Consider the following 57,671-nt stretch of genomic DNA (forward strand, 5'->3'; position numbering starts at 1 on the left):
AGTTCCTTTAATTGGTCATCCGATAAATCAGGCATTTCTGCTTCATTAACAATTTCGCCCTCTTCATTTAAAATCTGAACAACTTCAAATTCTTTTTCGATGTTTTCAAGTGCGTTTTTCAAATTGGTCACCTATCCTTTCTTTCCTATAAAATTAATCATTAGTTATGTTTCCCAAAAACACATGGAGAAGTACACGAAATAATATTTATGTATTCCACATATTCCTTGTACAACTAATGTAACTGTTACATTAAAATCCACAAAAAATAGTAATACAACTAAACTACATGTGTAGTTTATACCATTAATACAATGACGTCAATTATTAAACCTCCAATAAGTTTAATAACATTGTAAGCGTTTAAACTGTATTATAACAAAAAATGGTTATTTAAACCTGTACTATAAAATGAATGTCGCTTGTATTAATTACAGTATTGCATTCCTACTAATGAAAATAAAAAATGTTCTTAGACATATGCCTAAGAACATTTTTTATTTTGTTCGAACTCATGATTCATATTCAATTTGAATGCCTGCTAAATCATAAAATTCCTTCTTTATCTCATTATATTGATCTGTAGCATTGTTAAACTCTTCCGTTAACGTAAAGATTTCATCATAACTAGTGTTAATACTTTCAATTTGAGCTTCTAAGTCTTCCTTACTTAACTCCTCATCCTTTAGCATAGTATAAAGCTCTTCATCTAATTTTAAGGCATTGGAATAAGCTCCATATAATTTGTCATATACTTCATAACGATTTTTCATCGTTGAATTTAATTGTTCCGCTTTTTCTTTCGTTTCTTCCCCTTCTATTTCGTCTATTAAAGCTTCAACCTTAGCAAATTCTTCTTGGGCAGCTTGAATGCTTTCTTTTTCAGAATCTAATAATTCTCTCCGCTCATTTATCAATTCAATCGCATCGTCTGCTAAAGATTGAATTTGATCCATTTCACTCGTTCCCAATTCTATTATTTGATCATATATTTTCTTTTCTTGTTCTTCTAGTGATGTCATTGGTTCTTGCTGTGCTACAAATTCATCTTCTAGTTCAACGGTTTTTTCTAAATGATCATACATTTTTTCTTCTGGTGAGGGATCTTGTTGACATGCAGCTATTAAAAACGTAATTACTGTTAAGACAAGGATTACTTTCAGTTTCTTCAAGGGTTTTGCCTCCTTATGTATCCATAACTACTTGTTTAAAAGTATATCATATTTCCCTTTTTATCATATAGATGATTTTAGATAATTATGTGCAGTTTAATGTTAACTGGTGAAATCGAAATTATACTGCATTTTAATTATTTATGGTACACTATTTTTTATGAAAACATGATTTTAGGAGTGAAGATTATGATAACTATGGATGATATAGTACGTGAAGGTCATCCTGCTTTAAGAGAAAGAGCAGAAGAGGTTTCACTACCACCCGCTCAAGAGGAAATAGAACTATTAAAAGAAATGCTACAGTTTTTAAAAAATAGTCAAGACGAAGAAATTGCCCAAAAATATAAACTCCGTGCTGGTGTCGGACTTGCTGCACCTCAACTTGGGATTAAAAAACGAATGATTGCAGTACATTTTGTTGACTTCCATGACAACGAGTATAGCTATGGACTTATTAACCCTAAGGTTGTTAGTCATTCCGTCGAAAAAACCTATCTATCTTCTGGTGAAGGTTGTTTAAGCGTAGATCGAGAAGTGCCTGGGTATGTTCCTCGTCCTGCCCGAATAACGGTAACAGCAACAGATATTGATGGAAATGATATTAAATTGAGATTAAAAGGTTATGCTGCGATCGTTTTCCAACATGAAATTGACCATTTAAATGGTGTTATGTTCTATGATCATATAAACAGTAAGAACCCATTTGAAGCACCAGAAAATGCAAATCCTTGTGATGTGGAGTAATTTTAGCCTTATTAGGATTTCTAATATAGGGATGTATTATTAGTACTTCAACAACACACACATTCTAGAAAATGTGTGTGTTGTTTTTTTATTTAGGAGCTTATTTCTGTAAAAACTAGGCATAAGTCCAATAGATATTTGCTTTTCATAATATGATAAACCATAGGTAATACTATAGATAAAATCCACTGTAAACCATGTAATTTATGCTAAAATATCGGTTCGATTCACAATGAAACGAATAAATATTTTCATCTTTTTTAATGGTTTCTATTTCATTTATTGTTAATTTCATACTATACTATATGTTAAGAGGGAAAGGTCGGCATATAAAGTTACTCGTTTTTTCTAGCTTTTCTAGAATGTATAGAAGGGAGCTGTGGCATCGATGTTAAGACGATTAAAGGAAAAGCTAAAGAAGCGTTGGAAAGATATTTTGGGTCGAAAAAACTATGCATAATATTCCTCCGTTCTATTTTTTAGTCAATACAACAACATTTTAAAATCGAGATAAAATAGGGATATAAGATATTTACTAGTTAGGAGAGATTTAAATGATATATAAAGTTCTATATCAAAGCCAATCGGGGGAAGTTCCTGTACGCGAACGGACACAAGCATTGTATGTTGAAGGAGAAAGTGTACGTGATGTACGAAATAAATTAGCAACTCAAAAAATAAACATCGAGCATATCGTTGAGCTAGATGAAGAGCATCTTGAATACGAAAAACGTCAAGAAAATTTTAAAGTGGAGAAATTATAGTTATGAAACATGTAAAAAATGATCAAGCAGCAGTATTTGCTCTAGGTGGACTAGGCGAAATCGGTAAAAACACGTACGCGGTTCAATTTCAAGATGAAATTATACTAATTGATGCAGGAATTAAGTTTCCAGAAGATGAATTACTTGGTATTGATTATGTAATCCCGGACTATACGTACTTAATTCAAAACGAAGACAAAATTAAAGGTTTATTTATTACCCATGGTCACGAAGACCATATCGGTGGTATTCCCTATTTATTGCGAGAAATTAATGTACCCATTTACGGCGGCGTTTTAGCAATTGGACTCATAAAAAATAAACTTGAGGAACATGGTTTATTACGTAATGCAAAGCTTCATACCATTTCAGAAGATGATGTCATAAAGTTCCGTAAAACCTCTGTTTCCTTTTTTAGGACAACTCACAGTATTCCAGACTCTTATGGTATTGTCGTGAAAACACCTCCTGGTAATATTGTGCATACTGGGGACTTTAAATTTGATTTCACGCCAGTAGGTGAACCAGCTAACTTAGCAAAGATGGCTGAAATTGGAAAAGAAGGTGTACTATGTCTTCTTTCTGATAGCACCAATAGCGAGGTACCTGGTTTTACACTATCTGAAAGAGTTGTCGGTGAAAGCATTAATGAGATTTTCACTAACGTAGACGGTAGAATTATATTTGCTACCTTCGCATCAAATATTCACAGATTGCAACAAGCTGTTGAAGCAGCTGTTAGAACGAACCGTAAAATTGTTGTATTTGGACGTAGTATGGAACGGAACATCGAGGTAGGTAAGCAATTAGGTTATATCCAAGCACCAGATGATACATTTATTGAAGCATCTCAAATTAATCGTTTACCTAGCAATGAAGTATGTATATTATGTACTGGTTCACAAGGAGAACCAATGGCAGCCCTTTCCCGTATCGCCAATGGTACTCATAGACAAATATCGATCCAACCAGGAGATACTGTTGTATTATCGTCATCTCCTATCCCTGGTAACACAATAAGTGTCAGTCGCACAATCAATATGCTCTATAGAGCCGGTGCTGAAGTGATCCATGGTTCTCTTAATGACATCCATACTTCAGGTCATGGAAGTCAAGAAGAACAAAAGCTTATGTTACGATTAATTAAACCAAAGTATTTTATGCCGATACATGGTGAATATCGTATGCTAGTTGAACATACAAAGCTTGCCAATGATTGTGGCGTTGATTTACGAAATAGTTTCGTATTAGATAATGGCGATGTATTGGCCTTAGGCAAAGATACTGCAGCTATTTCAGGTAAAATTCCTTCTGGGTCTGTCTATGTAGATGGAAGTGGAATTGGTGACATCGGTAATATTGTGCTAAGAGATCGCCGCATTCTATCTGAAGAAGGTCTTGTTATCGTAGTGGTAAGTATTAATATGAAAGAATTTAAAATTGCTGCAGGACCAGACATTATCTCACGTGGATTTGTATATATGAGAGAATCTGAAGATCTAATTAACCAAGCACAAAAGCTCGTTTCCGAACACCTTCATAAGGTAATGGAAAGAAAAACTAGTCAATGGTCTGAAATTAAAAATGAAATTACTGACACCATTGCACCTTTCTTATATGAGAGAACGAAGCGTAAACCAATGATTCTTCCAATTATAATGGAAGTATAAACATAAAAAGGATGCTCACACTTCTTCGTGAGCATCCTTTTTAACTACTTTTCTCAATCTTCATCATCATCTATGACCAATTGCTTTTCAAAGCGAGAAATATCTATATCTGCTCCAATTACAATCAAAATATCTCCACGCTCAATTATTTCTGTAGCCATTGGAGATACATTGACTTCCTTCCCTTTTTTAATAGCTACCACGTTACATCCATATTTAGCTCGAATATCAAGGTCGATTAATGTTTTTCCTGCCATTCTTTCTCCAGCCTTCACTTCTACAACACTATGATCATCGGATAGTTCTAAGTAATCCAACACATTACTGGACATAATATTATGGGCAATTCTTCTACCCATATCTCTTTCCGGATGGACTACAAAATCAGCACCTATTTTTTTTAATATTTTTTCGTGGTGTTCATTTTGAGCTTTTACCGTTATTTTTCGAATTCCAAGCTCCTTCAACATCAATGTTGTTAAAATACTGCTTTGAATGTTGTCTCCAATCGCCACTATTACATGATCTACATTTCGTATTCCTAATTCTTTTAATACTCTTTCGTCGGTAGTATCTGCAATAACTGCATGCGAAGCTATGTCTTTAAACTCCTCTACTTTATCTTCATTTATATCAATAGCAAGGACGTCCATTCCTTCCCTACTAAGCTCTAAGCAAATACTTCCTCCAAAACGACCTAATCCAATGACCGCGAATTCTTTTTTCATGAAAATCCCCTATTCCTTGTAGTATCTTATAACAATATCATACTAAATCATGTACAATAATTCATCCCCTATTTGTATTTCCATTGCCTTTCTGTTGATTACACACAAGTCTATATGGGAAAACTACAATTACATACTATCCTTTTGAGGGGGAGCTAACCTTGTTTTTGTCATACCCGCTTCTCGCAGCTTTATCCGGTGTTTTTCTAGCGCAATTCATTAAAATTCCAATTCACTTTATTACTTCAAGAGAGTGGAAATTTAGTCTGTTTTTTTCTACAGGAGGGATGCCTAGTTCACATACAGCAACTGTTGTAGGTTTAGCATCAGCGATGGGTTTATCTCTTGGCTTTCGCTCGAATGAATTTGCAATTAGCTTCGTACTTGCTATTATTGTCATGCACGATGCAATGGGCATACGTAGACATGCTGGTTATCATGCTGCTTTGCTCAATCAATTGGCGACTGATTTTAGTAATTTATTGGAAATAATTAAGCATCCAAATCCAAACAATTATGCCACAAGAGAAAAACTAAAAGAATTATTAGGCCATCAACCCGCCGAGGTCTTTTTTGGTGCATTATTAGGTTTTATTATTGCACTTATTTTATATCCGATTTATCCATTCTAATGGAAAAAATCCTTAGAACTGTTGTCCTAAGGATTTTCTTATTATGCTTCTTGAGCCTGGAATTGCGCTTTAACTAGCTCGTAATAAATTCCTTTATGCTCCATTAATGCCCCATGATTTCCTTGTTCCATTATTCTGCCATGGTCTAAAACAATAATATTGTCTGCCTCTCGAATTGTTGATAATCGATGGGCAATAATAATTGATGTTCTTCCTTTTAGTAGCTTCTTTAATGCCCGTTGAATTTTTTGTTCTGTTTCCGTATCAATGCTTGCTGTAGCCTCATCTAAAATGATTATTTTCGGATCGGCAAGTAAAGCACGTGCGAACGATAATAATTGCCGTTCCCCAACGGATAAAATATTTCCTCTTTCTTCTACTTCTGTTAAATACCCGTTGGATAGTCGCTGGATAAAGTCATGCGCACCAACTACTTTTGCCGCTTCAATAACTTCTTCATCTGTTGCATTCGGTCGACCAAAGCGAATATTGTCCATAATAGTACCGGAGAAAATGAATGTATCTTGAAGTACAACACTTATATGATTCCGTAAACTATTTAAAGAAACTTCTCGTATATCCAAGCCATCTACCTTTACAACCCCTTTCGTAGGATCGTAAAAACGACTTATTAAATTTGCAATGGTAGATTTACCAGAGCCCGTATGCCCTACTAGTGCTACCGTTTCACCCGCTTTCATTTCTAAAGAAATTTCATGCAATGCGATTCGATTCGCATCATAAGAGAACTGAACTTTATCAAATTCAATGTGCCCTTTCATATCAGAAAGTTCGATTGGGTTTTCTGTTTCTTTTACGTTGGGCTCTTCATCTAAATATTCAAAAATTCGTTCAGATGAGGACATCGCCATTAATAATTGGTTGTAATTCTGACCTAATCTAGAAATGGGATCCCAGAACATACCTAAATAAAAGGCAAAGGAAACGAATACACCTGTTGTGACATTCGGATCATTTATAATTAAGTAGGATCCGAACCAGATTAATATCGCAGTCCCAATAGCATTACACATTTCTACTAACGGACGGAACATCGCACTCTTTTTCGATGCAATCCGCCAGTTTTCGTAGTTATCCTTATTTACACCACCGAAAAACTCTGTATTTTCTTGTTCCTGTGAAAAAGATTGTGTAATACGAATCCCTTGAAGGCTTTCATTTAAGTGTGAGTTCAACCGGGATTGTTGTATTCGTACATCTTGCCATGATCTACGAATATTTTTTCTTAATTTTGTAGAAATCAAGAACATTAACGGTAAAACAATCATAATAGCCAATGCTAGTTTCGGACTTAGCATAAACAATATAATTACGATTCCTACTAAAGTAACCATATCCATCAGCAAATTAATAATCCCGTTTGTAAATAGTTCTTGTAAGGAATTTACATCATTTAAAATTCTTACTAAAATAGATCCCGCTGAGCGAGAATCAAAAAAGCGATGGGATAATTTTTGTACATGTGCAAATAAGTGATCTCGCAAATCATATATAATATTTTGACCTAGGTGATTAACCCACCTTATCCGAAAGATGTTGGCAACATAGTTGATTAAGTACAAAACAGCAACACCAACAACTAATTTCCATAATAATTCAACGTCTTTATTTCCGATTGCATGGTCAATAAGCAATGTCCCTATTACTATCGGCACAAACAAACGAATTGCCGTCGAAATTAACATCGCAATCATCGCGGCTGGTAGTAGTGTTTTAGCGTATGGTTTCATATAAGTTAGCAAACGAAACATTTGCTTCCAATTGAAGGGTTTATCAATAGCTGTATCTATTGTATAGCGAAAACGATTTAAATGTTTACTCTCAACTTGTGCTTTACTCATACTCTCCCCCCTTATCCATGCTGACGTTGTAAAAATATATCTCGATCTTGATATTGAATTTCGTATATACGCTGGTATGGACCATTGTTATTTATTAATGCTTCATGAACTCCTCGTTCCACGATTTCTCCATCTTCTAACACAATAATTTCATCCGCATGTTTTATAGAAGAAATCCGATGTGCAATAATAAATGTTGTACGGCCATTCATAACTTCCTTCAATGCTTTTTGAATTTTTAACTCCGTTTCCATATCTACTGCACTTGTTGCATCATCAAGAATTAAAATACTTGGATTAACTAACAACGCACGTGCAATGGCAATCCGTTGTTTTTGCCCACCTGATAGACCCATTCCTCTTTCACCAAGATACGTATCATATCCATTCGGCATTTCCATAATAAAATCATGAGCCTGCGCACGTTTCGCTGCATTGATTACTTCTTCTTCACTAGCATCTGGATTTCCATATCGAATATTTTCTCTAATCGTAGTAGAAAAAAGAAAAGCCTCTTGTAAAACAAATCCAATATTTTTACGTAAACTTTTTAAAGAATAGGCTTGAACGGGTTTACCGTCCACTAAAATTTCCCCTTGTTCTGGTTCATAAAAGCGAGTAATTAATTGAGTTATACTTGTTTTCCCTGAACCTGTCGAACCGATTAAACCGATAACTTTACCTGGTGGTGCATCAAACGTAATATTTTTCAGTGCTGCATCATCGTCTTTCACATACGTTAGCGTAACATCATTAAAGCTTACATGACCTTTGATTCGACCAACAGCTACAGCTTTCTGTTGTTCTTTAATATCTTCTTCAGCCTCTAAAATTTCTAATAAACGTTCCCCAGATGCTTTTGCCTGTGAAAATTGGTTAATCACATATCCGAAGTCTGCTAATGGCCATACAATGTACCAAACAAGACTAAAGAAGGCAACTAACTCTCCCGGATTTAGATTTCCGTTAATGACTAAGTAACCACCAAAGGAAAGCAATGCCACAACACAAATGTTGCCGATGAATTCCATTAGTGGGAAAAATTTTGCCCAAATATTAGCTGTTTTTAAATAGTGGTCTTTATAATTACCGTTTGAATCATCAAATCGTTCAATTTCAAAATCTTCACGTGACAAAGATTTAACCGTATGAATTCCGCTTACGTTTTCTTGAATGCGAGTATTAAGTCTACCTAGTGATTTACGAATGCCGCGAAAGGCAGGATGCACTCGTTTATCAAATCGATATGTAAGTACTGCTAAGAAAGGCATAGCCGCCATTGTTACTAAAGTTAATGGAACAGAATAGTAAAACATCACTGCTAAACTGATGAGAATAAGCAATGTTACCCGTATTAGCATCGAGAATCCAAATGATAAGAAGAAGCGGAATCCTTCTACATCTGAGGTTAACCTCGACATGATATCCCCTGTTTTAGCATTATCGTAATAGCGAAAGGAAAGTTTCTGTAACTTTTTATATAATGCATCCCGCATTACATAAACAGAACGAATCCCGAATAACTCTCCTAAGTATTGATGAAAATACGTCGAGATCCCCTTTACTACCATAATCCCAATAAAACCAAAAGCTAACCATGGAACTAATTCGAACCTTGATTTTACAATTACTTCATCAATCGTAACTTGAAGGACCATTGGATAAACAACTGTAATTCCTGTAACGAACAACAAAAAGATTAATGATACAATCAAAAACCTTTTATAAGGCCAATAAAATTGTTTAAGCTTTCGAAATGTATCCAAAGCTCCCCCTCCCTCTCTATTGTAAATTTTTCACGTATATATAAATATAACGGTTTTCGAAATAAATATCTATACTTTTTCCATAATTTTTTAAAAATTATAAATGGGTGAAAAATTACCATTTTAGAAATAACTCATCCGTTTTATCGTGTCATTCTATAGAATCACATATAAAAAAACACCCCTAGAATGGGGTGTTTTCCATTACATTAACGGTTGTTGACCAGTAGTTGCTTTGGAAAAGCCTGTTCGAATTTGTTGCATATCCTGTGCTTGAAGCACAGGAACTTGGTAATACCCGTTTTTATTCTGATATAAAAATACTTCATATGCCATCTCTACAAAGTTCGGTATGCTATCTGCTAAAACTCTACGCATTACGGGGTTTGTAGCCTCTAAGGATGCTGTTGTTAAAGCAGTAGCATTGGTTTTTAATAAACCAAGCATGAAGCTTGAAATACAATCATCTGTAAGTTCATTTACACTTTGTTTTGGTTTCTTTGGTTGTGATGGTTTTAAACCGTAGATGACATTGTTATTTTGATTCATTTTATAGCTGCTCGTTGGTTTAGATGGATCCTGACCAGTAGATAGTGTTTCAACCATTATATTGTACTGGTCGGCCATAAATTGACTTTGATGATCGAGAATATGGAGCAATTCCTGGTCTTGAATGTGTGGTCGATATAGCATATATTGTTCTTGCGCACCAATTAACCCACCTAAAACCTCGTGTACGTCCATTACCTCATGTCCACCAACGTTAAATGTTTGACCATTATTATTTGGAATAGGACTTGCGCTTGGGTTTGTCATGTTCATTTGTTGATTCATGTTCATCCCCCTTTTGTAATGGATACGTACTTAGTTTGTTGCGAAAGTCTATTTTCAAACAAAGAAAAAAATACCGCTTCCGTTTTCCTCAGGAACAGTTATTGTAAAACACGTTCAATTCTTTTTTCCAAAAGTCGGATACTACCTTTTCCTGATTGAACATGGCGTAATAATCCATTGGCATCGAAGAGATAATAAGCAGGTACATACTTTACCTTCATTTTTTTTGACAAATAGAGATCATCATCAATATAAATCGGTTGTGTTATACCATATTGTTTTGCAATGTTTTTCACTTCGTTAAAATCCTTATCTTCGTTAGAACGTGGCATATGAACAGCAAGAATATTTAACTTCCCCTTCGTTTCTTTTCTTAGCTGATTCACATTTGGTAATGCATCTTTGCAAGAATTACAACTAATGGACCAAAAGTGGATAAGCGTTGGTAAACCATTTAATTCACTATTTGTAACTCTTCCATTTAACCATGACGTTGCACCCGTTAGGATAGGTATTTTCTCTCTAAGGCGCATTCGATCTCCTCCCCTATCTCATCAGTGTATTTTTATAAATCCTCATAAAAAAGGCTCTAACAGAGATGTTAGAGCCTCCTTTTAAGAAACTTTTAGTGTATCCTGGCCTGGTTTCCAGTTTGCAGGACAAAGTTCCCCTGTCTGAAGTGCTTGTAAAACGCGTAATACTTCATCCACATCTCGGCCAATATTATTGTGAAAAACAGTTTGGTATTGTAGTTCACCTTTTGGATTAATAATAAATAATCCACGTAAAGCAATACCTTCTTCTTCGATTAGTACACCATATTCACGAGAAACAATATGGTTCGTGTCCGATGCTAAAGGATATTCCAAATCACCAATTCCATTATCTTGTCTTGCAGTATTAATCCAAGCTAAATGTGTATGTACGGAATCTGTTGACACACCAATTACTTCAGCGTCAAACTTTTGAAAATCTGTATATCGATCAGAAATCGCCGTAATTTCAGTTGGACATACGAAAGTAAAGTCCATTGGATAGAAGAATAACACGGTCCATTTTCCATCCTTCATATTTTCTTCTAAGCTAACCTTTCCAAATGTTTTGTCTGGCATTACCGCATCCATTTCAAAACGTGGTGCATGCTTACCTACCATACGTTCTTTCATAATGCTATTCCCTCCATTAAAAATGATAATGTCTTACTTTAAGACTAATACTATTATCGACACGTACCTATTAAAATAAACGGTAAAAATGTACAGTTCCCTCCTACTATTTGTCGATTTTTATGATATAGGATTGAAGTTTGTCTATTTGTGGTATTAAATAGATGAAGAAAAGATTGGAAAGGATGTTTTTCGTGGAATTATGGGGAATCGATTTTGAGCCTTATATTAGAGGAAGCATATCCATAATATTGAAAATAATTGTTGTTATTATTGTCTACTCCATTGTTAAGCCAATTGGAAAAAGAATTATTAAAAGTATAATTGAAAAAGTCGGGAATAGACAGAAGCTTAGTGACGGTCGGAAGAAAACGTTAGAAAAACTAATTCATAATATATACACCTATATTTTAATCTTCGTTTTAGTTATCACGCTTCTTGATATTGTTGGGATTCCTATTGGGCCAATTCTGGCAGGTGCTGGTATTCTTGGGCTAGCAATTAGTTTTGGTGCACAAGGATTAGTAAGTGATATTGTAACAGGCTTTTTTATTTTAATGGAACGCCAAATTGATGTCGATGATTATGTTGTTGCTGGAGGATTAGATGGAATTGTGGAAGAAGTTGGGTTAAGAACAACAAAACTACGAGGTTTTGATGGAACGCTACATTTTATTCCGAATCGTAATATTTCTAATGTAACCAACCATTCACGTGGAAATATGCGAGCACTTGTTGATATTGGCATATCTTATAATGAAGACATGGATCATGTAATTTCCGTTATACAAAAGGCATGTGATGCGTTTGCCACTGGTGACGAGCGTATTAAAGAAGGTCCGAATGTAATTGGGGTGCAAAGCTTTGGTGCTTCAGAAGTCGTTTTACGTATTATTGCACAAACAGAAAATGGAGAACAATTCGGTGTAGAGCGTGAATTACGCAAAGCAATAAAAGAAACACTTGACCAAGCCGGAATTGAAATCCCATATCCACATCAAGTTATGATCCAAAAGACACAGGCTTAACACTAGTCATCTTCCCGGATTGTTTCGAATCCGTTACATCTCTAGCTTCTTATTGTATAATAAGTATGGAGAGAAATTTTTATTACAGGAGAGAAACGTCAATGATTAGCAGAAAGAGTGAACGTGAAATTCAAGCGATGCATGAAGCTGGCAAATTGCTAGCATCTTGTCATAAAGAAATAGCTAAAATGATCAAGCCTGGTATAACGACAATGGAAATTGAACGGTTTGTCGAAAAGTTTTTAGCAGAAAACGGTGCAACGCCTGAACAAAAGGGCTATCAGGGCTATAAGTATGCTACCTGCGCTTCCATCAATGATGAAATTTGCCATGGTTTCCCTCGAGAAACGCCTCTAAAAAATGGAGATATTGTGACCATTGATATGGTTGTAAACCTTCATGGTGCACTTGCAGATTCTGCTTGGACATATGCTGTAGGTGAAATAGATGATGAAAAGAAACGCTTGCTTGAGGTTACAGAAAAAGCTCTATACAAAGGCATTGAGCAAGCCGTAATCGGCAATCGAATTGGCGATATTGGGCATGCGATCCAGTCTTATGTGGAAGGGGAACACTTTTCGGTTGTACGAGATTTCACAGGTCATGGGATAGGCGACAAAATGCATGAGGATCCGAAAATTCTTCATTACGGTCAACCAGGAAAAGGAGTACGACTTAAAGAAGGAATGGTTATTACTATTGAGCCTATGGTGAATATTGGGGCATGGCAATCCAAGATGGACAATAATGGCTGGACTGCTAGAACAATCGATGGTTCTTTATCTGCACAATATGAGCATACTCTAGCCATCACCAAAAATGGTCCTTTGATTTTAACGAAACAGGATTAACATTTGACAAAAAGACTGTCCCAATAATCGGGACAGTCTTTTCCTTTACTCTATTTACGATGAATGTCCTAAGCGCTCTTCCACTTCTTGACAAACCTCATCTGCCGTTCTACCTTTTGCCTGGATAACAGAACCACCTGGAACGTCTGTCGTCATCCCCATCACATTTTGGTCTAATCCAGTTACGACACAGCAATCACAGTTTGCAGCATCTTCCATTGAAAATAAGTCTACAACATCATATCCCTTTTGTTGTAGAGCTTGTTTGACATCTGTTAAAGATTCTTCAACGCCAACACGACTCATATGTATTTCCTCCTGTTATTTAAAATTCTTTTGTAGTTTTTCCAGAAGAAATACTTTTATACAAGATTAAATCCGAAAGTTTCTCACCATTTGTTCAACAGCCTGGACGCCAACTTCAAGCGCCTCTTCTTTCGGGTTTAGTTTACTATGATGAAGTCCATACGGAGAATCTACGCCTAACCAAAACATAAAACCAGGAATTTCTTTTAACATGTATCCAAAATCTTCACCAGTCATAGCTTCCTCCGCTTCCATATAGGTTATCTTTTCCTTATCCATTACTTCAGCAAATTGCTTTACATATTTTCCATGATTCCAAACTTGATAATAGTTGGATCCAAAATCAATCGATGTTTTGCAATCAAATCGAAGCTCAATTGCTTTTGCGAGTCTTTCGATTTGATTTTTAATGACATCCATTGTTTCGGATTGAACCGTTCGAATAGTTCCTTCCAATCGTGCAGTTTCAGCTATGACATTTTGAACAGTTCCACCAGTAATTTTACCAATTGTCACAACTGCAGAATCGATCGGATTCACCATCCGGGATACAATCGTTTGCAGGTCCATTACGAGACTACTAGCTGCAACAACCATATCCTTCGTTCGATGAGGATATGCAGCGTGACCACCCTGACCTTTTAAATCAATAAACAATTCACTCGTATTGGCAAATAATAAGCCTTCCTTAGAAGATACCGTTCCTACTGGAAGTTCTGGAGCTATGTGCAATGCGAAAATAACATCTGGTTTCCATTTTTTCATTTGATCGGATTGTAGCATCGGTAATGCCCCACCAGGACCTTCCTCAGCAGGTTGGAAAATAACCAACACATTGTTTGTAGGTCTTTTTTTCGTTAACCTATCTAATAATCCTAGAGCAATGGTCATATGAAAATCATGACCACATGCATGCATATTCGATTTATGGTTGGATGGAAATGGAAGAAGAGTTTCTTCCACAATTGGTAATCCATCTATATCTGCACGATAGCCAATTGTCCTTTTGCCCTCTGTCCCTTGAATTCTTACAAAGATCCCTGTTTTCCACGTCTCAACTGTTAGAAATTCCTGAGGTAAGGATTGAATAAAATTGAGAAGATACGCTTGTGTTTTGACTTCCTCAAAACCTAATTCCGGAATTTGATGTAGTTCTCTTCTAATTTTGGTTAAGGAATCCAATTTCATAGTCTTTCACCTCATCTTCATATGGAAAAAGCAGGAGAGTGCACCTCCTGCTCAAAGTTAAACATTATTCACCGCTTGCGCTATTCATTTTACTCTTCATTTAATTTTCTTAGTTCTTGTTTGATTTCTGTTTTTGATTTCGTTTTTTCATCAATTTCCTTAATTACTCTTGCTGGAGTACCTGCTACAACTGTGTTTGGTGGTACATCTTCAGTTACGATTGCACCAGCAGCAACTACTGCTCCTTTTCCAACTGTAACACCTTCTAGGATCACTGCATTTGCTCCAACAACTACATCATCTTCCACAACTACTGGCTTAGCAGATGGTGGCTCAATAACGCCTGCTAAAACAGAACCAGCACCTATATGACAGTTCTTACCTACAGTTGCTCTTCCTCCGAGAACTACATTCATATCAATCATTGTACCTTCACCAATTACAGCACCAATGTTGATGCTAGCACCCATCATAATTACTGCACCATCACCAATTTCAACTTGATCACGGATAATTGCACCTGGCTCAATACGTGCATTAATCCCTTTTAAGTCAAGGAGAGGAATAGCCGAATTCCGACGGTCATTTTCAACTACATAATCGGTAATTTGATTCTTATGTACATCTAAAATACTTTGAAGCGTCTTCCATTCACCAAAAAGGACACCTGCATTTTCTTCAACAAAAGCTTGTACATCGCTTCCGAAATCTATCTGTGATAACCCTTCTCCTTTTACGTAAACTTTTACAGGAGTGGATTTTTTGCTATTTGAAATAAATTGAATAATTTCGTTTGCATCCATCATTTTCATATAAAACACCTCATTTAATAGTTTTCTACTTTAATGTACCAAAATGTTATTCCATATGACAAGTATTGAAACAAGAAAATTGTTGGTTAGAACCAACAATTTTCTCATTCATGTAGAAATCGATTTACTTTTTTTAAAATCGCTCTTCTCGTTAAAATCCCTTCAAATTCGCGCTCATCATTAATAACACAGACAAAGGAATGATTAATTACTAGTTTAAGACCTTTCAAGAAGGAATCCTCTTTTTTCAAAAATGGTACGTCTTTTTCCATTACATCTTCTACACGTTGCTCCGAGAGCTTTTCAACCTCAAATCGTTCTATACCTAGGATTTGATTAATGATCATCGTTTTACTCACAATTCCTTGCAGGTGACTATTCGCATCTAATACAGGTACAGCGGAATATCCAGTTTTCACTAATACTAGCAATGCATGCTCTAACGGATTTTTCATCTGTACATGTGCTACCTTTTCACTTGGGACGATTAAATCTCCAACAGTTAATTGCTTTATATCTGTGCTTTGAATGCTTACCAAATTAAGTCACTCCTTTTCTTAGCACAGGAGCTTTTTTTACACTTTCATTTTTAGTTTAACATAATTATTTGTAAGATTCACACCAATATCTACATCATCATTTTTTCATTACATTTTGATACTGCACATTAATTTCTATTTTTTTAATGTCTTTTCTCCCACATTGTGGGCACCATTTTACATTGTCGGTCATAATACAACAGTGTGAGCAATAATAATACACGAACTTCACCTACTCTTAATTCTTTTTCACTAGTTTATGTGAATAGGTTGAGATTGGTTCAAAATACAATAAAGAATATGTTACATGAATGTTGTTGTTAAAGTGAGGAATGAAGAAGTAAAATCGTATACGAACTTAAAAAATAGAGACATTTTGGAGATGTGTAAAGGGGCGAGAATTTCGCCCCTATGAAAAAAATCAATAAAGCTTTTAAAATGGATACTTATTTAACCATTGCCCTCCATCAAGTGTGACTACTTCGCCGTTCATATAAGCAGCCTTATCTGAAAGCATAAACGCCGCTAATTCCGCAATTTCCTCTGGCTCTCCTAGTCTTCCTAATGGAACAGAATGAATAGTTCTTCTTGCAGCCTCTTCTGATTCCCATAGCTTATCTGCTCCACCTGTACGGTCAATTGGTCCAGGTGCAATGGCGTTGGAACGAATTCCGTATTTTGCTCCCCATTCCACCGCAAGTGTTCTCGTTAAAGATAATACGCCCGCTTTAGCTGCGGCAGAATGTGCAACACCCGCTCCAGCTCCCCATGCATAGGTAGCAACCATATTTAATATAGAGCCTCTGATTCCATTTTCAATCCAATATTGACCGATTTCCCTACAGCAATAAAAGGTACCATTTAATACGATATTGATGACCGCATTCCAGCCATTAATCGATAATTTTTCAGTCGGAACAATAAAATTTCCAGCAGCATTATTTACTAGTGCATCAATGGTGCCAAATGTTTCTATCGTTTCGTCTTTCATTCTTTTAATGTCTTCTGGATTGCGCACATCCATAGGTATTGGATGAACGGCCAAATCACGACCTTCCAAAATCTCTTGTTTCGCCTGCAACAGTTTTTGTTCATCCCTACCTGTTATGACTACCCTTGCCCCATCCTCCGCTAGCTTCTTTGCCATATATTTTCCCATTCCACTGGATCCACCTGTTATGATAACTACTTTATTGAACATAAAACTTCTCCCTTCACATTTTCAAATCTTAAGAATCCCTATTCTATTCATTCGATAATTAGGTATAAATTCCCTTTAGAAAATAGATTATTGCTTGTACTAATAAATCAGTATAATTTCATAGGTTAGAAATGCTATAATGCAATTAAGTTTAATTAAAGGATGAATAATAGAATGGCCAAAAAAATTACTAGACGATCTTTTTTGAAGCGTTTCCTCTATTCCTCACTCGGCGTTTTTGGAATTGGTGGGGGGACTTATTATTACGCGAAGTTTCTGGAACCTAGTATGTTAAAAATAAAAGAAGAATCGATTTATTCTCCTAAATTGCCTGAATCATTCACTGGAATGAAAATCGTTCATTTCGGAGATACACATCTAGGTTTTCATTACAGCTTAAATCAGTTAGAAAAATTAGTAGATCAAATCAATCAGTTAAATCCAGACATTGTCTTCTTTACTGGGGATTTAATAGATGATCCTAAAATTTACCCTCCAAATCAATTTCAAACCTGTTCGGAAATACTCTCTGCTATAAAAGCTCCATTCGGTAAATTCTGGATTTATGGCAATCATGATCATGGGGGCTATGGTACAGATATTATAAAGGACGTTATGAAGCTAGGTGGTTTTCAGCTTTTGCAAAACGAAGCAATCGAAATGGAACAAAATAGTGAAAAAATAAATATTGGTGGATTAGATGATGTTATGCTTGGAAGACCTGATTTAGATCGAACATTTGAAACTACCAATTTTGATCATTTCACCATACTACTATGTCATGAACCAGACTTTGCTGATCAAACGATTCGGTATCCTGTGGATGTTCAGTTTTCTGGTCATAGTCATGGTGGTCAAATACAAATACCACTCATCGGTTATGTGATTACTCCTCCGTTTGCAGAAAAGTACGTAGAAGGTAAACATACGATTGGAGATTCATTACAACTATATATAACCCGTGGCATTGGAACAACTCGACTTCCATATCGTTTCCTTTGTAAGCCAGAAATCAATGTATATACATTGGAAAATAGTCAAATAGATTAAAAAGTACTAAATTTGTCAATATTTAAAAAGACTATATTTGGGTTTTTCCATGATAGAATAAAGGAAATCATCAAAGTGGAGGAGATATTTTCATGACATGCAAAAAATGGTACATAATCCCTTTTATTCTGCTAATCTTTTTAGCTGCATGCGGGGATGAGGATAAAGCTTCTTATGAAGGGGATTTTGAATATGAAGTAGCAGATTTTACCGCTATTAATCAAGATGGTGAGGATGTTTCAACAAAAGACTTTGAGGGTAAGTTTTGGATAGCGGACTTTATTTTTACATCTTGTACGGATACTTGTCCAATCCTCACTGCAAATATGGCTAGATTACAACAAATGGTAAAAGAAGAAGGTCTTGATGTACAATTTGTTTCTTTTACGGCTGACCCACAAGTAGATAAACCCGAAGTCTTAAAAAAGTATATCGAGGACCGTGGCGGGGACCTATCTAGTTGGGATGCGTTTACAGGCTATTCTGTTCAAGATATAGAGGAGTTTGCAGCAGGTTCCTTTAAAGTTATTGCATCGAAACAAAATGGAGCAGTAATACACCAAAACTATTTCCATCTTGTAACTCCAGATGGTAAGCATATTAAAAGATATAATACGATACCTAGCGAAACAAATCCGAATCCCGATCAATTGGAAGATATTGTAGAGGATTTAAAAACATATATTAAATAAGAGAGGGTTCTCCCCCCTCTCCACTTCTTAAGGAGGAAAAACATGCGTAACGAACCGGATCAGACACAGGATATTAAACAAATTGCGGAAGCATTGTCCGTCGTCAATCGCCACGCAAAAGCAGCACCTGACCCAAGACATTTATATTCCATAAAACAAAAGGCAATCCACAAGCTATTAAAGGACAAGCACGCCAAAAAGATAGGTCTACACTTCTCGAACCATCCGAAAAGAAGTCAACAGCATTCTACTCTTTTAATTCAAGTGGATGAATATTACTTCCATTTGCCTCCAAACAAGGAGGACTTAAAAGAATTGAAACATCTTGGTTCCCTCGACGATTCTTATCGTAATCCAAAGCCTCAACTAAACCTAAGACGTGCGAAACAAATACTATATCAATATTTAGGATATAAGCCTGAGGAAGAAAACCGGGGATATGCCTATAATAATCGTAAACCGTCCTATAATAAATCAATCTCCTCCTGGGTTTCTGGGAATAGCAAATATCGAGATCGTTTTTATAAGGAGTTTTCCTAGTATTAAACCTTAATACTTCCGAAACATATGACCTCAACTGTTGTATTTAATTGTTCTGTAAAGGCGATAGATTGACAGTGGTTCAAGATAAACAATAATAATATCATAGGAAAGCCTCTAGTAAAAACGCTAGAGGCTTTTTTGTATTAATGGTATATGAAAATCCTTTTTATATACTTTTGGGTGAATCAATTCAAAGTTAACTGTTTCATCAATCTCCACACTAGGTGAAATGTATAGTTCCACATATGTTTTATTATTTTCTTTATATACCCTATTCACATATAATGTCCCTATGTTTTCATTTTTTATTGTTATATTTTGCCCTAGGTAATTTTCTAAAACATCTATTTCTCCATCGTATTCTAGTTTAAATTCGTAGAAATAGTCATCCCTTTTAAATTCTACTAATTCCCATTTACTCGGTGCATTTCGTAATTTTCTATCGTTTACATCTAATACAAACGCTGTTTGAGATTCTGCCGTATAAATATTCGATATTTGGAGAAACAGTTCTTCTGGAATGTTTGTATGCTCACCTTTAAACGGAATTTCCATAAATACTGTCCCCTTACCAACATTTGTAACACGAGTTTCATAATCTTCCCAAAAGGCTGTATCCTCTCCTTTAATTGATAAATCCTCTATAGCAATAATTTGCTCCGTATTATGTTGATCCGGCTCAACCAGTATTTTTGTTTTTATTGGACTAAGTTGCACTTCCCTAATATGAAGTTTTTGTTTTCCCAGTTCCAATGTCTTATTTACTGCATAGCTCTTCTCCTCAAACCATTCCTTATTAATTGGAACCTCAAATTCAAAGGTTTGTGTATTTTTTTTATCTAGTATTACATCAAGCACAAAGGTCCAGTTAGCTTTTACATCCTCCTTTTCTAAGTCCGGTAATTGAAAAAATGCTTTTTTCGATTTTATATTATAGATGATGTTTTCAAGTGCAATTTGTTTGACATTGCTAATTTGTTCTCCATTTCCATTAAGGAGTCTTTCCTTCACTTCAAAGCTAGATACCTTTTCTCCATCAATGCTTACACGATAACCAATAATCGCTTCCTCTTGATCTGCAATGACACTTGTTAACGTGACCGTTGTATTCCCTTTTGTAATTGGTTTTTCTAGAATTTTTTCAAATCCTATATATCCTACTTCTTCTGCTTGTGTATGTTCTTCTCTATCTACATTTGCAGTATTATGGGCTGTATTTGGTAGATTATCTTTTGGATTTATAGCACTGAGACCTGCAAACAAAAGAATTATAGCTACCCCAACACTAGCAGCTGATATTCGAAAATATTGCAATCTTTTAGCTTGCTTTTCTTTTAACATCTTCCCTTGTAAAATTCCTTGTTTTATTCGATCATTTACTTTATCTGGTATAGCCATACGTTCTTCTCTCTTTTTGTAAGCTTTTAGCCAAGCTTCCTTCTCTTTATCCATATCTCTCATCTCCCTTCTCCCATTCCATTTTTAACATAATTAGGGAACGCTTGAGCCAAGTTTTTACCGTGCCCTCTGGTACTCTTTTCCAAGAAGCAATCTGTTTTATTGTCCAATCTTCAAAGTATTTTAATTGAATTACTTCCTGAAGATTAGGGTCTAGACTCGTTAATAAATCCTGCAAGATAATGTATTGATATGAATCATGTTTACCGTGATTATCAATAATTTGTTCTACAGGTATTGTTCGTTTTCGTTTATTCCAAATATCATTGCAATGGTTAATCATGATTTTAAATATCCAAGCCTTAAACCGATTAGCCTTACGGAGTTTCCCCATTTTTATATAAGCTTTATAGGTAACTTCCTGCAAAGCATCAAGTGCATCATTTTCATTACCAAAATATCGAAATGCGATACGATACAAAGGGTCCCGTACGTTGAGCATCAAATCATAGAAGGCCTGTTCATCGCCTTTTTTTGCCTTTTTGACCAACCGTTCAAAATCCATAGATACCCTCCCCATTCCTACTCTTCAACAATAATGACTTGTAACATAAGAAAAAAGTTTTAGGAAAAGAAAAAAGTATTGGATATAATACCCAATACTTTAAATATTTTCTATTTTATCATGGTTATAGTTGCTTTTGTTGCTGCTGCGCGTTTTTCTTACTTTTCATTTTCATTTGATGAATGACTGAGCTAATGAAATGTTTAAGGGAAATAAATACCCCAAATACAAGAATCGCAAGGGTTCCACTTGCTAAATCTGAAAATTGCATATTTCCAGTACCATTAATTCCTTGATAAAGTTCAATAAAGGTGCATATAAATAGGACAAATAAACTGCAAATGATATAATTAATTACTTTATTCCACTTTAATAGAGTTAACCAACGGACAATGGACGTTAATAAATAATAAAAAATAAGTATGGTTATCATGCCAAAAGCAAAATGGAGCTGATCATCTGTGAATCCTAAAGGATACAGCTTATCTTGTTCAATAAACCAATCTTTCAACCTAGAAAAATCCATTTCTTCACCTACCTTCACTAATTATTGTTAGCGATTTCTGTTCCTTTTAGACATAGTTTCAAAGAATAAATACTTAAGATTTCAACTTAATTAGGATATAATTCAATTATTCCTACATGAAAAAATACGACATTAAAAGGTGATTACATGAATGAGGTTTTAGTAGGTAGCTTTTTATCCGCCTTTGCTACAGGTTTAGGGGCGTTACCAATACTCTTCTTAAAAAAAGTTTCACACAGATGGAGAGATATATTACTTGCCTTCGCTGCAGGCATTATGATGACAGCAGCCATGATGAGTTTAGTACCAGAGGCTTTAAATACAGGTTCATTGATTCAGTTAACGGTAGGTATGATTTTGGGTATCGTGACCTTAACTGTGCTTGAAAAAAACATCCCACATATACACGTTGAAGATACCTCTGTACAAATAGAGATCGATCAAAAAGCAATGTTAATCATTGCTGCTATTACACTCCACAATATCCCTGAGGGTCTTTCCGTTGGGGTTTCGTATTCTGGAAGCGAAGAAGATATGGGGAATTTAGTGGCTTTGGCAATTGGATTACAAAATGCACCAGAAGGGTTTATTGTTGCGTTATTTTTAGCAACTCAAAATGTTCCTAGGGTTTTAGCTTTACTAATTGCTACACTAACGGGGGCAATCGAAATTGTTACTTCCATTATCGGTTATTCGTTAACAAGATATTTTACCGATCTCGTTCCGTACGGCTTGGCATTTGCAGCAGGAGCAATGTTATTTATCATATACAAAGAGTTAATACCAGAAAGTCATGGTGATGGTAATGAGCGTGTTGCCACCTACTCGTTTATTATTGGTATTCTCTCCATGATCTCATTAATACAATATTTCGGATAAAGAATGCGTGACGAATTCCTTCCTTTTGAAGAAATTCGTCTCTTTACTTTGTTGTACATCATCTTTTAGTATAGAATTAGAATCTTATGAAATGAAAGCGGAGGATTGTAATGGAACACTTAATAAATGAAAATGTGAAAAATATTGAAATTTCTGGTATAAGAAAATTTTTTAATATGGTTCAAGGAAGAGAAAATATCATTTCATTAACAATTGGACAACCAGATTTTCTTACACCTGACCATGTAAAAAAAGCTGGTATTCAAGCAATTAATGAAAATAAAACTACCTACACACACAATGCGGGAATGTTGGAATTACGACAAGCAATAGGTCGTTTTGTGCACGAAAAATACCACCTCCAATACAATCCAGAAGACGAAATAATCACAACAGTTGGTGCATCCCAAGCCATTGATAATGCTTTTCGCACGATATTATCAGAAGGAGATGAAGTGCTTCTCCCAGGACCAATATATCCCGGATACGAGCCATTAATCACATTAGCTGGAGCGAGGCCGGTTTATATGGATACTACAAAAACAGACTTTAAAGTAACTCCTGAGCTTATCGAAAGTCACATTACCAACAAAACAAAATGCATCGTCCTGCCCTATCCGTCTAATCCAACCGGGGTTAGCTTAACGGAAGAAGAGCTTAAAGGAATCGTTCGAGCACTAAAGGATAAGCCTATCTTTATCATTGCAGACGAAATATATAGCGAGTTAACGTTCGACTATCCTCATGTTTCCATTGGACAGTTTCAAGAAATACGAGACCAATTAATCATTGTTCAAGGCTTATCGAAGTCCCACTCCATGACTGGTTGGCGGATCGGATTTTTGCTTGCTCCAAAAGAAATAGCGAAACATATTCTAAAGGTCCACCAATATAATGTATCTTGCCCATCCAGTATCAGTCAGGTTGCAGCTATAGAAGCACTTACAAAAGGGAAACATGATGCTTATGCGATGAAGGAAGCTTATCACAAACGATTGGAATTTGTATATAATCGCTTAGTAGATATGGGTTTAGAAGTTGTTAAACCAAATGGTGCCTTTTACCTTTTCCCAAAGTTTCCTATTGAAAAAATGACTTCGTTTGAACTTGGGGTTGATCTTGTAGAAAAAGTTGGTCTTGCCCTCGTGCCTGGAGATGCCTTTTCTAATTTAGGTCAACGATACATGCGTTTATCTTATGCATATGATATGAGCACTCTAACAGAAGGCTTAAACCGATTAGAACACTACTTAAACCATTTCCAATTGGCATAAAAAAGTGGAAGTATCTTAATAGATACTTCCACTTTTTTAATAAATGAAGTTTGAAAGAGTTACTATTCCTTGTTGCTGTCCTGTAATTCCTGATAATAATTTAGTAGTTTGTCCAAATCTCGACTAATTTTTATTGCTTCTTTACTAGTGAAGCCCTCTTGATTTGCGACTTTTACCATTTTCAGGCGGGTCTTTTCGATTTCCGAGCTTATTCGATATTGTGAATTTGCTGATGCCAAACAGTTAACCTCCAAAACAGGATTCTCATCCCACAATCTTATTTCTTTTTCTCTATTATTTATTTTTTATTTTAGCATAGCATTTGCATTGTAAAATTACTGTGAATTTTTTTAGAACTTTACTCCTTGGATTTTTGTCCTTAAATAGTTATTAATTAATTCATCCAGTTCCTGACTTATTGTTAACGTTTTAACACTATCTAACCCAAAATCATCCGCAATTTCATGCATTTTTTCTCTTTTTTGTTGAATTTTTGCATATAATGTTCTACTTTCTATTCTTTCCATTCCATTCTCTCTCATATCCCTCTACCTTTCTTTAACGTACTAAACGCTATTGATTATGTCAAAAGTAGCAGAAAAAGTAAATAGATTCGCAAAAATAGACAATATTTTCAGAAAATCATACTTTTTACCTAATGTTTTTTACATTTTCATACTTCTTTCGACACAAAAATTGTTGAACTTCCACTACTGTTAAGGACTATTTACCCTGATGGAGACTAAAAAGTTTTTTATTACTATAATATTAACCATATTTTAATAGATATAATGGAAGAATTCTGTCAAGTTCGTTAAAAAAGTTAAAGGTTTTTAAGTTAATAACATATAATAAATATAAATAATGCGTTTGAATCGAACGCGAAAAGGTAATCATTTGTATATAGATGTGATACGATATATTAGAGGCACTATTGAGAAGGGAAGAAAACATTTTGGGAAAAGAAATTTTAGAATGGGGAAAAGCAATATTAATCGCAATTGGACTTGCTTTTTTAATTAGATCCTTTGTTTTTGCTACTTCTGTAGTCGAAGGAGCTAGTATGTATCCAACCTTAGAAAATGGAGAAAGAGTAATCTTCAATAAGGCCATCTATTACTTTTCAGAGCCTGACCGAGGAGATATTGTTATCATCCAAAGACCAACGAAAAACTATGTAAAAAGGGTAATCGGTCTACCAAATGATAAGGTTGAAGTGAAAGATCACGTTTTATATATAAATGATAAAAAGCAAGATCAGGATTACTTAGATTCAGAAGCAATTGAAGGAACAGTCGATTTTGGGCCTGTTGTAGTTCCTAAAGGACAATATTTTGTTATGGGAGATAACCGTTCCATTAGTAAAGATAGCCGCAATGGCCTCGGTTTTATACTAGAAGATGAAATTATTGGTCGAAGTGAACTTATCATTTACCCATTTGATAATATTTCCTTAACTAGATAACGGTGAGGGTCTATTGGGATAGTGATATGAGGGTATAGTAAAACTTTAACGAATGTAATGCAATCGGAGTGTCATTGCATAATCTTAATAGTATTCATCCCTTTAAAAGTAGAAGTATAAATAAACTGTTTTTAAATAGTAACATACTTACAAGCCGAAAACAGAAGCATTTTTTATTTTCGGCTTGTATAGTCCTTTGGTTCGAATTGTACATCTGGGACAGTGAAGACAGCATTTTCCCAATCCATTATACGCTTATTGTTTATCCATTTTGTCTGGTAACGCTATAATGGATTCAATCAACACGTCTAGTTTCCCTTCAATACGGTGGAGCAAGTAAAAGGTCACCACTATCGGGAATCCTATCTCCGGGATCCAATTCACCCATTGTTCCAAACAAAACACCTCCTAATGCTATAAGTATGGAAAAAGGGAGCGGTAAAACGCTCCCTTTAACGATTAAAACTCAATATCTGTAACATTTCGCTCAACGATGCGCGCGCCTCTCTTTCCTACTAAATCTCCGCCTGATGATGTGAATACATTTTGCGCAAGGATTTCATCCATTGCTTGTTCTACTTGTAGCGGATCAACCGGTTCAATAGGAGCTTCAAGTGCAATTGTCACTACTTTGTCTTCACTATTCACGAATCGTAATTCTAATTTTTTAGCCATTATCGCCTTCCCCTCCTTTCTTCTCATTTTTACTACTTAACTTAGGCCATTACGATAGAGGTGTCATTTCGCTCTATTTCCTGTAATGTCCATTCTTGAAGAGGAACTACTGCGTTCGCTACAGCATAAAGCTGATCAGGTGTAGCAGTAATCTTAATGTTGTTAAAGTTTTTATTCTTTAGGACCGCCTTCCCCTCTTCATCCGTACCAGTTTGGAAAACTAACTGTAATTGTGTTCTCACAATTTGAGTTGAAGCCATGTTACCACCTCCTTTCATCTTTATAATCGAATAAAGTCAGCAGGAGGTGTCTAATAAAATTAAAAAATAATACATAGTTATCAATTCTACTATGGAAGTGTTTGTATTAGCGGCTTTACGGTTAGTGGCAGTAGATTTTATGGACAGAATGGAAAAGGAATAAATAAAAAGAGCAACACCTAAGCGGCGCTGCCCTATGTACCTTTTATTCGTGATCAAACATACAATACCCTATATTTAATAGAAGAATGCCTACACATACAATTCCTAAAACTGTTTCGATCATTTGAACACACCTCCTGGTAAGTAAACAATAAAGTATATCTTTATCTATTTTACCAAAAATTCGCTTATAATCCACATTGTTTTTTGTACATAAACGTACGGAGCTTTTCTACGGATAAATGAAACCACCTACTGTACGATGTGGAAATTACTTCATATAAAATTTTATCTTTTTCCCCGAAAATTATCTACCTCATATGTTAAAATCTATTAAGAAGCCTAATATAGTTAAGATGGTGATAAAGCATGGCATATTGTCCCTATTGTGGAACAGTAGTTAAAGAAGAAGAACAATATTGTATTCATTGTGGAAAAGCATTACCTAAAGATTATGCCGAGCGTACAGTACCTGTTAGGAAACGAAACAGATGGTGGTTTTTACCAATAGGAACTGCTACTGTATTTGTCTTATTATTTATCGGTTTGTATGTTTATTCCAATTACGAGAAGGATCGTGCATTAAGTGCATATAATGAAGGCGTTCAACTAGCTAAGGATGGAAAGTTTGAACAAGCGAAAGAAACGTTTGAAACAGCTTTGGACAAAGATAAAGCACTCCGTCCCGCTGCTCAAAATGCACAATTTATGGATATCGCATTGTCCATTCAAGAGAAACTATCTTCAGCCAAAGTATTACTGGAAGAGCAATCATTTCAATCCGCCCTTTCCTTGTTAGATGAAGCAGAACAGCAATTAAAGAACTATGATGGTTTTTTAGTAGATAACTTACTGAACCGTATTTTAACGCTTAATAGTCAAATTCAAACGGAAGAACTAAAGTATAAATTAAATCAGAAACCCACTATTCAAGAGTTGAAAATATTACTTTGGGAATCGGAAACAATTCAAACAGAAGAGGCTAAAGAATTAACCAACGATATTCGTGATCGTATTGTAGATTATACGTACACAACAGCCAATGAATCTATGAAAGCAAAACAATACTTGGATGCTATTGAAATCGTTGAAGAAGGACTTCGATATGCACCGAATAACGAAAAACTCGACAGCTTAAAAACAACGATTGAAAAGGAGAAGGTTGCCTTTGAGACGGAACAACAGCAACGAATTCAACAAGCTATGGATGCGGCAGAGCAAGAATATGAAAGGAATAAAAATAATGCAGTCGAGGTTATTTCAATTGAAACAGCTAAAGATGAGTATGGTGATTTAGTAGTAAATGGTGTCATAAAAAGTGTTGCTACTGTACCAATTTACTCCATATCAGTTGAATATAACTTAGTAGATTTAGATGGAGAAGTAGTGGAGTCCAACGTAGTATTCACTTATCCAGATACTCTATATCCTGATGAAGAAGGAAAATTTGAATTTACTCACTATGATATTGATAAGGAGCTATTAGCAGAAATTGTAAAAGTACAATGGTTCCTTGACTCACCTTAAAGGGAAGTGTGAAATAGGCATGAAAAAACATATTATTTGGCCCATTTTAATTACTATTGTTATTGCTATTGTATCGATAACAGTACTGATTATATCTTATAACAATTGGAGTAAAGAGGAAGTAAAGGTTCAAAACGAATTAGCAACTCTAGTAAAAGCAGAAAGTGAAGAATCAGAAAAAGATTTAAAAACGATTATTCACGAATCACAAAAGACCGTTGTCCAAATCGAAGCAGAAAGTGGAAATGGACAAAGTATTGGTTCAGGCTTTATATATAACGATCTAGGTGATATTATGACCAATGCGCACGTCGTTCAAAATGCGGATTCCATTTACGTGAAGACCTCTGATGCGAAAACGTATCCAGCTGCATTAATCGGGATAAGCGAAGAACAAGATATTGCGGTTATCCGGGTGCCGCAATTAACCAATCGAACTACATTAGAAGTAGATCCTGATCTTGAGGTGGATATTGGAGATGAAATTCTTGCTGTAGGTAGCCCTCTAGGCTTTCAAAACACAGTAACTACTGGAATTATATCTGGTAAAAATCGAACATTCACCGTGGAAGGTGGGTTTGAATATAAAGATGCATATCAAATATCCGCCCCTATTACAAATGGAAACAGTGGTGGGCCGCTAATTCATTTAAAAACAGGAAAAATTATAGCGGTGAATTCTGCTGGTACAAAAGAAGGATCCATGGGGTTCAGCATTCCCATCGGAAAAGTATTAGATATGGCAAAAATGTGGTCAGACAAAACGGACAATTCGAACCTAAATTTTGATGGCACTACAAATACAACGGATGATTTAACAGAAGAACAATTAATCGAAAATGCCAATTATATTGTTCGTTATTTTTACGAGAATCTAAACATCCGAGACTATTTTAATGCGTACACATTGCTAGGTAGCTCCTTACAGGGACAGACCTCTTATCAAGATTTTAGAAGTCAATACGTTCACGTCGTAAACTTTACATTAAATAATACAAAGAGTGAAATGCTAAATCAAGATCAAGTTAAAATTACATTACAAACAGATAACCATACGCGTAATAGTGAACAAGATCAAATCATTGAACATTATCAGGTTTCCTATATAATCGGCTACGAAAATGATCAAGTTAAAATTTTAGAGAAATCTCAAGAATTATTATCGACAACAAACATTGAGCCACCAACTAAGGAATAATCGAAATAGAAGCCTACTCCTTTCGTATTTATTAAGGAGAGCTTCTATTTTTCATTTTAAACGACAATCTCACATTCGAGTTGCAATACTTTCTCTCTATTTTCCCAACCAACAAATATTTGAAGAATAAATCTCCCCCTATTTACTTCAGCTATCTCCACTGTTTCCAATGTATTTTTATCTCTGAAATACTCCATGACTACATGAGCCCCTGGGGATATTTCAATGGATTTGAGCTTTTGCTGATATGGCAACTGTCCAAAGTTATCCCCATATGTAGCTCTTACACCAATTTCCTCTTTTTCTTTTGACAAATTAATGATTTGTAATAAAGAATGAGAAGGATGGATATAAGTTGGTACAGCCATTGGCATAATTGCATAACCTTTCATAGATTTATAAATGATAAAAAGAACATCTTGATTTAACTTAGAGGGAAATTGAACTTGATCTAACAAGCGTTCCTCATTGTCTATAACTATCGATTTGACTTCAAATGGTTCTAATTTATCTTTATGAGTAAGCTGTATTGTGTCGCTTGTTGCATTAAAAACTTTTGTCTCATTATTCCTAGTAGAAAAGGCTAGTTTATACAAGTTGCTACCTCCTTATCTAATTCGTTTTGAACAATTTGTGAAACTCTCTTGATTTCAATTTCAAATTGTACGTTATTTTGGTATGATTTGATTTATTAGAGAATATAGGAAAGGATTGGACTTTAAGGAATGCTCAAAATGAAATGGATTGTATTATTAATAAGTATGTTACCCATTATATTCATATCTGCTTGTAGTAATGAAAATTCGAATTCCGATAATCAACAAGATGAGCAATTGCCCGAAATGGTAGAGGTCAACATTCAATTACCAGATAAGATTATAGCAAATGAAAATGTCAAATTATCCACACTTGTAATGCAAGGAGAAGAAAAAGTGGATGATGCCAGTGATGTTACATTGGAAATATGGAAGGAAGGCGTAAGTGAAGAGGACCATGAAAAGATTTTAGCAGAACCCGTTGGAAATGGCCTCTATTCCATCTCCTATACATTTGAATCCCCGGGTACGTATCACGTAATAAGCCATGTCAATGCGCGGGACATGCATGTTATGCCGAAAGAAACATTTGAAGTTACGGAATAAGTCCAGCAAATTCATAAAAATTGGGTGTTCGTCTATACATTCGTCTGTATCCTCCATATGATATTAGTGTAAGTTATACGGAGGTGAAGCAATTATGCATATGTACGGACACGGACACGATCACTGTCATTATGGATATGGATATGGAGGATTTGGGTTTGGTAACGGCTTTGCATTAATAGTCGTACTGTTTATTTTGCTCATTATCGTAGGTGCAGCATTCTATAATTAATTTTATCAAGGGTAATGAATTCTCCCCTGCAAACAAAGAAGACACTCAAGAAAAGCGTTGAGTGTCTTCTTTATTATCGGACAAAAAAGGATTCTGCTTCCTTTGGCGCAACTGGCTTGCTAAAGTAAAATCCTTGTATTTCATCACAGCTTTCATTCCTTAAAAATTCGAGCTGCTCTTTAGTCTCCACACCTTCTGCTATAACCTTCATATTTAAAGCATGGGATAAATGAATAATAGATTTCACAATCGCTTGATTTTGTTCTCGATCGCCTCTAATAAATAATTGATCAATTTTCAACTTACTTAACGGAAATTGACTTAAGTATTTCATAGATGAATAGCCTGTACCGAAATCATCAATTGCTACCTGCACACCTAGGTTTTGAAGACCACGTAGTGTTGCCAAAATAAATTCTTCATTTGCCATTGCCATGCTCTCTGTTATTTCAAGCTCCAAATAATCAGGCTTTAATCCGGTATCATGTAGTGTTTGTTCTACTTTTTCTACTAAATTTTTCTGTAAAAACTGCTTAACAGATAAATTAACACTTATTTTAGTAGGTTTATAGCCTCTATTCTGCCATTCTTTGTTTTGACGACATGCTTCCTGTAAGACCCAATCTCCGATTTCAATAATTAATCCTGTTTTTTCAGCTAGCGGGATGAACACACCAGGTGAAATATACCCTTTGCTCGGATGCTTCCACCTTAAGAGTGCCTCAAAACCAATTACTTCATCAGTATGAATGTTTACTTGAGGTTGATAATGCAATTCAAATTGCTTGTCTTGAATAGCACGTCTTAATTCATTTTCGATTGTGAGCATTTCTTTAAAGTTCTCCGAAATGGATGACTCAAACAATTGAAAATGATTCCGTTGCTTTTCTTTTATTACATACATTGCTGAATCAGCATGTTTAATTAATTCATTTGAATTAGTCCCATTTTCTGGATATAAACTGATACCAATGCTTACAGAAGTATAAATTTCAAATTCATTAACCTTTATAGGAGTAGTAAAGGCTGCAATTACCTTCTTGGCAAACTGCTTTGCATCCTCCTCATCTTGAATTCCTCTTTGTAATATTAAAAATTCATCCCCACTCATTCTCGCGATGAAATTGAATTCATTTAATAGACTTTTCAACCGATTGGCACAGGCCTTCAATAAGTTATCGCCAAATTGATAACCTAATGAATCATTAATTTGTTTGAAATAATCAATATCAACAAAGTGAACAGCTAGCTTGGATTGATTTTCTTTACACTCTTCTATCGCGTCCACTAATGTTTTATTAAAGTAATTACGGTTTGGTAAATCGGTCAATTCATCATAATAGGCCATAAATTCAATTTTCTTTTTATTTAATACACCTTCTGTAATATCTCGAATGATGGCAATTTGCAATGATTGATTTTCATTAGGGTATGCTTGCGAAAATACTTCAACATAAATCGTATCCCCGTCCTGCTTCGTCCCTGTTAATTGAAAGAAAGAATTACTTTGCTCCTCTCCTTTATTCGATTCAAGTTGTACACAAGAAGCAATATCAAAAATAGAGTGGATCGGCTGGTTTAGCAATTCCGCTCTTGGAAATCCCAGCATTTTTGCAAATGATGGATCACAATCAATGATTCGATTTCCATCATGTAATAGCATTCCTTCGTGAGACGCATGCATCATGTTACTCATGGAATACAACATACTTTCTCTTTCATCGTTCAATCGAATTGGATGTAAAACAAAACAAAAGTTACCATCTTCCATTTTCCAACTTTTTATGTCTACTAATGGACGTTGATTGGTTGGGAGCTCGTGTAACGTTTGATATTCTGATTTGCTAGAAATGAATTCAAAATCAACAAAAGGTACTATAGACTGTTTTGTAGTTTGATTATGCTCTAGATTTAATAATTGATAAGCGGACTTATTCCCGTATGTAATATAGCCGTTTGATTCTGTAATAATAACTGCATCCCGTAAATGTGTTAAAAACGATTTAGGTATGGGAAAGTTCTCCTTGTTCGTAACGATGTCCATTTCTGCTCCCCCTATTACGATTTATCCCTTTGTATATTTCAATTCCTGTATGGATGAATGATACAAATTCACGATTATCCGATAATGATTCTTTCTTTTGGATAGCGGTAACTTCCACTTTTCTTCTCATTTCTAAACGTAAATAAGAATGTTAAGATTCCAATTCGACCAATAAACATTAAAGTCATTAATACAAATTGACTTCCAGTTGATAATCCTGGTGTTATTCCCATTGATAGCCCAACAGTACCGAATGCTGAGCTTACTTCAAATAAAATAGATACAAGCGAAAATGGCTCCATTATGGAAATGATGATGACAGACACAAAACATAATATGAGCGCCATTAAGGTTACAGCAACTGCTTTTGATAAATCCTCATCATGTACCTCTCTTCTAAAGATGGTTACATTTTTTCTACCTCTAGCAAAATGAATAATAAACAATACAACCAACACAAATGTTGTCGTACGTATTCCTCCACCAACACTACTTGGTGAAGCGCCTATAAACATAAGTGATGATAAAAACAGCTGGGATTGTTCCGTTAACAAGCTGACATCCATTGTGGATAAGCCACCACTTCTTGTTGTTGTCGACTGAAACAAACTGTAAAAAATGACTTCATGCCACGATTTATCTGCAAAGAAATGATTCCATTCCAATAAGATAAGAATGAAAAACCCGAAAACAATTAATGCAATATATGTTAATGAAGTGATTTTGGTAAATAAACTAAACTTTAAAAATTTCCGATCTTCCTTGGATGACATGAGATAGTCTTTCACTTCAATTAAAACTGGAAAACCAATGGAACCTAGAACAATTAAAATGATATGGATAAACTGCACAAAATAATCATCTTTAAAAGGTAATAACGATTGACCAGTTATATCAAAGCCTGTATTTGTCGTAGCACTTACAGAAGCGAAAAAGCCTTGAAAATACGCCTCTTGCCATGTCGGAAAGTAGCTTAAGTAATACGTACCTAGTACTAAAAAACCGATAAACTCAATTAATAAAATGAGCTTCAGGATCCCTTTCATCAATCGGACCATGCCTTGAAAGGTTGATTGGTTTTGGTCCGTCATAATTAATCGACGTTCCTTAAAGCCAATTTTCTTGCCAAGAATAATCCATATGAACGTCCCTAATGTCATTACACCAAGACCACCGAATTGGAAAACAAACGCTAGCGAAAATAATCCTAGATTATTAAAAGAATCTACAAGCGTTATAGTAGATAGCCCTGTCACACTTACGGCACTAACAGAAGTAAACAAAAGCTCCATAAAGGATAAAGATACACCATCCTTATGAGCAATTGGCATACTCAATAATAATACCGAAACGGTCACAGCAACCAAATAAAATAGGACAATAAGTTGTACTGGTGAACGTTTACTTATCCATTGTGAAACTCGATTTTGATCTTCCATAATACTTTCTCCTCTAAGTAGTCAAATTCCTTCCTTGAATGACAATTTTATCGAAAATTATACGTTTTTTCGACAATATTTTAAAATATCTTTCTATATTTTGTTATATTTTTTAAACTGTTCTAGTAATTCCGCCCCTTGGTATCCCTCTTCAATAAGCTCTTGCAGCATTTCCTCTACTTTCTCTCTTTTCCGATTGATGATTGTCCCCAAAAAGAGAACATTTATATTGCCACCAATTTTATTGACATTTTTCACCTTTACCATAAACGTAGCTGGCGTATTGGTAGGTTTCGTAATCTTAACTTGAAGTACTTTTTCCCGCTTTTCCTTTTTTAAGGTATCAAAAAAGTCTTTATAACGATTATGAGTATATGCTTCTATTAACCACTGGTTTTGCTCATCTTCTCGATTAATGATCAGACCATCAATAAGTTCAATATCCTTCGTTGTTAATACGTCCTCTACTTTTTCTAAAACACTTAGCGAAACTAATTTAAATGTCTTCATCCGTACCCCTCCACGAATCATAATACCCTTATTATAAGGGTTTACCAATACATTGCAAAAAAACTTTAATATTCTTTACATTATCATGAAAGGTTTGAGTAGAATAAGAGTTGGCTATATTATACATAATAGAAATTTACATGGCTTCTAAAGTAGGAATAATGAATGGGATAAGGAGTGTCCGACATGAAGGTTTATGATATTGCCATTATTGGTGCGGGTCCAGCTGGAACAAGCGCTGCCATTTTTGCTGCTAAAGCTGGTAAGAAAACATTACTTATTGATCATGGAAAAAGTATTACCAAAAAAGCTTGGATAAAAAATCATTACGGAATAAAGGAAATTGAAGGTCCAGATTTAATTGAAGCTGGTTTACAACAAGCGAAGGCATTGGGTGCAGAATTTAAAACGGATGAAGTTGAAAATATCGAGAAAAAAGGAGACCACTACCTCATACACATGGGGAAACATGAATTCGAAGCAAAGTATGTCCTTCTCGCAACTGGATTATCTGTTGATCTTGCAGAAAAACTGGGTCTAAAAATTATCGATGCAAAAGAACCAAGAATAGCACGCAATATAAAAGTAGACCATGATGGTCGAACAAATCTAAAAAATGTATGGGCCGCTGGAACTGTTGCTGGAGAAAGTGTACACACGATTATTACAGCGGGGCATGGAGCAAAAGTAGCAATAAACATAATAAGTGAAATAAACGGAGATCGCTATGTCGATCACGATATTTTACAAAATAAAGACTAACAAATAAACCTGTCCAAATAAGTTGGACAGGTTTATTCGCTATACGAAAGATAAAATAAGACCATTTAAATTTGAACAACACTGTGAATTGGCATTGTTTCTTTTTTTGGTAAGGATTCCACGTAATTTTGTAGTGGTCCTTCAAAAATTTTGTTCAAGTTCTTGGATTTACGACATTCATCTGGCGTAATGAGTCCTGTCGGTTTATTCCAAACATGAACCCCAGCCATTTTCAAAACTGTTGCTACAAACTGTGAACAGAAAAAAGCATTGCTTCGATCAAGTGGCTTTCCAAAAGGCACTGTCGCAATTCCTAAAAAGTTATATCGATAATGCTTGGCGTTGTTTCGAAAATGACGAATAACCCTATTGATCTTTTCTTTTTGTCTATCCGTCACTTTTAAAGAATACAATTCGCATGTTGTGTCTGGAAATCTTGCATATATACCCCCATGAACACATTCTTTAACAAAGCCTGCTCTCATTGGATTATATGGAGTTCTACGGCCAAAGCTATATAACTCAGTTAATTCTTTGTCTAGTGAAATCGAAACATGATTATATGGCGCTTTCGTATATAAACCAATTGTTTGAGAAAAAAAAGAGCCTGTTTTCGTTAGTAAAATGTATACCTCAGCCAATTTTTTGTCTCCTCTCCCCTATAAACAACTGCAACTTTACTATCTATATTTCTCTTATTCTTATTTTAAGCGTAACCGCAGTTAATTTTTGCTTTATAAAAATGAGTATAAATTTACGTATAAAGAAAATATACCTTATTTTAATGCCATATTCTACTAATAATTGAAATTTTTTTGACATTTAGGTAGCCTAGCCTACTTTTTTAGTCTTATTTGTAGCATAACTAAGGTCTTTTGCTTTGGATCTACGAATTTCAATCAACAACAGGATAAGGTACGTTAGTAGCGCTGAAATCACAAAAAAATCAGGATGAAAATCTCCATCTGTAAAAATACCGCCACCAAAACCAAAAAACAATCCAACAATAAGGCCAAAAAGTAATATTTTCACTTTTATATCCTCCAATTTTATATATCGGTTATATATTAAAAGATTAATAGTTAATTTTTGCTAGTATATCAGAAAAGCTGTAAAAATCATTGCATTTTTACATAAACTTTTTAAAATGTTTACAATCCAATCTTATCTCAATTATAACAGTACCTTTTATTCTAACATTTATTTACTATTATGAGAAACTCCTATTTTTATGATTAATGATAATAAATGGTAAATATAAAAGAAAAAAGACGAACAGTGCAACAAATTCCAATACAAGGATATACCATGGATAAGCTGGCAAGAAATCAAGTATACTTGCTTGTTCAGGTTTATGCGCGAGAAACATATAATTTGCTCCAAGCGCTTTATTTATCCAAAAAACAATAAACGCAATCACATTCAATACGAGCATCGACTTCCATACAGAATGGATTGTTACGCTCTTCCTTTCTAACAACACCATATAAAGGGATGAAAAAATAATTGCTATATGCGCGATGAAAAATTGAAAATATCGAAAGTGTGGAAAATCATAAAACAATTCTGGTGTAGCTATGGCCTGTATGGCACCACCAATACCAATAAAATACAATACTTCAAATAGCTGTTGAGAACGAAAAATGAGCATAATGACACTAAGCCATAAGGTAATTGTACATAATTGAAGAGGTAATGTTTCGGTTATCTCCCAATTTCCTGTCTGTATATACCAGAAATTTAAACTTATTTCACTTACAAGGAGTATGAGGATTAGAAGGATACGAATGACGTTTTTTCTTTTGTCTCTTTGAAGGTGTTTTCGAAAAAAGATGAAGAAAAGAAATAGGATAGTAAGAATAAATAAAATAACTAAATGAGAGATGGAAAATAGCATAAATGAATTTGCAACGTTCCATAAATTTATCATTTCATTCAAGATCATCACGCCTTTAATTACGACATTTATTTCATCATATCTGATTTTGTGCTATTCGTATACCCCTTATGAATTGGATTGGATTATTCCTTCTTCTATGCTTACTCCATACGATAATTGCTCTAAGTATTCGAAAACCTCTTGATCATCCTCCCCCTCTAACGGATGAATTTGATTTGTTCTGATGACAAAGGGATTGAATTGCATCGAAATGTCTCCATCTATTGTAAGGGTTAGTAAGCCAGTTTGAGCCGTTTTACCTTTCACATAATCGGGAAACAAAAAATTCCCTAAAGAATAGGCGATTGGCTTGCCATTATAATATTCAAAGCCTTGTAATACGTGCGGATGGGAACCGACAATGGCATCAGCACCTCTATCGATCATGTCGTATGCAAATTGACGCTGCCAGTTTTCTGGACGATTATTTTTTTCGACTCCCCAATGGATATAAATGATGACATAATCCGCATCCTTTCCTTCCCTATCAATCGCATCTAATACACGTTCCTGTTGGTAAGCACTAGCAATAACGGGACCTTCATTTTCATACCATCTTACAGCAGGCAAAAATCGAGAGAAACCTAAAATTGAGATTTTTTTACCGTTTATTTCTATCCTCTGTGCACGATAGGCTTCTTGTTTATTTCTACCTGCTCCAAAATATTTTATTTCATAGGAATTTAAGTGCTCGATTGTATCGAGTAATCCACCGACTTGATAATCTAGGGCATGATTATTTGCCAGAGACACCATATCGAAACCTGCGTTCTTTATTCCTTCCAGTGCTATTGGATCCGATTTAAAGTTATACAATTGCACAGGATCCTTTTCAGCTCGCTTTGTAACTGCAGTTTCTAAATTCAGGATAGCATAATCTGCTCTTGATACTTCGTCCTTTACATATTCGAATGGATAGTCTGGTCCAAACTGGTGAATCGCTTTTCTAACCGACCAATCAAATAACGTATCACCAGCAAATACGATGGAAATAGGCTCTTGTTCTTGTAAAGCTTGTTTAGTCTTTAACTGGATTCCTGCGTCTACATTTTGATGAGCCGCATACGTATGATAGGTTTCATGACCTTTTGTTATGGATAAGCATAGCCCTATTAAAGTACCACTAACAAAAAACATCATAATAACAATGAAAAGCTTCTTCATTCCATCTCCCTCTTTCTCGTTTAGTAGATTTATATGCGAGAAAGAGGGTAAAAAGACTTATGTATGCTAGCCTATCACATTTCCACTATATTTCTTTTAAAACAAAGAAAAAAAGGACCTTAAAAAGGCCCTCTAACGTTTGAATATTTACATTATTTATCTTTCACTTCTTTACGAATAGAGAAGAGTTGATAACTATGTTTAACAAACACTTTTCCAACAGCATATGTAGGAATAATTAAAATCATCCCTAATAATCCAGCTAAGTTCCCCCCTACTAGGATAAGCAAAATAATAGTAAGTGGATGAATATTTAAGGCACGCCCCATTACAGTTGGCGAAATTAAATTACTCTCTGCCTGCTGTGCAATGAGCATGATAATACTTACATAAATAATCATAATTGGATCTTGAAACAACGCTACGATAATAGCAGGGATAACTGCTAAAAATGGTCCAATAAAGGGAATAACATTTGTAACCATTCCAAATAGTGCTAGTAGTAATGAATAATCTAAACCTATAATTAAATATCCTATTAGTAGTACGACACCAATAAACGAGCTAACAATAAGCTGCCCCTGAATATAGCTACCAATTGCTTTATCCATATCACTAAGAACTGCTTTAATTTCGTTTGTTTTGGACTTAGGGAAAAACTTTGTTACGTTCGGCGCAAATTTATCGCGATCACTTAACATGTAAAATAATATAAAAGGAACAATGGCAAGTGATACGATAAAGCCTACTAAGCCTCCGATAAAGGATCCGATAAAGGAACCAATCATAGAGCTTGCGGAAAGGATATTATCCTGTAGCCATTTCCCAGCGTAGTCTACCCCTTCTTTTACGAAATCAGGTATAGCCTGTTGGTTTGACTCCCAATATGCAATTCCTTGTTTAATGACTTTAATCATTTCTGGAACATTTTCAACCAAATTAACAAACTGTCTTTGGATAATAGGTCCGATTAACATAATAAAGCCTATGAAAAGACCAATAAACATTAAATACAATAATAAAATACCTAATTTTCTCGGTACTTTCACTTTTTCTAGTAAACTAATGATTGGTCGAAACAAGTAAAATAGAACACCCGCCAGTAAAAAGGGAGTAAATAGCGTTTGAGCAAATATCACTAAGGGAGTAAAAATAAACTGTACTTCATTCATTAAATATATAATTAATAATACTAGAGCGATTCCGATTAAAGTACGAAACCATTTCGTCTTCGTTAAACTCATATCATCCCTACCAATCTTCTGTTAGAATTTCATACTATTATTTCCAATTTTCACAACTTTTATTTTTAATTACTATATTATCAATCATTTTACCAGAATCAAGCAATTTTATTAATTATAATAATCATTTATTAAAATAAAATTTCAAGACAAAAATAGCCTGTGGAATCACAGGCTATTTTCCTTCTGGCTTTTTAATTTATTTCGCTTAAAATTTTATCCATTTCATCCGACATTGCGAGACGGAACTTTAACTCGACCCTTCGTGATTTATTCATATCCTCTTGGCCTTCTACTAGGACTGGAGTGCTTTCCGATTTTCCGATTGCAGAAACTTTTTCACGTAAAATCTCTTTGTTTGGGAAGTCCCCAAATTCATCACTTAATATATAACTTACAATGCTAAAGGCTCTATCCTGGGATAGCTCTAAGTTGTACATATAAGAACCATCAGAATCTGTATGTCCTTCAATTAAAATCGATTCGATCGCCCCTCGATTTTCTTCACTTAAAAGAACAGAGCTGTATACCGGGATAATTTGCTTTAACTGTGCCTTAAATTCTTCTTTTAATTCTGCTTTATCGTAATCAAATAGTAGGTCACTGTCGAACTTGATAGCACCTGATTCTGGATCTACCTCTACTTGAACCCCTTGCTCTTGAAATGCACGAGATAAATCTTGAATCACACCTTGTTCATATCCTACTAAAGCATCGATCATTTCTTGTTGCTCCTGAATTTCTGCTTCCTTACCTTCCAGCTCTTGCTGCTTACTAAACATTAGAGTAATTAAGATGAGTAAGATGACTAATAAAATGGTAGTAAGAATATCAGTAAAGGCTGGCCAAAAATTCCCTTCCTTTGTATTTGTTTTATATATTCGATCGTATTTTGAATTCATCACTCACTATACTCCCTTTGTGGTCTAGTTCGTATCGATTGCATTTTTTGGTCCCATTGGTTGATTTGACCCCGCAAATTATCCACGGTGTTAATGACATCACGATTGAGAGAGTTGTTGGAGTTTACATTATTTTGTACAAATTGGTTGACGGCTTGAAATTGGCGCTCCAGAGCTTGATTTGTACTAGAAACATACTGCTCAAACTGATTAATACTATTGGATAAATTTTTACCTAATATCGAGTCTAAATTGCGAAATGCTTCATTCAAATGATTTGTAAATTCATATACCACTTGTTTTAACTGTTTTGCTTGTTCACCATTGGATTGTTTTATGGAATCCTGTACTTCTCTCGATAACTCATAGGACGCTTGCATTAGTTCCCGATTGGATCGTTCCGCCTGTTCAAACACATATTTTATTTCATCGAATTGTCTTCTAATTCCTTCGTTATGTGATGCGAATTTATTTATTTCATCACGTACACGAGATAATTCCTCTTTTTGACCCCGATAAAAATTAACAAACTCATTCCGTTCTTTATCAAGTCGATCATTTTGGTCTTGTAATCTTAAAAAGTGGCTCTCTAACAGCATCACATTATCTGTAAACTTCTGCGTAACTGTTAGCAATTGATCAAAAGTTCGATCTGTTAGAACTTCTCTTATGGCATCGGATGCTTTCGTAATATTTAGCATATATTCTTGGTTTTTACGCTCTATCTGTGATACAGATTCTACAATCCGCTCAAGCTGTCTATTATTATTGGAATAGAACGAGGACATATTCGAAAAGGATTCCTTTAGTTTCTCATTTGATTCTTTATTCTCTTTCGTTAGCTGCTCCACATGTTTACTTGTACCTTCTACAAAGCTGGAAACATCGCCAGTTAACTGACGAATTCCATTATCTATTGAAGAAAGTGCATGTTCTTGTTTTTGCACTTCCCCTACCAAATGATCAAAGTGGCCATTTAATTGATCCATACGATTATTAAAGTTCTCACCTACTGTTTCCATATTATCAAAGGTACGATGCAGTAGGGTTGCACTTTCTGCAAACTTTTCATTATATGCATTCATATTTTCACTGGCATGCTCCATTGTGTCTGAGAAATGGTCGAGTTCCTTTAAGCTACTATGCATGTCTTCAATAGCTGTTTGCACTCTTGTTAAGGAATCAACCATACGACTCTCCCACGTATGCTTTGCATAGGCCTGCAAAAGGTTTTCTGCACGTAAGGTTAGCTGAAGCATTAAATGCTTAGCATCCCAACTTCTATGAACATAATTAATAAGTAAGGAGGAAACGATACCGAATACACTCGTGAGAAAGGCTGTATATATACCATCCAATACATTTTGAATCGAATTTTGAAATGCATTTCCGTTTATATCTAAGCCGTACAATGCACTAATAAGACCGACAAAAGTACCTAATACCCCAATTAAAATTACGGTCGAACCAGTCGATTGTATACGATTAATGCTTGATAGCAGGCTTGTGGAATTGTGCTTTAAGGAATAATTGGTCATATAGGATTCTACAAATGCTTGCACATCAATATGGTTGTTTTCATTCTGGTTTTCCAAATCATATTTCTGTTTTAAATCCTTCCAAAACGGACTACTCTCTAACGATTGGTAAGATAAATCAAGATCCTTTTTTAACTGATTATGAATCGCTATATTTTGCATGATTACGCGAATCGTTACAATTAATAACAAGATAAACGTTGCAACAATAATGAAATTGGAAATACCATTACTTGCTGGTAAAAAGTCAAACATCGTCTCACCCTTTATTATTTGTCATAGCCATGTCCTGCTTTCTACAACAATATTAATGGTTGTCTAATTTTAGAACCTCTATCCTATAATTTCCTTACCTAAAAAAGGCAGCATAACTTCCTCTATTCTATTTCAACCTAAGGGTATGAAAAACATAATGATACTTCTCTTTTTCCTAGTTGCATGTATGTCATCTGTTATACATGCTGAAGAACCCGATGAAAAGATGATAACAGTCAAATTGAAGAATTATTTAAAGGACACGGATGAACTCCAACTACAAATAAAGGGTAGCTATCAAACGTTAAGTCCAACTTTTTCGTTGAAAGAAGGGGTGAACTATACTTTATTTGTAAAAAAGGGAAAGCTATATATATCGGATGCAAAGGAAGTTTTTAAACTACACGGAGACTTTATCTTAATTCCATCCGCTATTGATGAGGAGCATTTAATTTATATAAATGATCAGCCCTATATGGGAGCGATGACTTTTACAGTTGAAGACAAACACCATATTAGGCCCTATAATCAACTGCCATTAGAAGATTATTTAAAGGGAGTAGTTCCGAATGAAGTATTTCCGTCCTGGCATCTAAATGCATTGAAAGCCCAAACCTTGGCTGCCCGAACATATGCGTATATCCATTCAAATAGCAAAGCAGAAATGGATGATACGATACGGTTTCAAGTTTATGGTGGTTATACACCTTACGAAAATACAAACAAGGCAGTAGAGGAAACAGAGGGTGAAATTATAACGTATCGCAATAAGCCAATTAATGCTTTTTATTCAGCAAGTAATGGAGGAATTACAGAATCTAACACTAATGTATGGGGTGGACAAGATAAGCCTTACTTCCCCATCAAAGAAGATCCTTATGATCCAGAGCAGCCATGGAAAATCGAATTAAACAAAGTACAAATTTCCAAGAGTCAACTAATTTATGGTGCTCCTTTTCATTGGTTAACAGTCACGGAAAAAAACGATGACATTGCGAACTCCATTCGTCAGTATTTAACAAACCAAGGATACATTTCCGCCCAAATTGTATCAATTGATGAATTTGAAATTAATAAGGAGCAAACGGAAGGCAAGCGAAAAGTAACGGGCTCCATTGCTGTAACATTTATCCATCGTTCTTTTGGCGATATGATTTTTTTTGATCAGATTTCTTTAAAAGATGAACCATTAAAAAAAATACGTCCAATGATTGGTGGTACCCAATTTAAAAGTTACTTAATCGAATCGGTACAAGAAGAAAAAGATAGGTATATTATTAAAGGAAAAGGCTATGGTCATGGAGTTGGTATGAGTCAATGGGGAGCAAGTGAAATGGCGAATGCCGGGAAGGATTACAAAGAGATTATTGCGTTTTATTATCCATCTACAGAGATTACAAAGATTTATTAATAATAATCAATTTTCCACAAGTCGAAAACGGAAGCCTATTTTCCATTTTCGGCTTATTTTTCTAGTTTCTTTAGGTGAAAAACTAGTATAATATCCATTATTTTTTACTTCTCTCTCTTTGTTAGAGCACGTCCCCTTTCTAAAAATTAATAAACAAAACAGAAAAAGTATTTTATTAAAAAAATGTTGAAAATGTACCTAAATCCATTAAAGTAATAATAGGCAGTAATTTTTTATCGATTACGTATAAAAGTAAGGAGGTTACAATGACATATATTATCATAAGCCTCATCATTGGCTATTTACTCGGATGTATTCATCCATCCTATTTTATTAGTAAATGGAAGAAGATAAATATTAAAGAGCATGGTAGTAAAAATGCGGGTGCATCGAATATAACGGTTGTGCTCGGCTGGAAATATGGAATCATTGTAGCGCTTATCGATATTATAAAACCTGTATTATCCATATTGTTAATATGGTTATTGTTTCAACATTCCGTCGAAGCAAACGATTTACAGTTCCTTTATTATGTAAGTGGTGGGGCTGTCATAGTTGGACATATTTTTCCTTTTTTTATGAAGTTTAATGGTGGTAAAGGTACCGCCTCGTTAATTGGACTTTTCCTAGTAATAAATTGGAAAATTGCTTTAATTACGCTGATCTTATTTGTTGTTTTAACTATTGTTACAAACTACATCGTTATTGGTGCACTCGCATTGAATGCATCCTTTCTTATTTTTACGTGGTATCCACAATTTGATATCGCGAAGGTGAGTATTGCCGGACTTCTTGTTCTTATATTTTTACTAAAGCATAAAGAGAACTTCATCCGTATTGTTAAGGGAACAGAAACAGGATTACGCTCAACGATGAAGAAGAAAAATAGCGATTACAATTCAAAAGGGACTACGATATAGTCCCTTTTTTTAATGGTGATTTATTCGCATTTACTGCATCTGGCTTAATAAAGAAAAAGGATAACAAAACAGAAATCAAACACAAACCGGAAAGTACGAAAAACAAATAAGAAGCGTAGCCTTTCATCATCATCGCAGTGATTGGAGGGCCTGCTGCAACACCTACAAATCGCATGCTACTGTATAAGGATGTTATCGTTCCGCGAACATCCTTTTCAACTCCTTCTGTAATAAGAGAATCAAGACAAGGCAACGACACACCAATACCTAGCCCTGTTAAGGACAAAAGTAGAATTAATAGAAAGATGGTCATCTCTTCTTTCACAAAAAATAACGAAACCATAGCAATGCTATTTCCAATCAAAATCAGCCACTTCATTAATACTTTATGCTCCCCTACTTTCTTCCCTGTTAAATAAGATGCCGAACATAAAATAAGTAAAGGGATTGCCAGGACAAATCCTTTGTAAATACCTTTAATATCGTATTTATCCTCTAATACTTCAGACAAGAAAAATAAAAATCCAAATAGAATATACATAATTAATCCACCAATGATAAAAATGGCAATTAACCATTTTCCGTTCGTTTGAAACACTTTTTTAATCGTTTGTAAAAATTGCTTAAATGATGTTTCTTGTTTATCTTTTTTCTGTGGTGGTTTCACTAAAAAAACAATTAAAATCGTTGCAATAAGAGACAGAACTGGAACTGCAAAAAATGGAGCATACCATATGATGAAAGCAAAAACAGATCCTAATATAGGACTTAAAACCTTACCGAACGTATTGGACGTTTCAATAATCCCTAAACCGTGTGTCACTTCCTCTTCATCTTTAAACATATCTCCTACGGTAGGTATGACGACAGGAAAAGCTCCTGATGCTCCTACTCCCTGTAAAAAGCGCCCAAGTAAAATAATCATATATGGATTCTCCATTAGCCAGGCAGCAGCGGCAGCAACACCCCCACCTATTGCTGTAATAATTAAACTTGGAATGATTACTTTTTTTCTACCAAACTTGTCTGATAGATAACCTGCTAAGGGAATTAAGGGTATTGCCACTACAGAGTAAACTGTAATGATCATACTTGACTGAAAAGGACTTATATCAATTTTATCTTCAATAACGGGTAAAACAGGGATAAACATAGAATTCGCCAATGTCATTAAAAGAGGGATAGAAGCTAAAGCAAATAAAGCCCATTTCTGCTTTCCCATTTCTACACTCCTAACCTAAATTTACAATACCTACCCTATCAGTTTCCGTAAGTAAAGGAATTTTATGCGCATAAAAAAATACCATAGCCTGTGGTTAGCAAGCTATGGTAATAAGGGAAAAGTCATTTTAAGGAGAGGTTAATAACTTTACTTGTTATATACCCCAAATTGTCTTTCCAATAACATTATCCTAAAATTTATTTCTTTTTCACACTTTATTTGGACCGAATTCGTATCCGACTATAGATGGATTTTTAAAAACTATACTTTTAAATTGAAATTTTTTGAAAAATCTAGTAGGAAAAAATGGAAAAATGACGAAAACTATATATTGGGGGAGTTTTTAAAGAGAGGGGTTTCACTTTGGAAGTTGAGGTTCAGGGGATATTAGTAAATGTATTAATTATTTTTCTTGGTCAATTATCTATTCCGATTGTCCAAAATTTTTTAATCGATAATAAAAAAATACAATATAAGCTTTCCATTTTTGTCGCTTCATCTATATCCATTATTTTGTGTATGACGTTTGCCTTTCCAATTAACGATCATTACCTTTACGATTTACGTTATGTTCCGTTAATTTTAGGAACCTTATATGGCGGCTACCGTGTGGGTATTGGTTTATTTGTTGTGCTTGTAACCTATCGTCTCTTTTTTGGTGGAATTGGCATTATTATAACTTTTTTCACTACGATAATTCTTGTTGCATTCGCCAGTCTTTTATCACGTAAGTTTTTAAACTCGAGAACATCGATTAAGGTCGTGCTTACTATTGCATTACTACATATAACCCCTTTGCTAACCGGAATTATTTATTTAATTACCCATCTCCCTTACTTATCGCTTAATCAGTGGATTGTAAATGCAGCAACTTTTACAATAGGTTCTGTAATCCTAATCTACTTAACGGAATTAATACATAAGCATACTCTCCTAAAGGAACAAATTACGCATTTTGAAAAATCCGTGACTGTTTCACATTTGGCGGCAAGCATTGCACATGAAATCCGCAACCCGTTAACAACAATAAAAGGATTTCTTCAAATTTTATTTGTAAAAGAATTTGACGAGAAAAGAAGAAGCTATTACAAGACAATTTTTAGTGAGCTTGAGCGAGCAGAGCATATTATTCACGATTATTTAACTCTCGCGAAGCCCCAAAACGATGACATTATACTATTTGATACCAAAGCAGAGCTTGAGAAAACGATATCTATTCTTACACCATTAGCCAAAAAGAATAAAGTAAACATTTCTACTCAGTTGGAATCACTATATACGAAGGGTAATATTCAGCAATTTGTCCAAGCATTAATAAACATTATAAAAAATGGAATTGAAGCAATGCCAAATGGTGGCGAGATGATGATTCAATCTTCTATTGAAAATAACAAAATAAAGCTCTCCATCTGTGACACAGGGGTTGGCTTAACGAAAGATCAGGTTCAAAAACTAGGACAGCCTTATTTCTCAACAAAAGGGGATAAAGGAACTGGACTTGGGTTAATGGTTACTTTTAATATTATTCAATCCTTTGGAGGTAGAGTGAGTGTAGAAAGCGAGGTTAATAAAGGAACTTGCTTTGTTATAACACTTCCTTTAGAGGAGCATATTCAAGATTCTTTAAGTGAGGTTGCTAGTGAACTAAAACAGTAGAGGTGTCTCTATTAACTTTTCGTAAGTCTATTTATGTCTTAGTTTATATAAATCAGAGAGCTGTATTTGATCCAACATATTTATTGGTATCTTATACAGCTCTCGCTTCGTTAATTGATGATGAGTGCTAGTCACGCTTCGGCAAAATATATCGCTTGTCTTTAGGCTAAGAGCAACTGATAGATACTTACATCTAACCAACGGTTGTTTTTATTACCAACTTCCTTTAGCTTACCTACCTCTTTGAAATCAAACTTTTCATGAAAGCGAATGCTTTCCTCATTTTCTGAAGTAATGAAAGAAAGAATCGTATGATACTTTCTCCTCCTGCCTTCTTCTATCATTGCAAGCATTAATTCTTTCCCTATCCCTCTATTGTGGGAGTCTGGGGAAACATAGATAGAAAGCTCCACCGTCTGTTTATAGGCTATTTTAGGGCGATAAGCGGATAAATAAGCATATCCCAATAGCTGATTATCCTTCATTGCAACAATCAGCGGATAATCATGTATAAATTTTTCAAACCATCCGTCCATATCCGATAGTGTTTTTCGTTGTTTGTCAAAAATAATCGTAGTGTGTTCAATATAGTAATTCATAATTTCCAAGATTTGTGGTAAGTCTTCTTTTAATCCTTGTCTCAATATCATTACTGCTGTCCTCCATGAACGTGTAATAAGGCTCCCCAGTAGAGGAGAACCTTATTTATTATAAAGAATTTCTTTTCTTAAACTCTTTATATTGTATTTTATTTGCTCGATTCGTTCCATATTTTTCTTTTAATTCGTGTCGTCTTACTTCTCTACCAAATTTTCGATAATTTTGTAATCGCTCCAGATCTAGCTCACCATTTTCTATTGCTGCTTTAACAGCACAGTTCGGTTCTGTTTCATGCTTACAATCGGTAAATTGACAGGCTTTCGATAATGCATCAATTTCCTCAAAAGCATGATTAACTGTTTCTTCATTTCCCCATAGTTGGAGCTCACGCATTCCAGGTGTGTCAATGATGATGCCACCCTCTGGTAATACAAATAACTCACGATGTGTAGTTGTATGCTTCCCCTTATGATCTCCTACCCGTACATCATTCGTTTTTTGAAGCTCTTCTCCAAACAATTGATTAAGGACAGTAGATTTTCCAACTCCAGATGAACCAAGAAGGGAATACGTGTTACCACCCTTTATAAGCGGAATCAACTTGTCATAGCCTTCTCCACTAATAGAATCTACAGCAACGACAGGGACACCTGGAGCAATTCGCTCTACACTTAGAAATTTATTTTCCACGTCTTCACATAGATCTTTTTTCGTCAGAACAAAAACAGGGGTTGCGCCACTTTCATATACCACATATAAATAGCGCTCCATTCTTCTTAAGTTAAAATCATTATTTAGCGCATTTACAAGTAGGACAACATCAATATTCGTCCCTAATAATTGCTCTTTTTGCTGTTGTCCAGCAACTTTTCTTGATAATATACTTTTACGATCCAAAATTTTATGAATAACTGCTTGTTGGTCTCCCTCAAGTCGTTGATATAAAACCCAATCACCCACAGAAGGTAAATCCCGGCTGCTTTCAGCTAAATACCGTACTTTCCCTAAAATGGATGCCTGAAATTCTCCCTCTGGACAAAGAATTTTATATCGCTCGTTAGCTGAGAAAGATACACGTCCAACCTTTAACTCACTCTCCGAAGCTTGTTCTGAAAAAAACGCATGAAAACCTAATTGTTCTAATGAATACATTCGATTCATTCCTCCCTAGATTTAGGAGGACAAAGAATAGAGTCTTCTATACTAATGTGTCCCCCTTTAAATACTGACGATTAAATGATTTGAGGTTTCTATTCCTAACAACAATACTCATAAAACATCACGCTCCTTTATTAAAAGTATTTTTATTATAACAGAAATAAATGGAAATAGAATGAGGCAATTATTGTTTTTTCGAAAAACTTTTACATTTATCTTCTATCGAATCTCATTTGTACCTTGAATTAAATTTTTTAATTTAGACACATCTTGATGTTCCTTTCGATTTTCAAACGTAATCCAAGGACAGCCTTTCGTCAAAACACGATCCGCTACATTTTTTATCGTAAATAAAGTGGGGGTTAGATCATCCGTGACCTCCTCCCAAAATAAAGGAGTTGCAACAGTTCCTTCTTTCGTTGCCCGTGGAGAGTAAGGCGCAATAATTGTCTTACCCTCTGCGTGTTGGACAAAATCTACATACAAACGGTTTCCTCTTTTTTTCTTTAACCGTTCAATTGTGAAAAGTTCCGGATGATGGTTTACTAGCATTTTCGCAACAGCTTCTGTAAAAACACGGCTCTCCTCATAGGTTAAACTTCCTTCTCGAATGGGTATATGAATTTGCAATCCTTTATTACCTGAAGTTTTTACAAAGGAATGGATTTGTAAAAAGTCACACATCTCTTTTACTATTTTCGCTGCTTGTATAGCTAAATAAAATTCCTCTCTAGATGGCGGGTCTAAATCAAACACAATTTCATCAGGATAGGGTGAACTGGCTTTTTGGAAAGGGATATGGAATTCCAATGTGCCTTGATTCCCTATCCAAATTAGTCCTTCTAGCGTATTACAAAGAATGAACTCTTCCCCATTTTCTACAATACCATCAACAAAATCAGGCGTATGCTCTGCTCGATGCTTTTGATAAAAAGATTGATCCCCTACACCGTGCGGATACCGTATGAGAGTAAGCTTTTTATCACGAATTCTAGGTAGCATATAGGGAGCCAATTTCCGTAAATGTAAAATCAAATCCATTTTGGAGTAAGAAACATCTGGCCATAATGGCTTTTCAGGGTTCGTTATCTCGACTTGTTCTGGAAGCATTGCTAAATCGACTTCTACCTTCTCTTTCGTACATTCCTCAGGCTGAAGGTCAAAACGAAATTTGGAGAACATGGGCTCTCGAAATTGACCTTCATCTACTTGTAAACAGTATACCTCGATGCAAATACCTGGTGGAATAGCATAACTTCCATTCTGTAGCTTCGTACCTTTCTCGTAAATTAAGCTTTTAAGTGTTTCTAATTCATTATCTTGAAATCCGTTTTTCACTACCCCAATTTCCGTATACCGACCATCCGCAACAACGGAAACTGTAAAATATCCGTTACTAGGGTCGTAGCCTGTAATGACACCAGTAATCTTTTTCCAATTTTTTATTTTCAACCAATGGTCTACTCGTTTCCCCGCTTCATATTTATTATCCTTGCGTTTTGCTATAATCCCTTCACCAAATTCAACCTGAAGCTTATTCCAAAGCTCCTGAAAGCTTTTGGTAGCTGAAACCATACCAATTGGTTCCATAGGCTGTGGTGTGGTGGGCCAGCCCGCTCTTGTGAATACGTTTTTTATCATTTCCTTTCTTTCCATAAACGGTTTAGTTTCCACGTTTGTTCCCCGAATTTTCAATAGATCAAAACATAGAAATGTGGCATTGCGTTTGGATGCGAATTCCTTTATTTTTTCTTGTTGCTTAAATCGGCCTCGTTGTTGTAATAAACGAAAATTAGCTTGTAGAGGTGTGTTTAAAATCACTATTTCACCGTCTAATTTTAATGGTAAAAGATCTTGTAACTCCTTAGCATATTGTTCACAGAAGGAAATGATTTCCGGAAAGTTTCCTGTTAAATCATTACCATTCCTAGAGATTAATTGGATACTTGTTGTTGTCCACTTTAGAAAAGCACGAAAACCATCATACTTAACCTCGAACATCCATTCCGTACTATTCGGAACATTACTAGAAAGTTTTGGTAACATTGGCTTTTTCATTGCGTTTCCCCCTTTCGTTACTGTTATTGTGACAATTTATCAATGGTTCTATTAAATATTTAGAAGTAGAAACGGAGAAGATAAGGGACAAAAAGGAGTGATTGGTATGCATACAATGTGGAAAGGCACTATAAGTTTCGGTTTAGTCAACATTCCGATAAAATTACATGCTGCAACAGAAAATAAGGATATAAAACTAAGACAGCTTCATAAAGAATGTCAATCACCTATTCAATACGAAAAAGTTTGTCCTGTATGTGAGAAAGAAATTGATAATGAGGATATAGTGAAAGCATATGAATATGCAAAGAATAAATTTGTAGTGTTAGATGATGATGAGCTAGAGAAGCTGAAAAAGGAGCAGGAAGACAAGTCTGTTGAGATTATTGATTTTGTAAAACTAGAAGAAATTGACCCAATCTATTTTGAGAAGACCTATTATATGTCGCCTAATGATGGTGGCAGTAAAGCTTATGCATTACTACGCAAATCACTTCAAGATACTGGTAAAATAGGTGTTGCCAAAATTATCATTCGGTCCAAAGAACAATTGGCGATTGTACGTGTGTATAACAATACGTTAGTGATGGAAACCATTCATTTTCCTGATGAAGTACGAGCTGTTGAAAATGTACCGAATGTACCTGCGGAAGAAGCTTTAGGAGAAAAAGAACTGGAAACGGCAAAAATGTTAATTGATCAACTCACGACAGAATTTGATCCTGAAAAATATACAGATGAATATCGTACGGCATTGCTTGATTTAATAGAAGAAAAGAAAAATAATGAACAAGTTACAACTGCAAAGGATAAGCCAATGCCGGATAATGTTACCGATTTAATGGCTGCATTGCAAGCATCGTTGGACCGCTCCAAAAAAGGAACTACTAAAAAGACGACAAAGCGAAAAACAACTGCACCAAAAACAAAGAAAGCCGCTTCTCAATAAGAAGCGGCTTTCTCATCTATTACCGGGGCTTTACGTTAATCTTTTTCCTCTATACTCCTTCTTTAATTGATTCGACGGTTTTACAACTGCTCTTTCTTTTAATATAAGGAAATATACGGATATTGGTACAACGAATAAGGCAACAAGTGAATCATTAATGACATCAAGCGTATAGAGCGTTACAGCAGCAGAGAGAAATAGTAGCAACGTTAAATTAAGAATGAGAAGCTTATTCATGTTATCACCTGCCTTATTAATAAAATATGAATTTGGAAACATATAGGTGTCATCGATTATTTTTTTGTTCTTCCTCTCAATTATTCATTTTTATATATGAATTTTTAGTTTAAAATGGAATAAGAGTATTTTTTAAAAGTTATTTAAACGAGGTGGATAGTGTTGAAGCAGTTTTTAATCTTATGTAGCATCTTATTTCTGCTAGTTGGATGCTCAGATAAAGTAGCAGATGAAGTAGCAATACCAGTACTTAGCCCGGAAGAGGAGGAAGTTCGAATTGAGCTCCCTAATGAAGTTACGTTTCCAGTAGATGGTGAAAGTTATACAATCACCTTAAGTGAAATTCCATTTCTAGCACATTATTTATCAAGCTCCACCAATGTTAATCAAACGATTGAAGGCTTTCGTGGACAAACCATTCATAACTCGGAAGATTTCAAATTAATTATGATGGAATACGCTTGTCAAAATACTACCCAAAAGTGCTCCTATATTTTAATTAAGGAATACGGAGATAACACAGCTATGGTGCCACTTACAGACCTAGCTAAATATGAGGATTATACCTTGTCTCCAGAAGAAGAATACGTCATTGTTCAATTTAATCGCGAAACAAATAGTGGAACTAGGAGTCATTTACTCGCTGTTCATTTAAAAGATGAAGAAGTAGTTAAATTGTCCAATCCTGATCTATCATCGGATGTACTACATTATAATTACCCGATTGAGTCCATCACTTGGGTTGAGGAAAATATAATAGAGATTGAATTATCTGGTACATTGACGGAAGGGCTTTCCAATCCGATTCGGTTGGAAATGTAAAAACAGCTAGTAAGAAAGGAACTCCTTTCTTACTAGCTGTTTAATTAGACTTAGAATAGTACATTTGGTCTTCTTTCACATCAAGCACTCCGTATTTTCTTTTTAATCGCTCAATTTGGTCCTTATACGCTTCTCTAAAGTTTTCTTCTATAGCTTGATATGGATCATCTTCAGTCCTGTTATTATGGATTGCAAGGCTTTCATAAAGCTTTCTATGTAAAATTTGGGATTCGATTTGCTCATATCCCATGTTCATTATGTATTCCTCTACAGTTAAATTACTTTTTTGCAAATGGTCAGCAAAATAATCATCTTCATCTGCTAATTGGGTATACATCGTTACTTGTTCTTCGATAAAGTTTTGGACATCCTCCTTGTTAACCTTGATTCCTCGCTTTTCCGCTTCCACTTCCATAGCTCTCTGTGATATCTCCATATTAATTACATCATAAACAATCCATTCTTTTTGGGCATCGAAACTTTCATTCCTCGAACGAACGCTTTTCTTTACTTGTTCGATGGCAGCATTAATTTGGTCGGAATCAATAATGGGCTCCGTTAAGATTTCCTCTCTCGTTAGTACACGTACCGTTAAGAAAAAGGATAGGATGGTTATGATAATAGTAGTTATACGTAGAGCACGCATGGAAATTCCCCTTTGTATAATGTAGGTTTATCTCTACTTTACTATTTACAAATTGGAAATAAAAGTAGTTTTCCGCAAAAAAAATTAATTATTTCGACAAATTTAGTTTGGGGCTTTTCTTAATACGTCATAGGGGATGGCTTCCACCACCCTATCCTTACGTCCTTTTGTTGTTTCAGATTTGGTGAGTGAATTTAAGATTGCTTCTTCCGTGGCTTCTGCAACACCTTGGAATAACTCTCGCATGATTTTCGAATCATCTCTTATCGTTGCACGTGATTCTCGGTATTCTCCACTAGAAAAGTGATGAATTGTATAACCATTAGAAAAGGCAATGACAATATCACCACTACCATGGTGTATTCGGCTTCCTGTTTTCGCTAGACCAACAGTAGCACGCTTGGCTAATCTTTTGAGCTGCCGATCCGATAGCGGGGCATCTGTTGCAACGATTATCATAATGGAGCCATCAGGAAGCTTCTCTTTGTCCATATTGGTAGGCTGAAACCTTGCTAACTCCAATTCTTCCCGTGCTCCGAAATTACTTACTACTAATACGCCTATTACAAAGCTATTCTTTATTTTCCTGGAGGCTGTTCCTACCCCACCTTTATATTGAAAACAAACCATTCCACAACCAGCACCAACTCCCCCTTCGTCTACTTTCGTTCCAGCTTTCTCTATTGCTTGAAATACATCCTGCTGCCGAATAGTTGCAATCCTTGCACTATTTAAATACATATCATTGCATTCTCCCACAACAACATTTAAAGAGCCCGTTGAATCACCAATTTCCTTCGTTTCATTCAGCATGTAGGATAATGTGTGCTGCATAACATTTCCAACATTAAACGTATTTGTTAACATGATAGGAGATTCTATTTCACCTAATTCCTCTAGTTGAACCAATCCAGTACTTTTCCCATAACCGTTTAATACAAAGCATCCGGCAGGCACCTTTTCTTTAAAAAGATTCCCTTCATGTGGAAGTATTGCAGTAACCCCTGTTCTTATGCATTCTCCATTTTCCAAATCTTCTAGTAATGTCACATGTCCAACTTTTACTCCTGGTACATCTGTTATTTGATTTTGTTTTCCTGTTTCCATTGATCCTATTTTTATTCCAAGCTCACGAGCACGTTTTCTCATTTCATTTCTCCTTTTGTAGTTCTATGCTTACCTATTTTTCTCAAAACGATCACAATGTAGTTACATTCTGAAGTATTACATAAAAAAACCACAAACACACTCTGCATAGTCAATAGTGTTTGTGGTTCCTCTCTTTTATTCCTTCTCTATTAACTTCCCAATATCCTTCAAAATTTGCTCTGAATCTAGCGGTTCCTTCGTTGTAGACATGTCATATATTGCTCGAATGTTGTTCTTTTTATCGAGTAAGTACATGGTCGTATTATGTGCAACAAATCCATCCTTTGACTTTTCGTACATCATTTTAAAACGGTCTGCTACACTTTTTGTTTTCTCATTTGATCCTCGCAGCCATTTCCAACCTGTAAAATCTGCATCAAAGGATTCTGCATAATGCATGATTTTTTCCTTCGTATCTACATCCGGATCCAATGTAATAGAAACAAATTCAACTTTCTTCCCAAAAACGTTTTTCTTCATAAGCTCCTCTTGCATCGGTGTTGCATGCATCATCGTTAACGGACAAATATCTGGACAGCTTGTGTAGTAGAACATTACTAGCTTTACTTTCGAATTGCTTAAATCGTATTGTTCCTCTTCAACTGTTTCCATTGTAAAGGACTCCATTTCACCAAGCTTTGGTAATAAATTTTCACTTGGCCAAAACGAATAAATGAGAGCAAAACCAAACACCAGCAGGATTACAAACAAAAGCATCCATTTATTAAGCAACTTTATCACCCAATTTCATTTCATAATACCATTCTATAGGTAGATTATGCATCGTAACGGGCGTTGTTTGTAATGTTCACCTACTAAAATTGTAACGTATTTTATTATGTTCATTTACCGCCTATTTTTCAATCATTCGCTGAAAGCTATGACATTAATCTATACCAAAATAGTCAACCTACATAACTTGTTATTGTAACTCTTATAAAAATTAAAAAGGAGTGTATGTATCTATGGGTTGCGGTAGAAAATTTAATGATGACGATCGTGTAGGTGGAGTAGATATTTTTGATGGCGACAACTGCGTATGTGATGTTGTTCGTGCCATTGCAGATGCACAAGACGATGTTCAAGATGACCTATGTGATGTAAGCTGTGCTAAATCAATCAACAACTTGTTAGCGCCTGTTTCTAGAAATAATTTAGACACGGTTCCTTTTATTCTATATGGGAAAGATCTTAAGCCATTCAAAGCGTTTGGAGCAGACATCGAATTCAGTGGAGGACGCCCTCGCTTTGACTGTGTAGAAAGCTTTATTTTCCGTGTAAACGAAGTAAGTGACGACTGCTGTGCTGTATTAGAACTTCTTCATTTTGATGATGAACAACCAGATGAACCAGGAAATCAACGTGGAGCGCAAGGCGACAAAGATCCATGCGAACAAATCGATGGAGAACGAGTAAACGAATTAAATCGTACTGGTGTGTGTATCACAGTTGACTTGAAGTGCTTCTGCGCAATTACTTGCTTACCAGCAGTATCTGTACTTTAATAATTAACAGTGTGACTTCGGGCTGCATGTCTATGCAGCCCGTTTTTTTGATTGCAATTCTTAACCATTCCTTCGTCTCACCCACGCACCATTGCTATCTCTATGTCTATTTTCCCTTTCATAAGGTAAGCTGTCCACTCTTCTTATGATCTCTTTCATAAGCTATAGTAAATGAAGATAAAGGAGGGAGACGTATGAGCTGTCGTAAGTGCAACAAGAAACGGAAATGCTGTTCTCTTTGCCACCACAACCATTTTTTTCATTTTGAAAACATGTGTAAATGCCGTCGTTTTACCTTTCATTACCCATGTAAAAAGCATTTCTGTGGTTGCGACCACCACTTTTAATCTATCAACAGGATGAGTATGGTAAGTCGGATTTATCTTAACTTACTACTTTCCCACAAGAAAAAAATAGGCATCCAGTTTTTTGACAATGGATGACTCTGGTCCACTCTTTATTTGACCCGAATCATAAGCTAGTAATGTCTAGAATAGGAGGGAGATTTTTCGGTGGAATATTATGTAAAAGATAGAATGAAAGACCATTATTGTTCCTGTTACAAACGGCCACAATGTAGTATAGTTCCTCATTCTTCCTGTAATTGTTCTAGCTACCATTTCCACGACGTTTATGTAAAGGAGAGGAATCTAGCTCGTAATAAAACCTGCTTACCACCACTTCGTC

General features: G+C 35.2%; 62 protein-coding genes and 1 pseudogene (1 of these 63 cut by a window edge). 23 read left to right on the forward strand and 40 right to left on the reverse strand.

Annotated features, from left to right (window positions below; all coding sequences use genetic code 11):
• Positions 1 to 122, reverse strand: partial view of a pyruvate dehydrogenase (acetyl-transferring) E1 component subunit alpha gene (gene pdhA / locus C1A05_RS07040; protein ID WP_102027499.1) — the 5' end (the start) only. It extends 961 nt beyond the left edge of the window; the window shows 122 of its 1,083 coding nt (coding positions 1-122); the start codon lies at positions 120 to 122; its stop codon lies beyond the left edge, outside the window.
• Between the two features lie 390 nt (positions 123 to 512).
• On the reverse strand, positions 513 to 1,172 hold the full coding sequence (locus C1A05_RS07045; protein ID WP_159462016.1) for a YkyA family protein: 660 nt from the start codon (positions 1,170 to 1,172) through the stop codon (positions 513 to 515).
• Positions 1,173 to 1,361: 189 nt separating this feature from the next.
• On the opposite strand from C1A05_RS07045, the gene def reads away from it, so the two are divergent.
• The 3 genes from def to rnjA all read left to right on the forward strand — a co-directional run bounded on the left by def (position 1,362) and on the right by rnjA (position 4,353).
• Positions 1,362 to 1,919, forward strand: coding sequence for a peptide deformylase (gene def, locus C1A05_RS07050; protein WP_102027501.1), 558 nt, complete (start codon positions 1,362 to 1,364; stop codon positions 1,917 to 1,919).
• Between the two features lie 554 nt (positions 1,920 to 2,473).
• On the forward strand, positions 2,474 to 2,683 hold the full coding sequence (locus C1A05_RS07055) for a DNA-dependent RNA polymerase subunit epsilon (RefSeq protein WP_102027502.1): 210 nt from the start codon (positions 2,474 to 2,476) through the stop codon (positions 2,681 to 2,683).
• Between the two features lie 2 nt (positions 2,684 to 2,685).
• A complete protein-coding gene (gene rnjA / locus C1A05_RS07060; protein ID WP_102027503.1) occupies positions 2,686 to 4,353 on the forward strand; it encodes a ribonuclease J1 in 1,668 nt (555 codons plus the stop codon).
• 53 nt (positions 4,354 to 4,406) lie between these two features.
• Here the strand turns inward: rnjA and C1A05_RS07065 are convergent, their stop codons facing one another.
• Positions 4,407 to 5,081, reverse strand: a complete 675-nt coding sequence (locus C1A05_RS07065) for a potassium channel family protein (RefSeq protein ID WP_102027504.1) — start codon at positions 5,079 to 5,081, stop codon at positions 4,407 to 4,409.
• Between the two features lie 161 nt (positions 5,082 to 5,242).
• On the opposite strand from C1A05_RS07065, the gene C1A05_RS07070 reads away from it, so the two are divergent.
• Positions 5,243 to 5,713, forward strand: a complete 471-nt coding sequence (locus tag C1A05_RS07070) for a divergent PAP2 family protein (protein WP_102027505.1) — start codon at positions 5,243 to 5,245, stop codon at positions 5,711 to 5,713.
• A 41-nt stretch (positions 5,714 to 5,754) separates the two neighbouring features.
• On the opposite strand, the gene C1A05_RS07075 is transcribed toward C1A05_RS07070, so the two are convergent.
• The 5 genes from C1A05_RS07075 to C1A05_RS07095 form a co-directional block, all read right to left on the reverse strand.
• Positions 5,755 to 7,575, reverse strand: a complete 1,821-nt coding sequence (locus C1A05_RS07075) for an ABC transporter ATP-binding protein (protein WP_102027506.1) — start codon at positions 7,573 to 7,575, stop codon at positions 5,755 to 5,757.
• An 11-nt stretch (positions 7,576 to 7,586) separates the two neighbouring features.
• Positions 7,587 to 9,341, reverse strand: a complete 1,755-nt coding sequence (locus C1A05_RS07080; RefSeq protein WP_102027507.1) for an ABC transporter ATP-binding protein — start codon at positions 9,339 to 9,341, stop codon at positions 7,587 to 7,589.
• 204 nt (positions 9,342 to 9,545) lie between these two features.
• Positions 9,546 to 10,181 carry a spore coat protein gene (locus tag C1A05_RS07085; RefSeq protein ID WP_102027508.1) on the reverse strand — a complete coding sequence of 212 codons (636 nt, stop codon included), beginning with the start codon at positions 10,179 to 10,181 and terminating at the stop codon, positions 9,546 to 9,548.
• Positions 10,182 to 10,273: 92 nt separating this feature from the next.
• Positions 10,274 to 10,708, reverse strand: coding sequence for a TlpA family protein disulfide reductase (locus C1A05_RS07090; protein WP_102027509.1), 435 nt, complete (start codon positions 10,706 to 10,708; stop codon positions 10,274 to 10,276).
• 81 nt (positions 10,709 to 10,789) lie between these two features.
• Entirely contained in the window at positions 10,790 to 11,341 is a 552-nt protein-coding gene (locus tag C1A05_RS07095; RefSeq protein ID WP_102027510.1) for a peroxiredoxin, read from the reverse strand.
• A 185-nt stretch (positions 11,342 to 11,526) separates the two neighbouring features.
• On the opposite strand from C1A05_RS07095, the gene C1A05_RS07100 reads away from it, so the two are divergent.
• Together C1A05_RS07100 and map are read left to right on the forward strand one after the other, a co-directional pair.
• The gene (locus tag C1A05_RS07100; RefSeq protein WP_102027863.1) at positions 11,527 to 12,369 is read left to right on the forward strand and encodes a mechanosensitive ion channel family protein; all 843 of its coding nucleotides are present in this window, start codon (positions 11,527 to 11,529) and stop codon (positions 12,367 to 12,369) included.
• Positions 12,370 to 12,470: 101 nt separating this feature from the next.
• Positions 12,471 to 13,220, forward strand: coding sequence for a type I methionyl aminopeptidase (gene map / locus C1A05_RS07105; protein WP_102027511.1), 750 nt, complete (start codon positions 12,471 to 12,473; stop codon positions 13,218 to 13,220).
• Positions 13,221 to 13,274: 54 nt separating this feature from the next.
• Here the strand turns inward: map and C1A05_RS07110 are convergent, their stop codons facing one another.
• The 5 genes from C1A05_RS07110 to fadH form a co-directional block, all read right to left on the reverse strand.
• Complete coding sequence (locus tag C1A05_RS07110; protein ID WP_102027512.1) at positions 13,275 to 13,526, reverse strand: YkuS family protein; 252 nt, start codon at positions 13,524 to 13,526, stop codon at positions 13,275 to 13,277.
• 66 nt (positions 13,527 to 13,592) lie between these two features.
• Positions 13,593 to 14,714, reverse strand: a complete 1,122-nt coding sequence (locus C1A05_RS07115; RefSeq protein ID WP_102027513.1) for an N-acetyldiaminopimelate deacetylase — start codon at positions 14,712 to 14,714, stop codon at positions 13,593 to 13,595.
• 89 nt (positions 14,715 to 14,803) lie between these two features.
• Positions 14,804 to 15,526 carry a 2,3,4,5-tetrahydropyridine-2,6-dicarboxylate N-acetyltransferase gene (dapD, locus tag C1A05_RS07120; RefSeq protein ID WP_102027514.1) on the reverse strand — a complete coding sequence of 241 codons (723 nt, stop codon included), beginning with the start codon at positions 15,524 to 15,526 and terminating at the stop codon, positions 14,804 to 14,806.
• Between the two features lie 104 nt (positions 15,527 to 15,630).
• Positions 15,631 to 16,065 carry a cyclic-di-AMP-binding protein CbpB gene (gene cbpB, locus C1A05_RS07125; protein ID WP_102027515.1) on the reverse strand — a complete coding sequence of 145 codons (435 nt, stop codon included), beginning with the start codon at positions 16,063 to 16,065 and terminating at the stop codon, positions 15,631 to 15,633.
• A gap of 433 nt (positions 16,066 to 16,498) precedes the next feature.
• Positions 16,499 to 17,266 (reverse strand): 2,4-dienoyl-CoA reductase, encoded by a 768-nt coding sequence (fadH, locus tag C1A05_RS07130; protein ID WP_102027516.1) that lies wholly within the window; start codon positions 17,264 to 17,266, stop codon positions 16,499 to 16,501.
• Between the two features lie 174 nt (positions 17,267 to 17,440).
• Between fadH and C1A05_RS07135 the strand changes: the two genes are divergently transcribed.
• The 3 genes from C1A05_RS07135 (at position 17,441) to C1A05_RS07145 (ending at position 19,548) form a co-directional block, all read left to right on the forward strand.
• Complete coding sequence (locus C1A05_RS07135; RefSeq protein ID WP_234998392.1) at positions 17,441 to 18,316, forward strand: metallophosphoesterase; 876 nt, start codon at positions 17,441 to 17,443, stop codon at positions 18,314 to 18,316.
• A 92-nt stretch (positions 18,317 to 18,408) separates the two neighbouring features.
• Positions 18,409 to 19,008, forward strand: coding sequence for an SCO family protein (locus C1A05_RS07140; RefSeq protein WP_102027517.1), 600 nt, complete (start codon positions 18,409 to 18,411; stop codon positions 19,006 to 19,008).
• Positions 19,009 to 19,050: 42 nt separating this feature from the next.
• Positions 19,051 to 19,548 carry a YkyB family protein gene (locus tag C1A05_RS07145; RefSeq protein ID WP_102027518.1) on the forward strand — a complete coding sequence of 166 codons (498 nt, stop codon included), beginning with the start codon at positions 19,051 to 19,053 and terminating at the stop codon, positions 19,546 to 19,548.
• 129 nt (positions 19,549 to 19,677) lie between these two features.
• On the opposite strand, the gene C1A05_RS07150 is transcribed toward C1A05_RS07145, so the two are convergent.
• From C1A05_RS07150 to C1A05_RS07160, 3 genes are all read right to left on the reverse strand, one after another.
• The gene (locus C1A05_RS07150; RefSeq protein ID WP_145997294.1) at positions 19,678 to 21,003 is read right to left on the reverse strand and encodes a DUF4179 domain-containing protein; all 1,326 of its coding nucleotides are present in this window, start codon (positions 21,001 to 21,003) and stop codon (positions 19,678 to 19,680) included.
• The gene (locus C1A05_RS07155; protein WP_159462017.1) at positions 20,996 to 21,514 is read right to left on the reverse strand and encodes a sigma-70 family RNA polymerase sigma factor; all 519 of its coding nucleotides are present in this window, start codon (positions 21,512 to 21,514) and stop codon (positions 20,996 to 20,998) included. The genes C1A05_RS07150 and C1A05_RS07155 overlap by 8 nt, the downstream gene beginning before the upstream one ends.
• Positions 21,515 to 21,638: 124 nt before the next feature.
• Positions 21,639 to 22,040: a hypothetical protein gene (locus C1A05_RS07160; RefSeq protein WP_102027521.1), complete on the reverse strand. Its 402-nt coding sequence runs from the start codon at positions 22,038 to 22,040 to the stop codon at positions 21,639 to 21,641.
• A 147-nt stretch (positions 22,041 to 22,187) separates the two neighbouring features.
• Between C1A05_RS07160 and C1A05_RS07165 the strand changes: the two genes are divergently transcribed.
• Together C1A05_RS07165 and C1A05_RS07170 are read left to right on the forward strand one after the other, a co-directional pair.
• A complete protein-coding gene (locus C1A05_RS07165) occupies positions 22,188 to 22,919 on the forward strand; it encodes a ZIP family metal transporter (RefSeq protein WP_102027522.1) in 732 nt (243 codons plus the stop codon).
• A 110-nt stretch (positions 22,920 to 23,029) separates the two neighbouring features.
• Entirely contained in the window at positions 23,030 to 24,193 is a 1,164-nt protein-coding gene (locus C1A05_RS07170) for an aminotransferase A (protein WP_102027523.1), read from the forward strand.
• Between the two features lie 62 nt (positions 24,194 to 24,255).
• Here C1A05_RS07170 and C1A05_RS07175 read toward each other — a convergent pair whose 3' ends face one another.
• Complete coding sequence (locus C1A05_RS07175; protein ID WP_234998393.1) at positions 24,256 to 24,432, reverse strand: aspartyl-phosphate phosphatase Spo0E family protein; 177 nt, start codon at positions 24,430 to 24,432, stop codon at positions 24,256 to 24,258.
• 111 nt (positions 24,433 to 24,543) lie between these two features.
• Positions 24,544 to 24,735: an aspartyl-phosphate phosphatase Spo0E family protein gene (locus C1A05_RS07180; RefSeq protein WP_102027524.1), complete on the reverse strand. Its 192-nt coding sequence runs from the start codon at positions 24,733 to 24,735 to the stop codon at positions 24,544 to 24,546.
• Positions 24,736 to 25,148: 413 nt separating this feature from the next.
• On the opposite strand from C1A05_RS07180, the gene lepB reads away from it, so the two are divergent.
• Positions 25,149 to 25,658, forward strand: a complete 510-nt coding sequence (lepB, locus tag C1A05_RS07185) for a signal peptidase I (RefSeq protein WP_102027525.1) — start codon at positions 25,149 to 25,151, stop codon at positions 25,656 to 25,658.
• A gap of 255 nt (positions 25,659 to 25,913) precedes the next feature.
• Here the strand turns inward: lepB and C1A05_RS07190 are convergent, their stop codons facing one another.
• The 3 genes from C1A05_RS07190 to C1A05_RS07200 all read right to left on the reverse strand — a co-directional run bounded on the left by C1A05_RS07190 (position 25,914) and on the right by C1A05_RS07200 (position 26,593).
• Complete coding sequence (locus tag C1A05_RS07190) at positions 25,914 to 26,054, reverse strand: YvrJ family protein (protein WP_102027526.1); 141 nt, start codon at positions 26,052 to 26,054, stop codon at positions 25,914 to 25,916.
• 63 nt (positions 26,055 to 26,117) lie between these two features.
• Positions 26,118 to 26,333 (reverse strand): DUF2922 domain-containing protein, encoded by a 216-nt coding sequence (locus C1A05_RS07195; RefSeq protein ID WP_102027527.1) that lies wholly within the window; start codon positions 26,331 to 26,333, stop codon positions 26,118 to 26,120.
• A 41-nt stretch (positions 26,334 to 26,374) separates the two neighbouring features.
• A complete protein-coding gene (locus C1A05_RS07200) occupies positions 26,375 to 26,593 on the reverse strand; it encodes a DUF1659 domain-containing protein (protein WP_102027528.1) in 219 nt (72 codons plus the stop codon).
• A gap of 531 nt (positions 26,594 to 27,124) precedes the next feature.
• On the opposite strand from C1A05_RS07200, the gene C1A05_RS07205 reads away from it, so the two are divergent.
• Both C1A05_RS07205 and C1A05_RS07210 read left to right on the forward strand, forming a co-directional pair.
• Positions 27,125 to 28,282, forward strand: coding sequence for a zinc-ribbon domain-containing protein (locus C1A05_RS07205; RefSeq protein ID WP_102027529.1), 1,158 nt, complete (start codon positions 27,125 to 27,127; stop codon positions 28,280 to 28,282).
• A gap of 19 nt (positions 28,283 to 28,301) precedes the next feature.
• On the forward strand, positions 28,302 to 29,480 hold the full coding sequence (locus C1A05_RS07210) for a S1C family serine protease (protein WP_102027530.1): 1,179 nt from the start codon (positions 28,302 to 28,304) through the stop codon (positions 29,478 to 29,480).
• 56 nt (positions 29,481 to 29,536) lie between these two features.
• Here the strand turns inward: C1A05_RS07210 and C1A05_RS07215 are convergent, their stop codons facing one another.
• Complete coding sequence (locus C1A05_RS07215; protein ID WP_102027531.1) at positions 29,537 to 30,076, reverse strand: hypothetical protein; 540 nt, start codon at positions 30,074 to 30,076, stop codon at positions 29,537 to 29,539.
• A gap of 138 nt (positions 30,077 to 30,214) precedes the next feature.
• Between C1A05_RS07215 and C1A05_RS07220 the strand changes: the two genes are divergently transcribed.
• Both C1A05_RS07220 and C1A05_RS18260 read left to right on the forward strand, forming a co-directional pair.
• Positions 30,215 to 30,622, forward strand: coding sequence for a FixH family protein (locus tag C1A05_RS07220; protein ID WP_159462018.1), 408 nt, complete (start codon positions 30,215 to 30,217; stop codon positions 30,620 to 30,622).
• Positions 30,623 to 30,776: 154 nt separating this feature from the next.
• A pseudogene (locus C1A05_RS18260) lies at positions 30,777 to 30,854 on the forward strand (YjcZ family sporulation protein); the annotation flags it as partial.
• A 73-nt stretch (positions 30,855 to 30,927) separates the two neighbouring features.
• On the opposite strand, the gene C1A05_RS07230 reads toward C1A05_RS18260, so the two are convergent.
• From C1A05_RS07230 to C1A05_RS07240, 3 genes are all read right to left on the reverse strand, one after another.
• Positions 30,928 to 32,898 (reverse strand): GGDEF and EAL domain-containing protein, encoded by a 1,971-nt coding sequence (locus C1A05_RS07230; protein WP_102027534.1) that lies wholly within the window; start codon positions 32,896 to 32,898, stop codon positions 30,928 to 30,930.
• A 74-nt stretch (positions 32,899 to 32,972) separates the two neighbouring features.
• Positions 32,973 to 34,337, reverse strand: coding sequence for a TrkH family potassium uptake protein (locus tag C1A05_RS07235; protein WP_102027535.1), 1,365 nt, complete (start codon positions 34,335 to 34,337; stop codon positions 32,973 to 32,975).
• Between the two features lie 93 nt (positions 34,338 to 34,430).
• A complete protein-coding gene (locus tag C1A05_RS07240) occupies positions 34,431 to 34,847 on the reverse strand; it encodes a YwpF family protein (protein WP_102027536.1) in 417 nt (138 codons plus the stop codon).
• Positions 34,848 to 35,033: 186 nt separating this feature from the next.
• Between C1A05_RS07240 and C1A05_RS07245 the strand changes: the two genes are divergently transcribed.
• Positions 35,034 to 35,609, forward strand: coding sequence for an NAD(P)/FAD-dependent oxidoreductase (locus C1A05_RS07245; RefSeq protein WP_102027537.1), 576 nt, complete (start codon positions 35,034 to 35,036; stop codon positions 35,607 to 35,609).
• A gap of 65 nt (positions 35,610 to 35,674) precedes the next feature.
• Here the strand turns inward: C1A05_RS07245 and C1A05_RS07250 are convergent, their stop codons facing one another.
• The 7 genes from C1A05_RS07250 to C1A05_RS07280 form a co-directional block, all read right to left on the reverse strand.
• Entirely contained in the window at positions 35,675 to 36,250 is a 576-nt protein-coding gene (locus C1A05_RS07250; RefSeq protein ID WP_102027538.1) for a hypothetical protein, read from the reverse strand.
• Between the two features lie 190 nt (positions 36,251 to 36,440).
• Complete coding sequence (locus tag C1A05_RS07255; RefSeq protein ID WP_102027539.1) at positions 36,441 to 36,641, reverse strand: hypothetical protein; 201 nt, start codon at positions 36,639 to 36,641, stop codon at positions 36,441 to 36,443.
• A 178-nt stretch (positions 36,642 to 36,819) separates the two neighbouring features.
• Positions 36,820 to 37,539, reverse strand: a complete 720-nt coding sequence (locus C1A05_RS07260; RefSeq protein WP_234998447.1) for a YwaF family protein — start codon at positions 37,537 to 37,539, stop codon at positions 36,820 to 36,822.
• A gap of 75 nt (positions 37,540 to 37,614) precedes the next feature.
• Positions 37,615 to 38,712 carry a CapA family protein gene (locus C1A05_RS07265; protein WP_102027540.1) on the reverse strand — a complete coding sequence of 366 codons (1,098 nt, stop codon included), beginning with the start codon at positions 38,710 to 38,712 and terminating at the stop codon, positions 37,615 to 37,617.
• 152 nt (positions 38,713 to 38,864) lie between these two features.
• Positions 38,865 to 39,956: an AI-2E family transporter gene (locus tag C1A05_RS07270; RefSeq protein WP_102027541.1), complete on the reverse strand. Its 1,092-nt coding sequence runs from the start codon at positions 39,954 to 39,956 to the stop codon at positions 38,865 to 38,867.
• Between the two features lie 194 nt (positions 39,957 to 40,150).
• Complete coding sequence (locus tag C1A05_RS07275; RefSeq protein WP_102027542.1) at positions 40,151 to 40,858, reverse strand: OmpA family protein; 708 nt, start codon at positions 40,856 to 40,858, stop codon at positions 40,151 to 40,153.
• On the reverse strand, positions 40,858 to 42,651 hold the full coding sequence (locus C1A05_RS07280) for a MotA/TolQ/ExbB proton channel family protein (protein WP_102027543.1): 1,794 nt from the start codon (positions 42,649 to 42,651) through the stop codon (positions 40,858 to 40,860). The genes C1A05_RS07275 and C1A05_RS07280 overlap by 1 nt, the downstream gene beginning before the upstream one ends.
• Positions 42,652 to 42,838: 187 nt before the next feature.
• On the opposite strand from C1A05_RS07280, the gene C1A05_RS07285 reads away from it, so the two are divergent.
• Positions 42,839 to 44,062 carry a SpoIID/LytB domain-containing protein gene (locus C1A05_RS07285; protein ID WP_234998394.1) on the forward strand — a complete coding sequence of 408 codons (1,224 nt, stop codon included), beginning with the start codon at positions 42,839 to 42,841 and terminating at the stop codon, positions 44,060 to 44,062.
• 266 nt (positions 44,063 to 44,328) lie between these two features.
• On the forward strand, positions 44,329 to 44,982 hold the full coding sequence (locus C1A05_RS07290) for a glycerol-3-phosphate acyltransferase (protein WP_102027545.1): 654 nt from the start codon (positions 44,329 to 44,331) through the stop codon (positions 44,980 to 44,982).
• On the opposite strand, the gene C1A05_RS07295 is transcribed toward C1A05_RS07290, so the two are convergent.
• Complete coding sequence (locus tag C1A05_RS07295; protein ID WP_102027546.1) at positions 44,972 to 46,204, reverse strand: MFS transporter; 1,233 nt, start codon at positions 46,202 to 46,204, stop codon at positions 44,972 to 44,974. The two genes, C1A05_RS07290 and C1A05_RS07295, sit on opposite strands and share 11 nt — an antisense overlap.
• Positions 46,205 to 46,567: 363 nt before the next feature.
• On the opposite strand from C1A05_RS07295, the gene C1A05_RS07300 reads away from it, so the two are divergent.
• Positions 46,568 to 47,860, forward strand: coding sequence for an ATP-binding protein (locus C1A05_RS07300; protein ID WP_102027547.1), 1,293 nt, complete (start codon positions 46,568 to 46,570; stop codon positions 47,858 to 47,860).
• A 161-nt stretch (positions 47,861 to 48,021) separates the two neighbouring features.
• Here C1A05_RS07300 and C1A05_RS07305 read toward each other — a convergent pair whose 3' ends face one another.
• From C1A05_RS07305 to C1A05_RS07315, 3 genes are all read right to left on the reverse strand, one after another.
• Positions 48,022 to 48,510 carry a GNAT family N-acetyltransferase gene (locus tag C1A05_RS07305; RefSeq protein WP_102027548.1) on the reverse strand — a complete coding sequence of 163 codons (489 nt, stop codon included), beginning with the start codon at positions 48,508 to 48,510 and terminating at the stop codon, positions 48,022 to 48,024.
• A 58-nt stretch (positions 48,511 to 48,568) separates the two neighbouring features.
• On the reverse strand, positions 48,569 to 49,612 hold the full coding sequence (rsgA, locus tag C1A05_RS07310; RefSeq protein ID WP_102027549.1) for a ribosome small subunit-dependent GTPase A: 1,044 nt from the start codon (positions 49,610 to 49,612) through the stop codon (positions 48,569 to 48,571).
• Between the two features lie 225 nt (positions 49,613 to 49,837).
• Positions 49,838 to 51,676: a DNA ligase D gene (locus tag C1A05_RS07315; RefSeq protein WP_102027550.1), complete on the reverse strand. Its 1,839-nt coding sequence runs from the start codon at positions 51,674 to 51,676 to the stop codon at positions 49,838 to 49,840.
• 106 nt (positions 51,677 to 51,782) lie between these two features.
• On the opposite strand from C1A05_RS07315, the gene ku reads away from it, so the two are divergent.
• Positions 51,783 to 52,625: a non-homologous end joining protein Ku gene (gene ku / locus C1A05_RS07320; protein WP_102027551.1), complete on the forward strand. Its 843-nt coding sequence runs from the start codon at positions 51,783 to 51,785 to the stop codon at positions 52,623 to 52,625.
• Between the two features lie 30 nt (positions 52,626 to 52,655).
• Here ku and C1A05_RS07325 read toward each other — a convergent pair whose 3' ends face one another.
• A complete protein-coding gene (locus C1A05_RS07325; protein WP_145997296.1) occupies positions 52,656 to 52,862 on the reverse strand; it encodes a hypothetical protein in 207 nt (68 codons plus the stop codon).
• A 162-nt stretch (positions 52,863 to 53,024) separates the two neighbouring features.
• Here C1A05_RS07325 and C1A05_RS07330 point away from each other — a divergent pair, with 162 nt between their 5' ends.
• A complete protein-coding gene (locus C1A05_RS07330; RefSeq protein WP_102027553.1) occupies positions 53,025 to 53,684 on the forward strand; it encodes a hypothetical protein in 660 nt (219 codons plus the stop codon).
• Positions 53,685 to 53,724: 40 nt separating this feature from the next.
• Here C1A05_RS07330 and C1A05_RS07335 read toward each other — a convergent pair whose 3' ends face one another.
• From C1A05_RS07335 to C1A05_RS07345, 3 genes are all read right to left on the reverse strand, one after another.
• On the reverse strand, positions 53,725 to 54,330 hold the full coding sequence (locus C1A05_RS07335) for a SurA N-terminal domain-containing protein (protein ID WP_102027554.1): 606 nt from the start codon (positions 54,328 to 54,330) through the stop codon (positions 53,725 to 53,727).
• 102 nt (positions 54,331 to 54,432) lie between these two features.
• Positions 54,433 to 55,479, reverse strand: coding sequence for a DmpA family aminopeptidase (locus C1A05_RS07340; protein ID WP_102027555.1), 1,047 nt, complete (start codon positions 55,477 to 55,479; stop codon positions 54,433 to 54,435).
• 135 nt (positions 55,480 to 55,614) lie between these two features.
• Positions 55,615 to 56,211 (reverse strand): SCO family protein, encoded by a 597-nt coding sequence (locus C1A05_RS07345; protein WP_234998401.1) that lies wholly within the window; start codon positions 56,209 to 56,211, stop codon positions 55,615 to 55,617.
• A gap of 233 nt (positions 56,212 to 56,444) precedes the next feature.
• Here C1A05_RS07345 and C1A05_RS07350 point away from each other — a divergent pair, with 233 nt between their 5' ends.
• The gene (locus C1A05_RS07350; RefSeq protein WP_102027556.1) at positions 56,445 to 56,984 is read left to right on the forward strand and encodes a CotY/CotZ family spore coat protein; all 540 of its coding nucleotides are present in this window, start codon (positions 56,445 to 56,447) and stop codon (positions 56,982 to 56,984) included.
• The last annotated feature ends 687 nt before the right edge of the window (positions 56,985 to 57,671 follow it).

The organism is Salirhabdus sp. Marseille-P4669 (assembly GCF_900240405.1).
Taxonomy (GTDB): domain Bacteria; phylum Bacillota; class Bacilli; order Bacillales; family Alkalibacillaceae; genus OEQK01.

What these genes read in the sequence shown, in the direction of transcription:
- def (WP_102027501.1), top strand. Translation starts at nt 1,362, where the DNA reads ATGATAACTATGGATGATATAGTACGTGAAGGTCATCCTGCTTTAAGA.
- C1A05_RS07055 (WP_102027502.1), top strand. Translation starts at nt 2,474, where the DNA reads ATGATATATAAAGTTCTATATCAAAGCCAATCGGGGGAAGTTCCTGTA.
- rnjA (WP_102027503.1), top strand. Translation starts at nt 2,686, where the DNA reads ATGAAACATGTAAAAAATGATCAAGCAGCAGTATTTGCTCTAGGTGGA.
- C1A05_RS07065 (WP_102027504.1), bottom strand. Translation starts at nt 5,081, where the DNA reads ATGAAAAAAGAATTCGCGGTCATTGGATTAGGTCGTTTTGGAGGAAGT.
- C1A05_RS07075 (WP_102027506.1), bottom strand. Translation starts at nt 7,575, where the DNA reads ATGAGTAAAGCACAAGTTGAGAGTAAACATTTAAATCGTTTTCGCTAT.
- C1A05_RS07085 (WP_102027508.1), bottom strand. Translation starts at nt 10,181, where the DNA reads ATGAACATGAATCAACAAATGAACATGACAAACCCAAGCGCAAGTCCT.
- C1A05_RS07090 (WP_102027509.1), bottom strand. Translation starts at nt 10,708, where the DNA reads ATGCGCCTTAGAGAGAAAATACCTATCCTAACGGGTGCAACGTCATGG.
- C1A05_RS07095 (WP_102027510.1), bottom strand. Translation starts at nt 11,341, where the DNA reads ATGAAAGAACGTATGGTAGGTAAGCATGCACCACGTTTTGAAATGGAT.
- C1A05_RS07100 (WP_102027863.1), top strand. Translation starts at nt 11,527, where the DNA reads ATGTTTTTCGTGGAATTATGGGGAATCGATTTTGAGCCTTATATTAGA.
- map (WP_102027511.1), top strand. Translation starts at nt 12,471, where the DNA reads ATGATTAGCAGAAAGAGTGAACGTGAAATTCAAGCGATGCATGAAGCT.
- C1A05_RS07110 (WP_102027512.1), bottom strand. Translation starts at nt 13,526, where the DNA reads ATGAGTCGTGTTGGCGTTGAAGAATCTTTAACAGATGTCAAACAAGCT.
- C1A05_RS07115 (WP_102027513.1), bottom strand. Translation starts at nt 14,714, where the DNA reads ATGAAATTGGATTCCTTAACCAAAATTAGAAGAGAACTACATCAAATT.
- dapD (WP_102027514.1), bottom strand. Translation starts at nt 15,526, where the DNA reads ATGAAAATGATGGATGCAAACGAAATTATTCAATTTATTTCAAATAGC.
- fadH (WP_102027516.1), bottom strand. Translation starts at nt 17,266, where the DNA reads ATGTTCAATAAAGTAGTTATCATAACAGGTGGATCCAGTGGAATGGGA.
- C1A05_RS07135 (WP_234998392.1), top strand. Translation starts at nt 17,441, where the DNA reads ATGGCCAAAAAAATTACTAGACGATCTTTTTTGAAGCGTTTCCTCTAT.
- C1A05_RS07140 (WP_102027517.1), top strand. Translation starts at nt 18,409, where the DNA reads ATGACATGCAAAAAATGGTACATAATCCCTTTTATTCTGCTAATCTTT.
- C1A05_RS07145 (WP_102027518.1), top strand. Translation starts at nt 19,051, where the DNA reads ATGCGTAACGAACCGGATCAGACACAGGATATTAAACAAATTGCGGAA.
- C1A05_RS07150 (WP_145997294.1), bottom strand. Translation starts at nt 21,003, where the DNA reads ATGGATAAAGAGAAGGAAGCTTGGCTAAAAGCTTACAAAAAGAGAGAA.
- C1A05_RS07155 (WP_159462017.1), bottom strand. Translation starts at nt 21,514, where the DNA reads ATGGATTTTGAACGGTTGGTCAAAAAGGCAAAAAAAGGCGATGAACAG.
- C1A05_RS07160 (WP_102027521.1), bottom strand. Translation starts at nt 22,040, where the DNA reads ATGGATTTTTCTAGGTTGAAAGATTGGTTTATTGAACAAGATAAGCTG.
- C1A05_RS07165 (WP_102027522.1), top strand. Translation starts at nt 22,188, where the DNA reads ATGAATGAGGTTTTAGTAGGTAGCTTTTTATCCGCCTTTGCTACAGGT.
- C1A05_RS07170 (WP_102027523.1), top strand. Translation starts at nt 23,030, where the DNA reads ATGGAACACTTAATAAATGAAAATGTGAAAAATATTGAAATTTCTGGT.
- C1A05_RS07180 (WP_102027524.1), bottom strand. Translation starts at nt 24,735, where the DNA reads ATGAGAGAGAATGGAATGGAAAGAATAGAAAGTAGAACATTATATGCA.
- C1A05_RS07195 (WP_102027527.1), bottom strand. Translation starts at nt 26,333, where the DNA reads ATGGCTAAAAAATTAGAATTACGATTCGTGAATAGTGAAGACAAAGTA.
- C1A05_RS07200 (WP_102027528.1), bottom strand. Translation starts at nt 26,593, where the DNA reads ATGGCTTCAACTCAAATTGTGAGAACACAATTACAGTTAGTTTTCCAA.
- C1A05_RS07205 (WP_102027529.1), top strand. Translation starts at nt 27,125, where the DNA reads ATGGCATATTGTCCCTATTGTGGAACAGTAGTTAAAGAAGAAGAACAA.
- C1A05_RS07210 (WP_102027530.1), top strand. Translation starts at nt 28,302, where the DNA reads ATGAAAAAACATATTATTTGGCCCATTTTAATTACTATTGTTATTGCT.
- C1A05_RS07220 (WP_159462018.1), top strand. Translation starts at nt 30,215, where the DNA reads ATGAAATGGATTGTATTATTAATAAGTATGTTACCCATTATATTCATA.
- C1A05_RS07230 (WP_102027534.1), bottom strand. Translation starts at nt 32,898, where the DNA reads ATGGACATCGTTACGAACAAGGAGAACTTTCCCATACCTAAATCGTTT.
- C1A05_RS07235 (WP_102027535.1), bottom strand. Translation starts at nt 34,337, where the DNA reads ATGGAAGATCAAAATCGAGTTTCACAATGGATAAGTAAACGTTCACCA.
- C1A05_RS07240 (WP_102027536.1), bottom strand. Translation starts at nt 34,847, where the DNA reads ATGAAGACATTTAAATTAGTTTCGCTAAGTGTTTTAGAAAAAGTAGAG.
- C1A05_RS07245 (WP_102027537.1), top strand. Translation starts at nt 35,034, where the DNA reads ATGAAGGTTTATGATATTGCCATTATTGGTGCGGGTCCAGCTGGAACA.
- C1A05_RS07260 (WP_234998447.1), bottom strand. Translation starts at nt 37,539, where the DNA reads ATGATAAATTTATGGAACGTTGCAAATTCATTTATGCTATTTTCCATC.
- C1A05_RS07265 (WP_102027540.1), bottom strand. Translation starts at nt 38,712, where the DNA reads ATGAAGAAGCTTTTCATTGTTATTATGATGTTTTTTGTTAGTGGTACT.
- C1A05_RS07270 (WP_102027541.1), bottom strand. Translation starts at nt 39,956, where the DNA reads ATGAGTTTAACGAAGACGAAATGGTTTCGTACTTTAATCGGAATCGCT.
- C1A05_RS07275 (WP_102027542.1), bottom strand. Translation starts at nt 40,858, where the DNA reads ATGAATTCAAAATACGATCGAATATATAAAACAAATACAAAGGAAGGG.
- C1A05_RS07280 (WP_102027543.1), bottom strand. Translation starts at nt 42,651, where the DNA reads ATGTTTGACTTTTTACCAGCAAGTAATGGTATTTCCAATTTCATTATT.
- C1A05_RS07285 (WP_234998394.1), top strand. Translation starts at nt 42,839, where the DNA reads ATGTCATCTGTTATACATGCTGAAGAACCCGATGAAAAGATGATAACA.
- C1A05_RS07290 (WP_102027545.1), top strand. Translation starts at nt 44,329, where the DNA reads ATGACATATATTATCATAAGCCTCATCATTGGCTATTTACTCGGATGT.
- C1A05_RS07295 (WP_102027546.1), bottom strand. Translation starts at nt 46,204, where the DNA reads ATGGGAAAGCAGAAATGGGCTTTATTTGCTTTAGCTTCTATCCCTCTT.
- C1A05_RS07305 (WP_102027548.1), bottom strand. Translation starts at nt 48,510, where the DNA reads ATGATATTGAGACAAGGATTAAAAGAAGACTTACCACAAATCTTGGAA.
- rsgA (WP_102027549.1), bottom strand. Translation starts at nt 49,612, where the DNA reads ATGTATTCATTAGAACAATTAGGTTTTCATGCGTTTTTTTCAGAACAA.
- C1A05_RS07315 (WP_102027550.1), bottom strand. Translation starts at nt 51,676, where the DNA reads ATGAAAAAGCCAATGTTACCAAAACTTTCTAGTAATGTTCCGAATAGT.
- ku (WP_102027551.1), top strand. Translation starts at nt 51,783, where the DNA reads ATGCATACAATGTGGAAAGGCACTATAAGTTTCGGTTTAGTCAACATT.
- C1A05_RS07325 (WP_145997296.1), bottom strand. Translation starts at nt 52,862, where the DNA reads ATGAATAAGCTTCTCATTCTTAATTTAACGTTGCTACTATTTCTCTCT.
- C1A05_RS07335 (WP_102027554.1), bottom strand. Translation starts at nt 54,330, where the DNA reads ATGCGTGCTCTACGTATAACTACTATTATCATAACCATCCTATCCTTT.
- C1A05_RS07340 (WP_102027555.1), bottom strand. Translation starts at nt 55,479, where the DNA reads ATGAGAAAACGTGCTCGTGAGCTTGGAATAAAAATAGGATCAATGGAA.
- C1A05_RS07350 (WP_102027556.1), top strand. Translation starts at nt 56,445, where the DNA reads ATGGGTTGCGGTAGAAAATTTAATGATGACGATCGTGTAGGTGGAGTA.